General features: G+C 30.2%; 49 protein-coding genes (1 of these 49 running past the window's edge). 9 read left to right on the top strand and 40 right to left on the bottom strand.

Going from position 1 to position 57,671, the window contains the following annotated elements:
- The 15 genes from KGF41_RS05120 to KGF41_RS05050 form a co-directional block, all read right to left on the bottom strand.
- Positions 1-160: the beginning of a thiamine pyrophosphate-dependent dehydrogenase E1 component subunit alpha gene (locus KGF41_RS05120; RefSeq protein WP_227827646.1), read on the bottom strand. It extends 821 nt beyond the left edge of the window; only the first 160 of its 981 coding nucleotides appear in the window; the start codon lies at positions 158-160; its stop codon lies off the left edge, out of view.
- 36 nt (positions 161-196) lie between these two features.
- Complete coding sequence (mch, locus tag KGF41_RS05115) at positions 197-1,156, bottom strand: methenyltetrahydromethanopterin cyclohydrolase (RefSeq protein ID WP_227827647.1); 960 nt, start codon at positions 1,154-1,156, stop codon at positions 197-199.
- 24 nt (positions 1,157-1,180) lie between these two features.
- Positions 1,181-1,915: an SDR family NAD(P)-dependent oxidoreductase gene (locus KGF41_RS05110; protein ID WP_227827648.1), complete on the bottom strand. Its 735-nt coding sequence runs from the start codon at positions 1,913-1,915 to the stop codon at positions 1,181-1,183.
- Between the two features lie 133 nt (positions 1,916-2,048).
- Positions 2,049-4,301, bottom strand: a complete 2,253-nt coding sequence (locus KGF41_RS05105) for a molybdopterin cofactor-binding domain-containing protein (RefSeq protein ID WP_227827649.1) — start codon at positions 4,299-4,301, stop codon at positions 2,049-2,051.
- Entirely contained in the window at positions 4,294-4,782 is a 489-nt protein-coding gene (locus KGF41_RS05100; protein WP_413840514.1) for a (2Fe-2S)-binding protein, read from the bottom strand. The genes KGF41_RS05105 and KGF41_RS05100 overlap by 8 nt, the downstream gene beginning before the upstream one ends.
- A gap of 272 nt (positions 4,783-5,054) precedes the next feature.
- Positions 5,055-6,380 (bottom strand): uracil-xanthine permease family protein, encoded by a 1,326-nt coding sequence (locus tag KGF41_RS05095; protein ID WP_227827650.1) that lies wholly within the window; start codon positions 6,378-6,380, stop codon positions 5,055-5,057.
- A 1,001-nt stretch (positions 6,381-7,381) separates the two neighbouring features.
- Entirely contained in the window at positions 7,382-8,983 is a 1,602-nt protein-coding gene (locus tag KGF41_RS05090) for an N-acyl-D-amino-acid deacylase family protein (protein WP_227827651.1), read from the bottom strand.
- Positions 8,984-9,094: 111 nt separating this feature from the next.
- Positions 9,095-9,772, bottom strand: coding sequence for a hypothetical protein (locus KGF41_RS05085; RefSeq protein ID WP_227827652.1), 678 nt, complete (start codon positions 9,770-9,772; stop codon positions 9,095-9,097).
- Between the two features lie 12 nt (positions 9,773-9,784).
- Positions 9,785-10,480: a DUF5058 family protein gene (locus tag KGF41_RS05080; protein WP_227827653.1), complete on the bottom strand. Its 696-nt coding sequence runs from the start codon at positions 10,478-10,480 to the stop codon at positions 9,785-9,787.
- A 50-nt stretch (positions 10,481-10,530) separates the two neighbouring features.
- Positions 10,531-11,730, bottom strand: coding sequence for a dipeptidase (locus KGF41_RS05075; protein ID WP_227842546.1), 1,200 nt, complete (start codon positions 11,728-11,730; stop codon positions 10,531-10,533).
- Between the two features lie 257 nt (positions 11,731-11,987).
- Positions 11,988-14,033, bottom strand: a complete 2,046-nt coding sequence (locus KGF41_RS05070; protein WP_227827655.1) for a sigma-54 interaction domain-containing protein — start codon at positions 14,031-14,033, stop codon at positions 11,988-11,990.
- A 300-nt stretch (positions 14,034-14,333) separates the two neighbouring features.
- Complete coding sequence (locus tag KGF41_RS05065) at positions 14,334-15,143, bottom strand: alpha/beta fold hydrolase (protein ID WP_227827656.1); 810 nt, start codon at positions 15,141-15,143, stop codon at positions 14,334-14,336.
- A gap of 83 nt (positions 15,144-15,226) precedes the next feature.
- Positions 15,227-15,760 carry a ferritin-like domain-containing protein gene (locus KGF41_RS05060; protein WP_227827657.1) on the bottom strand — a complete coding sequence of 178 codons (534 nt, stop codon included), beginning with the start codon at positions 15,758-15,760 and terminating at the stop codon, positions 15,227-15,229.
- A gap of 179 nt (positions 15,761-15,939) precedes the next feature.
- Positions 15,940-17,289, bottom strand: a complete 1,350-nt coding sequence (locus tag KGF41_RS05055; RefSeq protein ID WP_227827658.1) for a TldD/PmbA family protein — start codon at positions 17,287-17,289, stop codon at positions 15,940-15,942.
- An 11-nt stretch (positions 17,290-17,300) separates the two neighbouring features.
- The gene (locus KGF41_RS05050) at positions 17,301-18,683 is read right to left on the bottom strand and encodes a TldD/PmbA family protein (RefSeq protein ID WP_227827659.1); all 1,383 of its coding nucleotides are present in this window, start codon (positions 18,681-18,683) and stop codon (positions 17,301-17,303) included.
- 231 nt (positions 18,684-18,914) lie between these two features.
- Between KGF41_RS05050 and KGF41_RS05045 the strand changes: the two genes are divergently transcribed.
- The 6 genes from KGF41_RS05045 (at position 18,915) to KGF41_RS05020 (ending at position 27,574) form a co-directional block, all read left to right on the top strand.
- Positions 18,915-20,129, top strand: a complete 1,215-nt coding sequence (locus tag KGF41_RS05045) for an FAD-dependent oxidoreductase (protein WP_227842545.1) — start codon at positions 18,915-18,917, stop codon at positions 20,127-20,129.
- Positions 20,130-20,329: 200 nt separating this feature from the next.
- Complete coding sequence (locus KGF41_RS05040) at positions 20,330-22,222, top strand: sigma 54-interacting transcriptional regulator (RefSeq protein ID WP_227827661.1); 1,893 nt, start codon at positions 20,330-20,332, stop codon at positions 22,220-22,222.
- A 267-nt stretch (positions 22,223-22,489) separates the two neighbouring features.
- Positions 22,490-23,464 carry a 2-keto-3-deoxygluconate permease gene (locus tag KGF41_RS05035; RefSeq protein ID WP_227839653.1) on the top strand — a complete coding sequence of 325 codons (975 nt, stop codon included), beginning with the start codon at positions 22,490-22,492 and terminating at the stop codon, positions 23,462-23,464.
- A 20-nt stretch (positions 23,465-23,484) separates the two neighbouring features.
- Positions 23,485-23,760, top strand: a complete 276-nt coding sequence (locus KGF41_RS05030) for a UxaA family hydrolase (protein WP_009891186.1) — start codon at positions 23,485-23,487, stop codon at positions 23,758-23,760.
- Between the two features lie 12 nt (positions 23,761-23,772).
- A complete protein-coding gene (locus tag KGF41_RS05025) occupies positions 23,773-24,936 on the top strand; it encodes a UxaA family hydrolase (protein ID WP_227842544.1) in 1,164 nt (387 codons plus the stop codon).
- 355 nt (positions 24,937-25,291) lie between these two features.
- Positions 25,292-27,574: an EAL domain-containing protein gene (locus KGF41_RS05020; protein ID WP_227827664.1), complete on the top strand. Its 2,283-nt coding sequence runs from the start codon at positions 25,292-25,294 to the stop codon at positions 27,572-27,574.
- 62 nt (positions 27,575-27,636) lie between these two features.
- Here KGF41_RS05020 and KGF41_RS05015 read toward each other — a convergent pair whose 3' ends face one another.
- The 5 genes from KGF41_RS05015 to KGF41_RS04995 form a co-directional block, all read right to left on the bottom strand.
- Positions 27,637-28,977, bottom strand: coding sequence for an MATE family efflux transporter (locus tag KGF41_RS05015; RefSeq protein WP_227842543.1), 1,341 nt, complete (start codon positions 28,975-28,977; stop codon positions 27,637-27,639).
- Between the two features lie 11 nt (positions 28,978-28,988).
- A complete protein-coding gene (locus KGF41_RS05010; protein ID WP_227827666.1) occupies positions 28,989-29,771 on the bottom strand; it encodes an ABC transporter ATP-binding protein in 783 nt (260 codons plus the stop codon).
- Between the two features lie 14 nt (positions 29,772-29,785).
- A complete protein-coding gene (locus KGF41_RS05005) occupies positions 29,786-30,808 on the bottom strand; it encodes a FecCD family ABC transporter permease (protein ID WP_227827667.1) in 1,023 nt (340 codons plus the stop codon).
- A gap of 5 nt (positions 30,809-30,813) precedes the next feature.
- A complete protein-coding gene (locus KGF41_RS05000) occupies positions 30,814-31,827 on the bottom strand; it encodes a FecCD family ABC transporter permease (RefSeq protein ID WP_227827668.1) in 1,014 nt (337 codons plus the stop codon).
- A gap of 128 nt (positions 31,828-31,955) precedes the next feature.
- A complete protein-coding gene (locus KGF41_RS04995) occupies positions 31,956-32,894 on the bottom strand; it encodes an ABC transporter substrate-binding protein (RefSeq protein WP_227827669.1) in 939 nt (312 codons plus the stop codon).
- A gap of 280 nt (positions 32,895-33,174) precedes the next feature.
- Here KGF41_RS04995 and KGF41_RS04990 point away from each other — a divergent pair, with 280 nt between their 5' ends.
- Positions 33,175-33,639 carry a hypothetical protein gene (locus KGF41_RS04990; RefSeq protein ID WP_227827670.1) on the top strand — a complete coding sequence of 155 codons (465 nt, stop codon included), beginning with the start codon at positions 33,175-33,177 and terminating at the stop codon, positions 33,637-33,639.
- Between the two features lie 122 nt (positions 33,640-33,761).
- On the opposite strand, the gene KGF41_RS04985 is transcribed toward KGF41_RS04990, so the two are convergent.
- The 7 genes from KGF41_RS04985 to KGF41_RS04955 form a co-directional block, all read right to left on the bottom strand.
- On the bottom strand, positions 33,762-34,079 hold the full coding sequence (locus KGF41_RS04985) for a PTS lactose/cellobiose transporter subunit IIA (protein ID WP_227827671.1): 318 nt from the start codon (positions 34,077-34,079) through the stop codon (positions 33,762-33,764).
- A gap of 12 nt (positions 34,080-34,091) precedes the next feature.
- Positions 34,092-34,823, bottom strand: coding sequence for a chitin disaccharide deacetylase (gene chbG, locus KGF41_RS04980; RefSeq protein WP_227827672.1), 732 nt, complete (start codon positions 34,821-34,823; stop codon positions 34,092-34,094).
- A 22-nt stretch (positions 34,824-34,845) separates the two neighbouring features.
- The gene (locus tag KGF41_RS04975; protein ID WP_227842542.1) at positions 34,846-36,156 is read right to left on the bottom strand and encodes a 6-phospho-beta-glucosidase; all 1,311 of its coding nucleotides are present in this window, start codon (positions 36,154-36,156) and stop codon (positions 34,846-34,848) included.
- Between the two features lie 74 nt (positions 36,157-36,230).
- Positions 36,231-37,547 carry a PTS transporter subunit EIIC gene (locus KGF41_RS04970; RefSeq protein ID WP_227842541.1) on the bottom strand — a complete coding sequence of 439 codons (1,317 nt, stop codon included), beginning with the start codon at positions 37,545-37,547 and terminating at the stop codon, positions 36,231-36,233.
- A gap of 21 nt (positions 37,548-37,568) precedes the next feature.
- A complete protein-coding gene (locus KGF41_RS04965) occupies positions 37,569-37,880 on the bottom strand; it encodes a PTS sugar transporter subunit IIB (RefSeq protein ID WP_227856422.1) in 312 nt (103 codons plus the stop codon).
- A gap of 203 nt (positions 37,881-38,083) precedes the next feature.
- A complete protein-coding gene (locus KGF41_RS04960; protein ID WP_227827676.1) occupies positions 38,084-38,788 on the bottom strand; it encodes a GntR family transcriptional regulator in 705 nt (234 codons plus the stop codon).
- A gap of 94 nt (positions 38,789-38,882) precedes the next feature.
- Complete coding sequence (locus tag KGF41_RS04955; protein WP_227842540.1) at positions 38,883-40,244, bottom strand: MATE family efflux transporter; 1,362 nt, start codon at positions 40,242-40,244, stop codon at positions 38,883-38,885.
- Between the two features lie 438 nt (positions 40,245-40,682).
- On the opposite strand from KGF41_RS04955, the gene KGF41_RS04950 reads away from it, so the two are divergent.
- Together KGF41_RS04950 and KGF41_RS04945 are read left to right on the top strand one after the other, a co-directional pair.
- A complete protein-coding gene (locus KGF41_RS04950) occupies positions 40,683-42,446 on the top strand; it encodes a bifunctional homocysteine S-methyltransferase/methylenetetrahydrofolate reductase (protein ID WP_227842539.1) in 1,764 nt (587 codons plus the stop codon).
- A gap of 219 nt (positions 42,447-42,665) precedes the next feature.
- Positions 42,666-43,817 carry a GGDEF domain-containing protein gene (locus tag KGF41_RS04945; protein WP_227839667.1) on the top strand — a complete coding sequence of 384 codons (1,152 nt, stop codon included), beginning with the start codon at positions 42,666-42,668 and terminating at the stop codon, positions 43,815-43,817.
- A 95-nt stretch (positions 43,818-43,912) separates the two neighbouring features.
- Here the strand turns inward: KGF41_RS04945 and KGF41_RS04940 are convergent, their stop codons facing one another.
- The 13 genes from KGF41_RS04940 to KGF41_RS04880 all read right to left on the bottom strand — a co-directional run bounded on the left by KGF41_RS04940 (position 43,913) and on the right by KGF41_RS04880 (position 57,584).
- On the bottom strand, positions 43,913-45,631 hold the full coding sequence (locus KGF41_RS04940; protein ID WP_227854652.1) for a putative 2-aminoethylphosphonate ABC transporter permease subunit: 1,719 nt from the start codon (positions 45,629-45,631) through the stop codon (positions 43,913-43,915).
- 4 nt (positions 45,632-45,635) lie between these two features.
- Positions 45,636-46,625 carry an ABC transporter ATP-binding protein gene (locus KGF41_RS04935; protein WP_227827681.1) on the bottom strand — a complete coding sequence of 330 codons (990 nt, stop codon included), beginning with the start codon at positions 46,623-46,625 and terminating at the stop codon, positions 45,636-45,638.
- 103 nt (positions 46,626-46,728) lie between these two features.
- The gene (locus tag KGF41_RS04930) at positions 46,729-47,778 is read right to left on the bottom strand and encodes a putative 2-aminoethylphosphonate ABC transporter substrate-binding protein (protein ID WP_227827682.1); all 1,050 of its coding nucleotides are present in this window, start codon (positions 47,776-47,778) and stop codon (positions 46,729-46,731) included.
- Between the two features lie 366 nt (positions 47,779-48,144).
- Positions 48,145-48,813, bottom strand: a complete 669-nt coding sequence (locus KGF41_RS04925) for a V-type ATP synthase subunit D (RefSeq protein WP_227482033.1) — start codon at positions 48,811-48,813, stop codon at positions 48,145-48,147.
- 5 nt (positions 48,814-48,818) lie between these two features.
- Complete coding sequence (locus KGF41_RS04920) at positions 48,819-50,192, bottom strand: V-type ATP synthase subunit B (protein WP_227433968.1); 1,374 nt, start codon at positions 50,190-50,192, stop codon at positions 48,819-48,821.
- Complete coding sequence (locus KGF41_RS04915) at positions 50,189-51,967, bottom strand: V-type ATP synthase subunit A (protein WP_227433967.1); 1,779 nt, start codon at positions 51,965-51,967, stop codon at positions 50,189-50,191. The genes KGF41_RS04920 and KGF41_RS04915 overlap by 4 nt, the downstream gene beginning before the upstream one ends.
- Positions 51,968-52,083: 116 nt before the next feature.
- Positions 52,084-52,401 carry a V-type ATP synthase subunit F gene (locus tag KGF41_RS04910; protein ID WP_009893746.1) on the bottom strand — a complete coding sequence of 106 codons (318 nt, stop codon included), beginning with the start codon at positions 52,399-52,401 and terminating at the stop codon, positions 52,084-52,086.
- Complete coding sequence (locus KGF41_RS04905; protein ID WP_227827683.1) at positions 52,394-53,371, bottom strand: V-type ATP synthase subunit C; 978 nt, start codon at positions 53,369-53,371, stop codon at positions 52,394-52,396. Before KGF41_RS04905 ends, KGF41_RS04910 begins: the two co-directional genes overlap by 8 nt.
- 16 nt (positions 53,372-53,387) lie before the next feature.
- Complete coding sequence (locus KGF41_RS04900) at positions 53,388-53,951, bottom strand: V-type ATP synthase subunit E (protein ID WP_227827684.1); 564 nt, start codon at positions 53,949-53,951, stop codon at positions 53,388-53,390.
- Positions 53,952-54,002: 51 nt separating this feature from the next.
- Positions 54,003-54,494 (bottom strand): V-type ATP synthase subunit K, encoded by a 492-nt coding sequence (locus KGF41_RS04895; protein WP_003422657.1) that lies wholly within the window; start codon positions 54,492-54,494, stop codon positions 54,003-54,005.
- A gap of 2 nt (positions 54,495-54,496) precedes the next feature.
- The gene (locus KGF41_RS04890; RefSeq protein WP_227827685.1) at positions 54,497-56,422 is read right to left on the bottom strand and encodes a V-type ATP synthase subunit I; all 1,926 of its coding nucleotides are present in this window, start codon (positions 56,420-56,422) and stop codon (positions 54,497-54,499) included.
- Between the two features lies 1 nt (position 56,423).
- Complete coding sequence (locus tag KGF41_RS04885) at positions 56,424-56,735, bottom strand: hypothetical protein (protein ID WP_227827686.1); 312 nt, start codon at positions 56,733-56,735, stop codon at positions 56,424-56,426.
- 639 nt (positions 56,736-57,374) lie between these two features.
- A complete protein-coding gene (locus tag KGF41_RS04880; protein WP_227827687.1) occupies positions 57,375-57,584 on the bottom strand; it encodes a hypothetical protein in 210 nt (69 codons plus the stop codon).
- Positions 57,585-57,671 lie beyond the last annotated feature (87 nt).

The following is a 57,671-nucleotide window of genomic DNA, read 5'->3' as shown; positions in this document are numbered from 1 at the left end:
CATCAACTATACCTGCTTGACAAGCCTCTTGCCCTATACTTAAATGAACAAATCCTGGTATTGTTCCATTGGCAGCATATATTTCTATTACTTCTTCAAATCTTCGAATCATAACCATGTCACGGTATAATTTTTCTAATCTTAACTTACCTAATGCCATCTTATCTCCTCCTGAATCAATAAATTTTTAAGTTGTTTATTTTAAGAAACTTTTTTCGAGTACTGAATAATTTATTTCTCCTGCCGAAAATGATTTTCCAGTGTTTATATTATGTATTTGTATTTTGCCTATTGAATGTACATCATGGTCTACATAGAAAAAGTCTCTTCCTGCCTTCACAAATACATCTTCAAACAATTCCCCATAATTTGGAGATGACGTTTTCCCTGCTAACTGGTGTATAGTCTTTGCAATGGCAGTATCAGTTGAATCTACCCAAAACTCAGTTTCACTACCATAAATCAATGCATCATTTATTCTTCCCATAGTCTTAAGTTCATCTTTTACTATAGGTGCTATTGGTGCTTTTCCTCTCGCAAGTACAATTTGACCTGCATCAAAGTTTTTTTCAAACATCTTATGACATACTTGCTCAATGATTCTTGCTGATACTTGCATTGATGCTACAATACATGTACTTGGTGAAATTAATATATATGTGTCTTCTGGTTTTACTTTACAAGCATTTGCAACCTCTAAGACTGTTTCATTATTGGGATATTTTATATCTTGGATACATAAAACTGCCTCATGATAAGTATCTTTATATGGAGTCATTTCAAAATACCAGTCTGATTCAACTCTTGCTAAAGCTCTTGCTGGTCCTGACCCAATAGTTGCAAATTCACCTTCTCCAAGTTTCCATCCAGCAATCTGTGAACCCATACATGCAATCAATGGTTTATCTATAAATACTTCAACTGCTGAGAAAGAATATTCATCATTTAATTTAAAATCTCCTAATGACACTGTTCCTAGGTCACCTATAGAAGCCCTAGTAAATAAAACACCTGCTTTCCAGCTTCCACTACAATTTAAGCCCATATCAATTATAGTTGCTCCACAATCCATCTTAATAATTTCACATCCCAATGCTTCTGCATCTTCTATTATCTCTCTCACTACCACCATAGCTTTCTTGTTTAAACTTATCATCTTTATACCTCTCAATATATATTTTTATGCTTTCTTACCACATACATCAATTGCAGCTCCCATTATTGGACTTGCTTCATCAGATGCTAAGAAAGTTACAACTTTTGATACTTCTTCCACTTGCAACATTTCTTCAAGCGGTATCGTAACTGCATCATCATAGTTAAATCTTTTTCTTGTATATTCAGTGTTAGTCATCCCTAAATATATCGCATTTACATTGATTCCATACTCTTTTACTTCTTCAGATAATGTTTGAGTAAAACTTACCATTCCTCCTTTAGAAGCAGCATATGCTCCAAAGCCTGGAAAAAAGTGTTTTGCTGCTGTAGAGCTAATATTTATTATTTTTCCATACTTTTTATCAATCATTGTTCTAAGGACAGCCTTAGTACAATAAAAAGTTCCACTTAAATTAGTCTTTATCTGAGCATCCCAATCTTCAATTGTAGTATCAACTACTGGAGCTGATTTATGGAGAGCAACATTATTAATCAATACATCTACACTCTCAAATTTATCTATTACCTCACTAAAACAAACTTCTACATCTTTAGGTTTACTTACATCACAAACTGAAACAAAAGCTTTACCTCCAGATTTAATGATTTGTTCTGCAACATTATCCAATTTGCTTTTGGTTCTACCAATTAAGACTACTATTGCTCCTTCGATAGCAAAATCTAAAGCAAATCCTGCTCCTAACCCCTGCCCTGCTCCTGTTATCACAACAACCTTATCTTTAAACCTTAAATTCAAAATTCATCACACCCTCTACATTTATATAATTTAAACTTACATTTAGAAAAAGGTCTTACATTTCAATATCTAAAGTATTTTAAATAAATATCTTTTTACTTTGTATAACTAATTTCTTTTGTATAAAGCAACATTAAATATTTATATTATCTAGTAAAATACTTTTCTTTATTGGCAAACTATAAAAATCACAATTTAATGCGTTTGCTACTGCATTTGCTACTGCTGGTGCTGATGGTACAACAGAACATTCACCTATACTCTTAGCTCCAAATGGACCTCCAGGTTCTCCACATTCTATCAGGCCAACTTTTATTTGGGGCATTTCACTAGCCTTTATCATATGATACGAACGAAATGAATTAGCTTTTATTTTTCCTCTATTGTCAAATTCAAGTGCTTCAGTCAACGCATATCCTATTCCCATTTGAATTGCTCCTTCAATCTGACCTTCTACAGACATTGGGTTTAAAGCTTTCCCTACATCATGAACTGCAACATATTCCAAAACTCTTACACTTGCCAGTTTAGTATCGACCTCAACTTTAGCAAAATGTACACCATATGAACTTGCTCCAGTTTGAGATGCAAAAGTTTCAGCTCCTATAATCTCTCTTAAACTTACCTTTTGAGCATGTATCATGACATCACATAAAGTGGCTTGTTTGTTGTTATTTTTGATAGAATAGACTCTCTCATCCTTAAATTCTATATATTCTTCATCCTCTTTTAAAAGTTGGGATGCTTCCTTTAAAAGTTCTTTTTTTACTGAATTTGCTACTTTTAAAGCTGCATTTCCAGATACAAAAACTCCTCTGCTTGCGTAATCTCCTAAATTCCATGGTGATGCTTCTGTATCTGCCTGTATACATTCTATTTTTTCCTGGCTTATTCCAAGTACTTCAGATATAATTTGTACTTGAACACTTACAGATGCATTTCCCATATCATGAGTACCTGTATATAATACAGCTGAACCATCTTCATTCATTTTCAACATTAAAGCTGTTATATCTCTATGTGCTCCAAAGCATCCATTTCCATGTGAACCAACTGCCATACCTACACCAATCAAAAATCTACCATTTGATTCATTTTGCTGTCTAATTTGTTTTTTCCAGTCAAACATTTCAGCACCTTTTTTTATACAATCTATTGGTCTTGGATTTCCATGAGGACTTTTAAATCTTTGATCTATTCCATCTGGTTCGACTAAGTTCTTAAGCTGTAAATCTAAAATATCCATATTTAGTTTTTTTGCAATTTTATTTAGTTGGGATTGTTGAGCAAAAAAAGCTTGTGGAGAACCATACCCTCTCATTGCTCCTGCAATTGGTGTGTTTGTATACACTGGTATCCCCGTATATCTCATATTTTCAATCTTATATGCTTTAAACACTTTATGACTCATTGCTCCAATTACATTTAAAGCACTTGATGCATATGCACCTGTATTTGTCAGAACTTTCATATCTTGTGCTATAACTTGACCATCCTTCATAACACCCGTTTTTAGATATACAACTGCGCCATGTCTAGTTCTTGTCGAAGCAATAGTTTCTCTCCTGTTAAGTTCTAGTTTGACTGGCCTACCTGACAGTTTTGCTAATAATGCTACAATTGGCTCAATTGTAATCTCTAATTTACCTCCAAAAGCTCCTCCAATAGCTGGACTTACTAGTCTAACTTTATTCATTGGTAATCCAAATAAATTAGATAAGATTATCCTAAATCCAAAAGTGTTTTGATTAGGACTATAAACAGTAAGTTTCCCACTGTAATCATAATCTGCAATCGCCACATGAGTTTCTATTGCACCATGATGTATAGCTGGAAGTGTATACTTATCTTCAAAAATATAATCAGCTTTTTTCATGGCTTCTTCAATATTTCCACACTGCTGTACATTTACTGCAAGCTTGTTTCCCCCTTTATGTATTGGATATGCACCCTCTTGTATTGCTTCTTCTGGATTAAATACTGAGGGTAATTCTTCATATTCAACCTCAATAAGCTTCAATGCTTTTTCAGCCGTTTGTAAATCTTCAGCTGCAACGGCTACAACTTTATCACCCACAAAACGAACAGTATCATCAAAGATATGTTCAACCTCTGGCAACTCATGTTCATAAAATCTCATGGCACTATTAAAGGCTTTTTGAGGTGAGTTTTTATAAGTGGCTATAGCTTTTACACCTTCTAATTTCTCAGCTTTTGATGTGTCTATTTTTTTAATTTTTGCATGCGCTATAGGGCTGAATAAAACCTTAGCATAAAGCATATTTGGAATTTTCATATCTGCAGTATATCTAAGTTGGCCAGTAGCTTTAAGTACAGCATCTCTTATTGGGACTCTTTCACCAATAACTTTAAAATTATTACTCACAGGTTATACCCCCCATCCTTTTTGCTGATAAAAGTATAGCCTCAACAATTTTTACATATCCTGTACATCTGCAAAGATTATTGTCTATAGACTTTCTAACATCTTCCTCAGAAGGATTTGGATTTTTATCTAACAGGGCTTTTGCCGACATTATCATCCCTGGAGTGCAATACCCACATTGAACAGCTCCACAATCAATAAATGCTTGTTGAATTGGATGTATATTGATACCATCTGACAACCCTTCAATTGTCAATATCTTTTTCCCAACTGCATTTCTTGCTAGAATCAAACATGAATTAACTGCTTCTCCATCTAAAATTATTTTACAAGCTCCACAATCACCAGTACTACATCCACACTTACTTCCAGTTAAATTAAACACTTCTCTTAAAACATAAAGTAAAGTCCAACTTTTTTTTATACTCACCTCTCTCAATCTGCCATTTATATCAAGCTCAATAACATCTATAATCTCCACCTTCTCTCCACATAATTTAATTTTTAATATTTTCTATGAAATTTAATCTTTGATTAATAATTTATCCAAGTTATTTACACTCATTTGACAAGTAAAATCCATAATTACTGTTAAAAAAGGAGGAGCAAGGCGCTCCTCCTGGATATCCTTTCAGATTATACTTTTATTAAAATGAGTATCATATCTTTTGATTATTTAGTTTTTTAAGGTTTTTGGGTAAAAAAAATAGAAGCAAGGCGCTCCTTCTTGGATATCCTTTAGAATTACGTTCTCTAAGCTTTACAACTTACTTTACTTTCCACTACATCCTCTTTTTCCTTAGGCAATACGATATTTAGTATTAAAGATAATAGAGCTGTTCCAGATATACCAGTCATTAAAGTGACTACAATGCTTGGTAAAAATGCTAATGCAGCTTGATTAAAATAACCACCCATACCAATGCCCAGCGAAACTGCTAAAATTGTTATGTTACGATTTGTCATCTTTCCCATTCCAATAACCTTAATACCTGATGATGCAATTGTTCCAAACATCATAACTAATGTACCTCCAATAACTGGGTCTGGTGTTAAAGCTAATATTTGGGCAAACTTTGGGAAAAATGCTAATATACCTAACATTACTCCCCCAAGTGCTACTATGTACCTACTTGCAACTCCTGTCATACAAATTATTCCTATGTTTGGACTACCTGATATGACTGGAAGCCCATTAAACAAAGCTGCAAAACAACTTCCAACTCCATCTGCTCTAACAGCTCTCATCAATTCTTTTTGCGTAGGTAGACGGTTTTCAACAGAACTAACAACCCCTGTCGTATCTCCTATTATTTCCATAACTGTCACAATATGAATTGTACATATGGTTATAATAGCACCCAAGTTGAACTCCAATCCCCAGTATATAGGCTTTGGCACTGCAAACCAATTTGCTTGTGCCATACTAGAAAAGTCAACCATACCAAATATTACTGCTACTACATAGCCTATTACTATTGAAATTATTATGGATGCTACTTTGAGAAAACCTTTTCCAAATTGATTTAAAATAAGTGTCAACAACAATGTAAATACAGCTAAAGAAAAATTAGCAACTACATTAGGCCCATGAGCATCAAAAGATACTGCATAGTCAAATGAAGAACTCATAAGTGATAAACCTACTGCCAAAACAACACTTCCTGTAACTGTAGGTGTAAAATATTTATGTAAATACTTTACTGCAAGAGGTCCTACTAAAGTTAAAACTAAACTTCCTACAAGTACTGCTCCAAAAGCTCCAGCAATACCAACATCATTATTTGTACTTAAGGCAATTAATGGTGCTACAAAGGTGAAACTTCCACCAGTAACAATTGGTAACCGTGACCCTATTGGTCCAATTCCCATAGATTGCAGTATGGTGCTCACCCCTGCAATCAACATCGAACATTGAATCAAAAATGCAGTCTCACTTAGTGAGAGACCCATGCCCACAGCTACTAAAATGGCACCCGACATAGTACCTGCAAAAGCAGAAAAAACATGTTGCATACTAAGTGGTATTGCTGTTAGAAGCTTTGGCTTGTCATTAAATCCATACTTGTAATTTTCCATATCTTACCCCTTATCGCTCCCGCCATTGCCGCCAAATGTATGGAGCCATGTAATAAATTATTAGTAACCTTAAAAGTTAGAGCCTAATAAATATTGCACAGTTACATTATGAAGTTTTAGTAATACATTTTGAAATTAGAAAAGCTCTAATTTAAGGAGTGGCGGAGGATTAGTTACTAAAAAAATAAAACGTTTGCTTTTAGCATTATTTTTATTTTTTGTAAGCTAGGTAATTAATCCGATTTTTAATTGTATTATACAGTCACGATTTTAGACTGTCAAGATTATTCTGATAATTTAATTTTAGTTTTATTTAGAATTATTAAAGTAAAAATAATAATCAATCTGTAGAATAAAATCAGTATTAAAACACTTTAATTTTTAAATTTACGTTATTTTTTTATCAATATTCGTTTTAATATTTATTTCTATAAAATATATGCAACCTCTTATTTTCGCCATATAACGCTATTTCAGTAAATATAATAAATAATAAATAGTAACTAACATTTATTAAATATCATAAAAATCTTAATTATTGGATAAATATAAATATTTTATCGTTTATTTAATTAAATTAGACATAGTATATATATTTTATAATATAATATTATTTTAATATATATAAAAAGTAATAACTATTTTTTATTATTTTCTCATTCTCTGATATTGAAACTCTCTTTTGCTAGATATTTTTTTAACATTTTCTAGAAGAAGTTTATCTTTATCTACTTACAAAAAATTTCTTTTTCAAAATTATAACCATTTATTTTCCCAATTTTTCTACATATTTCAATAAATAAAAATCTCAATTTTTTTATTATAAAAGTAAATTATTTTTTGTACATTTCTTATTGTACATGCTTTTTATTGTCCATATAAATTAAGATTTAATACTATTATAAAAAAACGAAGAGTGATTTTTATTTAAATAATATTCAAACTTCGTTTTTTTACTATCTATTTATTTAATTTCTAAATTTTTATTATTTTTTAATATTTTATCTTTTTAATACTTCACCACATTGATTTTTAGTAACTTTACCTTCTTCTAATGCAATTTTCCCATTTACAATTACATATTCAACACCTCTAGCTAATAACTGTGGATTTGAGAAGTCAATCTCTTCAGACCTAGGGTAGCTGTAGTTTTCCATATCAATTACTGTTATATCAGCTATTTTACCCTCTTTAAGTATACCTCTATCCTTTATTTTAAACTGGTTAGCTGGCAATGAAGTTACCCTTCTTACTACTTCTTCCAATCTAACACCTGATTTTTTATACATATCAAAGAAAATTGGAAATGCCCCTCTTCTTTGAAGCTCAAACCATGACATATCTCCACCTACACTAAACAAACAATCTGAACCAACCATAACAAATGGATTATTTATTATCTTTTTATCATGTAATTTATCAGGAAAATCTCCCCTGTACATTCCTCCTAGGCAAAATATAAGTTCTTCATCTCCATCTAAAAGTAAATCTAGTAATAACTTATTCTCATCTATACCTTTTTGTATAGCTATTTCACGTATTGATTTCTTTTCCATATCAATATTATTGGTATTTAGAAGTATTATACTACCTCTATCTCCAAGTATAAATGCCTCTTTTAATATCAGGGCTCTTCCTTCTTCATTCCTAAGGGCATCCATAACGCCATCCATACCTAATTCAAACAAACTAGATGATATTGCCATAATAAATTGAAGTACTCTTTTTTTCTTCATACAATGTCCAGAACTTCTTGGTACTGTATCAACCATAATATCAACACCATTGTCTCTAGCATTTAATATCTCATCAAATGCATCTAGTTCAACTGGGCTTAAATGGGATACTTGTACTCTAGCTCCACTTTTTTCACCAACTTCTATAGTTTCTTTTACTGCATTATATCTTCCTATGTAATCCCTAATATGAGACGTATATATACCATCATGTTCTTTTATTAGTTTTGCAATCTCAACTAATTCATCAATATCAGCATACTTACTTGGTATATATGCCAATCCAGTAGATATTCCAAAAGCCCCACTTTTCATACCATCATTTATTATCTCTGTAATTTCTATTTTTTCTTCTTCTGTAGGTGGTCTATCTTTAGACCCTCCCATAACACTCCATCTTATAGTGCCATGACCCAATAGAAATCCCATATTAATAGCTATTCCACTATTAGATATAAGGTCACAATATCCTGTAAAACTATTCCAATGCTTATTTTTATCTATAAGATACTTTTTTTCTTCTTCAAGTAATAGACCATTCTTATACATATATTCATATACATTTTCAGAAGAATATGGTGTTATAGAATGACCACAATTACCATTTATAGTTGTTGTAACACCTTGTTTTAGGAATTTTTCAAATTTACCATCTAATATTGCTACTATTTCTTCATGAACATGAGGGTCAATAAATCCAGGTGTTACAACTCTTTTATGACAATCTATCATTTTATTTGTATCATCATTTATCTCAGAATCTATTCTCACTATTAAGTTATTTTTTATCGCTATATCTCCATAAAAACCATTTTGTCCAGTACCATCTACTATAAATCCATTTTTTAAAACTAAATCATATACCACATTATTCACCCCTTAAAATATAATTTTATTGCAGTAGCCTTTACTATAATTCTTTATATTTTAAACTTTTTACTTTTTTAATTTTACTAGCCTCTAAGTTTATCTTTTTTACTAGTCCTTAAGTTTATCTTTATGCATAACTCTTGCAATCAATATAGTACCAAATACACATATAAGAACTACTAAAGACTGTGGTATTATACCTTGCTTTGATAATATAATAGTTAATACAGCTATTACAATTGCTACTAATCCTAGCTTTTTATCTTGTAAAAAAACTTGTCCAAATACTGACCCAAACAAAGCTGGTAAAATTAAATTCAATTTTTCTACTACTTCAGGTGGTATTTTAGACAATACACTTCCTCCTAAAATTACTCCAAAAGTCAAAATACTTATATTTACTAGAATAGATACAGCTATTCCTATAGTAGATATTATTGAACCCTCTTCAGTTCCTGATTCAACTTCTGCTGCTTTTTGAGCTGCTATTGAACATGGCAGTCTCATATTAGATATATTTCCAGAAAGAAAGCTCATATAAGTTCCTGGTATTCCTAAAATTGGTGAATAAGAAACTGGCTCTATTATGTAGTTTGGTGCACTCATACTAACGATTGCCATTGTACTTGCTAATAATGCTGATATTGGAGGCATAAGACCAAATCCAAAACTTAAAATTATTCCAGGAACTAATGCTGCTATAATACCTAAAGATAATGTCAATCTCCCATACCTTATCATAAAAGGTAAGTACTCTTCGTTGTATATAGATTTTACTTTACTCATAAAACTCCCCCCTTATATTATTGAACCTATTATCATTCCACTAAACATTGATATGGTAAGACCCCACTCTCTCAGCCATTTTATATTTTTCTTTTTTTCAATCATACATAGTATTACCATTATTATCATCCCACTTATACAAGCAATTGTTCCATTGTCAAAACGCAATACTCTATCAGCATTTAAGTATGCAAATGAACCTAACATTGCTCCTACAGATATTATTGGTATAAATGATTTCTTACCACTAGAAATAACATTCGTTATTTTATCTAACTTATGCCCAAATAATAATGTAAATATTATCCACCCTAAAGAACCTAATATCATAGTCCAAACTGCATTTGTAAATGCTACTTTTGTCATCTCAGGAGAACCCAAAGTTATCCCTAGTGCATCTGTTCCAAATCCAGCTGACATAGATTCAAAAATTACAGAACCTATAAATGATAATCTCATCCATGCTATAGGTCCACCCATAGTTACTATAAGTGAAACCATCCCAGCAAATATAGTCATTGATGGGCCTATAGCTGAAATAGCACTACTCTTAACAGCTGATTTTATTTGCTTGTCAGTTATCCCCATCGTCTTCCCAACTTTACAAGATTTTATAGCAAATACAAGAGATTGTACTACTACTATTGACACAGCTACTGTACTTGCTATCCACAAAAGTGGATGATTGGCTAATTTTAAATAATCCATTGCAAAAAACCTCCCTATAAATCCTCAAATTTTATTAAAATATTTAAACCTTATTTCCAGACCTTATTCAACACTCTAAGTATGTTTCCACCCAACACCTTTTCTATTTCCTCATCACTATATCCATGTTTTACTAAATATCTAACAATATTTTTTGAAGTTTCAGTTGGATTTTCAAGACCTTTCACATACTCTACTTTAGGATGTTCCTTTGTGCCAGTTATCTTTTTTATATCAAATTTAGCAGCTAACACTGAATGTAATTTAACATGGTCACCGTATACTGTATCCGGTCCAAAAGCTACATGGTCTATCCCTACTAAACTTTTAATATACTCAAAATGTTCCATAAATGACTCTATTGAATGTTCTTTGTTTTTTTCAGTTATTGTAGTATGTGGTGCTGCTTCTACACCTATAACCCCACCCTTTTTAGCACATGCTATTAGTACTTCATCTGGAGTCAATCTCTTTGTGTTCCATAGACTTCTTGCCCCAACATGACTCAATATTATTGGGTCTTTACTGTGTTCTATAACATCAAGTGTCGTTTGAACTCCAACATGAGAACAATCTATAGCCATTCCAATCTTATTCATTCTTTCAACAGCTTTTCTACCAAAATTCGTAAGTCCACCATCTTTTTCTTCTTTCAATCCTGAACCCAATGCATTAGATTCGCTGTATGTTATACCCATTAACCTTATGCCAAATCCATATAGAATATCTATTCTATCAAGTTCATTTTCTATTGGTGCAGCTCCTTCTAGGGTAGGTATCAAAGCTACTTTTCCTTCTTTTTTTGCTATATATATATCTTCTACTTTTTCACACTTTATAACAAAATCTTGATGAGCTAAGTCACATAATCTCATACCTAAATCAATTAATATATCATCCCATTTCCATCCTGAATTAGATGTTATTGTACATACACCATCCATTAAATTATCAAATATAGCATCATAATACCCTCTTGATAATGCCTCATAAGCACATCTTTGTTTACCTTCTCTATTGTATTCAAATATATCTCTTTCTAAATATTCTGGAAATAAAACAGGATGTTCATGTAAAGATATAAATACTTTTTCATCTACAATACTTTTAACCTTTGCTTCTTGAATATCATCTAACTCAATAAGATACTCATCAACTCTCTTGTCTCCCTTACACATTTCAATAGATGAAATATCTTTTCCCTTTTCCAAATAACTATAGGCTTCATATCCTTTATAAGCTGATTTCATAATAATTTCCTCCAAGTTCTACAATTTTTTATATTTACACTATAGAGCAATTAACATGCCAAAATATAAATTTTAATTGTATACTCAATTATTATAAAAATAAAAACAGTAATAAATTGACGATTTACTACTGTTTATTAGAAATGTTTTTTTATTTTTAATTCACTATTTTAAAAATTATATTAATATTCAAAATTATCTTTATTTATTTCAAACTATTATAGGGGATTTTTAAGGTGTTTTTTTCTTTTGACACCCTATATTTTCCCCTTTATTTTTACATACGATATAAAATTTTTACCTTCATTAGTTATAAAGCTACCCTGTTTTTTTATACCAGATAATAACAATCCATGATTTTTTAATTTATCTATTCTCTGTCTTATTTGGTCTACACTCAAGATAACATCTTTTTCTTTTAAGATTTCTTGTAATTTATTTCTTCCTAATGATATATTTTTATTATTCCAAATTTCTATATTCTTCAATATACAAATACTTTCATTTAAAGAATTCGATTGTTTAAAATCCAAAATAATTGAATCAAACTTTTCATTGACTAAAATATTATTTTCTTCAAATTTAAATTGTTCTGGTAAATGTTCATAGTCCACGATATCTTCTTCTACTATAGTATCAATATAATATATTAAATTTTTAAGCTCTCTTACGTTGCCTGGCCACTTATATAATTTTAATGCCTCTATTGATTTTTCTGTAAAACATTTATTACTGTTTATTTCATTTAAAAAATACTCACTTATAAGAGGTACATCTTCTTTTCGCTCTCTAAGTTTAGGTATTTCTATATGTAGTACATTAATCCTATAATATAAATCTTCTCTAAAAGAACCTTCTTTAATTTTCTGTTTTAAATTTTTATTTGTTGCAGCTATAATTCTAACATCTATTGGTATGATTTTACTTCCACCCATTCTCATAACTTCTTTTTCTTGTAAAACTCTTAAAAGCCTTTGTTGTACATCTAAGGATATGTCACCTATTTCATCTAAAAAAATTGTCCCTGTATGAGCTCTTTCAAATATCCCCATTTTTCCACCTTTTATTGCTCCTGTAAAGCTTCCTTCTTCATAGCCAAAAAGTTCACTTTCAATAAGAGTATCTGATAAAGAAGATAAGTTAACTGCAATAAATGGTTTATTCTTTCTCAGAGATTCATTATGTATTGCTTGAGCAAATATCTCTTTTCCAGTTCCATTTTCTCCAAGTATTAAAACTGAAAAATCTGTAGCTGCTATTTTCCTTGCAATATTAATCTTTTCTTTTATTATCTTACTTTCACCCACAACATTCTCAAATGTGTACTTTGATACGAATCCTTTTGTCTGAAATTTATTATAGATTTTATCTTCAAGTGTTTGTATATCACTTATGTCTTTAATACTTATAATACTCTTTACACGTTCATGATTTTCGTATACATTTACCTTATTAATTATAAGTTTTTTATTATTTAGATTTACTACTTCATCATTAACTTCATCCTCTTGAAAAAACATTTTTTTAACAACCTTGTCACTAAACAAATCCATAAAGTTATTAGATATAATTTTATTTTGGTCTATTCCAACTAGATTTGAGAATATTTTATTACAGTATATAAATTTGCCTAATTTATCAATAGAGGCTATTCCTTCATCAATAATCTCTAAGAAACTCTTCATAGTTTTGTTCATAGTTGTATAATACCTATATCCACTTACAGTATCTTCATTATATTTTTCTTTAATAATATGTAATTTATCTATTGATATATTAAGTTTTGTAAAAATTTCTATGACTGTATTTATATCGATTATTTTATCACCTATATCAATTATTTGTTTTACATTTTGTGGCACATTATTTCTACTACCTGTAATAATTCCAACCTCGCAATTTACCTTATCACACCCTGGATAATATGGTATAAGATTAATATGAATTAAACCTAACTTTTTAATTATCTTAGCTGTTTCATCTGCTGACTCCTTATAATCATCTATAACCATAACTTCAGAATCATTTTCTATGCTAATTATCTGATTTATATGTTCAATATTTATTGTACGATGTATTATCACAATAGGTATATTTTTATCAATATTATTGTGTATATATTCTTTTATATCATTATCTGAACATACTATTAATTCATACTTTAATATCTCTATATTTATTTTATCTATGTAAACCATATTATCTATATTGCAAAATTCTCCAAAAATATTTTCTAATTGTTCTGAGATATCCATATTTATTTTGTCATCAGTTGATACAAATAAAATATTATGTTTTTTCATATCACCACCTCCTGCTTACTGAATATAGAAAACAACAATTTGGTTTATTGTAGCACTTTTTGAAAAAATTTTAAATCTTAAAAGTCATATTTTATGCTATTTGGTAATATTTTCTACCAAAAAAAATAAAGGAGGTGTCTCAAAATGAACTTTTTAATTTATGAGGCACTCTTTTTTGTATGAAATCAACTAATCAACTATATTTTCATCATTTCAACAATGAAAAAGAGGCCTTTCTCTATTTTGAGACAGCCCCTTTTATATAACATCATCATATCTTTAATTATTAATAAAATATTTCTATTCCTCTAAAAACTGTAAAAATTCTTGATTAAATAATTTAAGCTCATCATAGAATATAGCATGACCGCTATACTCAAAAGTATATAAAACTGAGTCTTCTATCCTTTCATTCATAAAAACTGCAAATTCATATGGGCAAACTTGGTCTAATTTTCCATGGAATATACCTGTAGGCACTCTTACACATTTTAAATCATTAAATAGTTCTTCATCTCTTAAAGCTACAGCTGTTCCAATTGTTCCTATCCCTGATGCACTAAAACCAATATCATTAAACCACCTTCTAAAACTTTCTGATGGATTTGATGCAAACACTTTTTCCCCAAAATTAGTTACCATTTCAGGTCTATCTGTACATGCTTGAGCTATTAACTTATTAACATCTTCACGTGTCATACCATATGGAAATTCTGGATGCCTTTTTACAAATGATGGTGCCGCAGCAGCAGCTAAGACTAGTTTTGATACTCCATATCCATTAAATAAACTCATATATCTAAGTACAATTGCTCCACCCATTGAAAATCCCACAAGAGTAAAATCTTCTAATCCAATAGCATGTACCACCTTATAAATATCATCAGCCATCTGACTATAAGTATATCCTCCTGCTGTTGCATCAGAGTTACCAAAACCTCTTAAATCAATTGAAACTGTTCTGTAGCCAAGTTTTGGCAGTATATTAGTTTGATATTCAAATATCTTATGTCCTAATGGCCAGCCATGTATAAATAGAACTGTTTTTTTAGCCTTTGGATTTAAATCATACACTGCTATATTTATGTCATTCACACGTACATAATACATATCATTAGCAACTCCCTTCAAGAAAATGTATGATAGTTGTTTTATATATATGAATAAAATAGTTAATAATTAAACATTATATTCTATTTACAGTACTTTTCTATTGCTTTTTTAAACAAACCTACATGAACCTTTTCATCTAAAATTATTCTATTTAATATAGCTTTTATATAAGGGTCTTCAATAATACTTATATCCTTATAATAATTCTCAATAGCCACATACTCTAAATGTAAATCCGATTTTAATCTACTACAAATAGAATCTCCATAAAATACAAAACCACCATTCCAATATGCACCACATGAACTTGAAGAACCTCTATATATAGGATTTCCACCTAATAATCTTATAGTTTTTGCTAATATCTCCATATGTAACATTTCTGTTATAGATATATTTATCCACATTTCATTTAACTCTTTATAATTTTCATCTAAATCAAAGTTATGGTATAAGTACTGATTTACACTTGTAAATTCACTTGATACACCAGCATAATCATCCATTAATAGTTCTGCATAATACTTATTTTTTCCCAATACTTTTATTTCTGGGTATGGCTCGTCACTTGAGTATCCCTTTCTCTTATGCATATCATAGTGTGCATCATTCATGGTATCTCCTCCTTTAGATTTAAATATTGATATTAATTATATGCATCAAAGATTTAACATATGCTTTTATTAGGATGGTTAGGGTTTAATAAATAACTTAAATTAATAAAAAATCCATGCTAATAGAAATTAACATGGATTCATATTTATCTTTATATTTGTGCAATTATTTTCTATCTCTATTCATCTTTTCCTGCTACTGATAATTCTTTAATAACAATTGAAGGTGAACCTATACTGCTCATTGGAAATTCTAAGTCATTCCCTATAACTTCAATATCTTTTAATAAATCAAAGTAATTACCAGCTACTGTAATTTGTTCTACTGGAAATGATTTTTTACCATCTTTAATATAAAAACCTTTAGCTGCTAAAGAAAAATCTCCTGTTACTGAATTTGCACCTGAATGAAGCCCTGCAAAACTAGTAACCATCAAACCTTCCCCTACTTCTTTCATAATATCATCTAAAGATATATTTCCTTTCTCTATATATAAATTAGTTGGATATATACTTATAGGTGATGCATATGAAGCTTTTATTCCATTTCCCGTAGTCTTTACTTTTGCTTTATTAGCGGTCTTTAAATTATGAAGTAATGTCATAAGTTTACCATTTGAAATAACTTCTTTTTTAAAAGTAGCTACACCCTCATCATCAAAAGGAGTAGATGCCATACCATTTTCTAAAAGTGGGTCATCAACTATTGTAACTATAGGAGACGCTATCATTTCTCCTTCTCTATCTTTCAACAAAGATAATCCTTTTTGAGCTGAGTCTGCATTAAATATTCCAGAAAATGTACTAAGTAAAGATACCATTGCTTCATTAAATAATATAGTTTTATATTTGCCTGATGGTATACTCTTTCCGCCTATTTTAGATAACGCATTTTCAACTCCGAGCTTTGCTATTTCCTTTGGATTTATTTCTTCAATAGTAGTTGCTATATTGTATCCTACTCCATCATATTTTTGTCCATTGTCTTGTATAACTGGTACTACAAACCCTATAAGCAGATTAGTTTTATTACTTAACTCTAATCCTTTAGTATTATATATGCCACTACTTGCTACTGAATAAGATATAGTACAACTAGATAAGTTTACTACCTTATCTGAATAAGCTTTAGTCTCTTCTTCCATTTGTAAAGCTAATTCAATCAACTTATCTGCTTCTAAATTTTCTAGTTCCTTAGAATAAGTCTTTACTTCATTATAGTATTTGTCGCCTTCATATATAAATTGTACATCTTCATTTTCGATAGCTCTTACCCCATCTTTTACATTTTTTATCAACATATCAACAGCTTTATCATCTAAAATTTCTGTATAAGAATATCCTATCTTCCCACTTATCTTTCCTCTAAATGATAAGCCAAATGATTTATCAAGATTGTATTTTTCAACTTCTTCTTCATATATATTTATAATTAGATTTTCCACTGTGGAATAATACACTTCACACTCTTCAAAGCCTTCATTTAGAGCTTTCTTAAATAGTAAATCTTTAAAATTTTTAAGTTCCATACTTATTCCTCCTATCTTCCACCTACAGTAATTTCTTTTACTCTTATCATAGGTTGACCTACGTTGGTTGGTATACTTCCTGATACTGAACCACACATACCTTGAGCTTGTTCTAAGTTATCCCCAACCATGTCTATATTCATAAGTACATCACTACCTTTTCCAATTAAACTAGCTCCTCTAACTGCTTCTTTTATTTCTCCATTTTTTATTAAATAACCTTCTGAAACTGCAAAATTAAACTCTCCTGTTACAGGATTTACAGAGCCTCCACCCATTTTTTTGGCATATAGACCATCTGATATTGACTTTATAATATCCTTTGGCTTATCTTCTCCAGCAGCAATATAAGTATTAGTCATTCTCGAAGTAGGAGCAAATTTATAACTCTGTCTACGAGAACTTCCTGTAGGCTTCATTCCCATTCGTCTACCATTAAGTTTATCTATCATATAAGACTTTAAAATTCCATTTTCGATTAAGATATTTTTTTGAGTTTTGTTTCCTTCATCATCTATGTTCATAGAACCCCAATAGTTTGGTATTGTCCCATCATCTATCGCTGTAATTTTTGTAGATGCAATTTGTTGACCTAATTTATCTGCAAATACAGAATTTCCTTTTGCAACTGCTGTAGCTTCCAAAGAGTGTCCACAAGCTTCATGAAATATTACTCCTCCAAATCCATTATCTATTGCCACCATCATATTACCTGCTGGGCAGTTTTTTGCATGTAGCATAGTATGTGCTACTCTAGCAGATTCTCTTCCATAGTATTCTGGGTCTATATCTTCAAATATTTCAAATCCTTTACACCCTCCAGGTCCTTCAAATCCCGTTTGATTTTCATTACCTTTAGATGCAATTGAACTTATTCCCAATCTAGTTCTTATTCTTCTATCTTCCACATAAATTCCTTCAGTATTTGCAATTAGTACTTTTTGGTCTTTATCTGAATAAGTTACATTTACTTGTGATATATCACTACTAAATTCTTTTGCACTTTTATATGCAATTTTCATGACATTTACTTTATCTATATTACCTATTGAATTTGGATAGATTTTTATATTATGTAGATTGTTTATTTTAATACTGTCATTTAATATAACACTCTTCCCCTCTTCTAACTTGCCTAAAGCAATAGCAGCTTTATACGCTATGTCTAATAAACTATTCAATGAATTATCACTTGTATATGCATATATACTCTTTAATCCTTTAAATATTCTTATTCCTATACCATAGTTTCTTCCACCTATTGCATTTTCTACTTTATTATCTATTAAGCCAATAGAATTATTTATAGTGTCTTCTTCAAAAATCTCAGCAAAATCTCCGCCAGTAATTAAACACTTTTCCAATACCTTTGAAACTATATCTTTTGAAAGCATAAATCTACCTCCTATTTTAAATTTTTATTTAACTTTTATTCAATCTTTTTTACTTGTTAATCATCATTATATACCAAATTACTTATGAATATATTATACATATGTTTTACACTAAAATGTTATCATATTTTTATTTATACATACCCATTTATATAAACATTTAAAATGTATAATATTATTTGCTATAGAAAATAATACACTCATACATAATAAATGTTAGGAGTGAAATATATGAATCAAGAATATGTAAAAGGCAAGCCTATTTTTACCAGTATAAATAAAATTCCAAGACAATTTCCATACCTTACTGATGATATTGATACAGATGTTATAATCGTTGGAGGTGGTATAACAGGATGTATTTGTGCATACTATCTAGCTAAAAACAATATAAAATCAGTTATCCTTGAAAAAGGAAGGATTGCACATGGAAGTACTAGTGTAACCACATCACTTTTACAATATGAATTGGATGACAATTTGATAGATTTAACAGAAGTCATGACTCTAACTGATGCCTTAAAAGCATACAATCTTTGCGTATCAGCACTTGAAGAATTAGATAAATTTATAGAATTACATGGAAATAAGTGTGATTATGCAAAAAGAGACACTTTGCTTTACACTGCCAGTAAACTTGAAATTAAAGCTATAAAAGAAGAATATAATCTAAGAAAAGAAAATGGATTTGATGTTGAATATATCGATGAATCTACAAACCCTTTTAGTTTCGATTTAAAGTCTGGATTGATAGCAAAAAATGGTGGACGAGAAATAGACCCATACAAGTATAGTCATCATCTCATTGATGTAAGTCTGAAAAAAGGTCTTGAAGTATATGAAAATACAGAAGTAAAAAAAGTAGACTTTTCAGATGATAAAGTAACAGCTGAAGTATCTTATGGCTATAAAGTTTATGGCAAAAAACTAATTGTGGCTACAGGATATAATACAAGTTTATTTACAAATAGAAACTTCGCAACTAAATCTAATACTTTTAATATAGCTACAAAACCACTTAAAGACATTGATTCTTGGAAAGACAATATTCTGATTAGAGACAATTGTGACCCATATAATTATCTAAGAACCACTAAAGATAATAGATTGATTATAGGTGGCGAAGATGTAGACTTCAGTGATATAGAAAATGAAACTTTAGCAAATAAAAAATATGACATTCTTGAACAAAGACTAAAAGGTATGTTTAAAGACATAAAAGATATACAAGTTGATTACAAGTATTGTGGTTGCTTTGCTTCTACTTTAGATAACTTAGGTTTTATTGGACCTGATAACAAAAATCACAACTTATGGTACTGTTTAGGTTATGGAGCTAATGGAATACTTTTTGCAATCCTAGGAGGTATAATGCTTAGTAAGCTATATCTTGGAGAAGAAGATAAAAATATGAGATTATTTAAGGTAAATAGATTTGACAAATAGATGTTATTATATATTAAAAGACTGTATTTAAAAAAGCTTTAGAATTCTAAAATCTTATTTTTATACAGTCTTTTATAATAATTTATTTAAAAATACTTTATTTATAATTAAATATAAAGTAAAATATTAAAATATCACTAATAAAATTTAGTTATAATAATAATCTTTAAGTTTATTTGATGAAATATGGAGGAATTATTATGAAAGAAATACTTGTTATTGCTCCTACTAAAGGAACCTATGAAAAATCGATTCACATAGTAAAAAAATATAAGTATACAAACATTGACGTTGTATTTGGTAACTTAAAAGAAGGAATACCACTCGCCGAAAAAAGTATTAACCATGGTACTAGAATTATCATAAGTAGAGGTGGAACTTACAATATGTTAAAAGAAACGTATAACATACCTATAGTTGAGATTAAAGTAGATGCTTATGATATTATAGAAAGCTATAAGGAAGTTAAAAATTCAAATGAACCATTTGGGATAATTGGATTTAATAATGTTATATATGGCTTTGATATTATAGAAGAAATATTGAATAAGAAAATAACGATGATTGAAATTGAAAAGGAAGAAGAAATTTATAATGCTATAGAAAAATATAGAAAAAAAGGCATCAATACATATATAGGTGATACTACTGTTGCACATATTGTTGAAAGACTTAATTGTAAGGGAATATTAATTGAATCTAGAGAAGAAAACATACTTAGAGCCATTCAACAAGCTGAACAAATACTAGACGCAACTAAAGATGAACAAAAAAGAAGATTACAGATAGAAGCTATGACAGATTTTGTACATGATGGAATAATAACAGTTGATAAAAATTTTAAAATCACATTATTTAATAAGAGTGCTGAAAAAATATTTGGTATAAAGAAAGAAAATGCACTTTATCATAATGTTATAGATATTATTCCAAATACAGTTTTACCTCAAGTAGTTGAAACCATGGAACCACAAATTGGTGAAATACAGAATATAGGAAGTACAAAAATCATCACAAATAGAGTTCCAATTATCGTTGATGGTCAAATTCAAGGGGCAGTTTCTACATTTCAAGACAGTAAGGAAATAAGTTCATTTGAACACACAATAAGAAGAAGTCTATTAAACAAAGGTCTCTCTGCCAAATATACATTTGATGATATAATCTATGCAAGTGAAAAAACAAAAGATTGTATAGAAGTTGCAAAAAAATATGCTTGTTATGATACTCCAATGATTATTACAGGGGAATCTGGTGTTGGTAAAGAGCTATTTTGTCAAAGTATTCATAATTATAGCAAACGTAAAAATGCTCCTTTTGTTGCTGTAAACTGTGCTGCAATACCTCCATCTTTAATAGAAAGTGAGTTTTTTGGTTATGAAGAGGGCTCATTCACAGGAGCAAGAAAAAAAGGAAAAACAGGTGTATTTGAATTGGCACATGAAGGAACAATTTTTCTCGATGAAATAAGTGAAATTCCAATTGAACTTCAAGGAAGATTATTAAGAGTCTTACAAGAAAAGCAAGTTATGAGAATTGGTGGTGATAAAGTTATTCCCATAGATGTAAAAATAATTTGTGCTTCAAATAAAGACCTAAAAGATATGATGCGTGATGGTTTATTTAGACGAGACCTTTACTTTAGAATAAATATATTAACATTGTACCTTCCTTCACTCAAAGAGAGAAAAGAAGATATAATAAAATTATCAGAATTTTTCATAAAAAAATATTCAGCTAAATACAATAAGATACCTTTAATTATCACTCCAAATATCAGACAAGCTCTTCTTGAAAAAGAATATGAAGGAAACATAAGAGAATTAGAAGGAATAATCGAGAGAGCTGTTATTATAGAATCATTTGATTCAATTTTATCAGAAAAATACAATAGTGAATGTGCAAATACTATAACTGATACAGATAAGGCTGATTTTAAATATAATAACTTAGACTTAAAAACACTAGAAAAAAAATATATATACAAAGTCTATAATGAAAATAATAGAAACACTACAAAAACTTGTGAAATACTAAAAATCACTCGCTCTACTCTATGGAGAAAGTTAAAAGAAATCGAAAGTGATGTTTAAAAATAATACATATATAATATATCGAAACGTTTTATGTTTAATTTTAATACATAAAACGTTTATTTTTTTCTATTTAAAATTCTACTACATAATAAATAGATTATTTTTTTCGCTATATTTTTCCATATATTTTTTTTAATCTAAGTAATCTACAGTATTTTATACGAATATTAAAAATACTTATAAAAATTAAAACTATATGACACCTCTATTGGCATAGTAATTGCTTTTAAATACTTATATAAAAATTAAAAGGAGTGATACTAGATGCATATCTTAAAATCGGTGAAAAAGATACCAGGAGGACTTATGGTCTGTCCCCTGCTATTGGGAGCACTATTTAATACAGTATGTCCACAGGCTCTTGAAATTGGAGGATTTACAACTTCCTTATTTAAAACTGGTGCAATGAGTATACTTGCTCTATTTTGTCTATGTAATGGCGCTCAAATCAACATAAGACAAGCAGGCAAACCTTTGACTAAGGGCATAGTACTCACGGCAACAAAATTTATAATTGGTGCAGTACTAGGTATTATTGTTAGTAAATTCATTGGTCCTAAAGGCATAATTGGTATTACACCTCTTGCTATAGTTGCTACTATGACTAATTCAAATGGAGGTCTATTTGCTGCTCTTGCTGGTGAATATGGAGATTCTACAGATGTTGGTGCGATATCTATATTATCTCTAAATGATGGTCCATTTTTTACGATGCTTGCCTTTGGGGTAACTGGACTTGCAAATGTACCTATAGTAGCTTTATTTGCAGCACTCATACCAATACTACTTGGATTTATACTTGGTAATCTCGATGAAGATATACGAGAATTTCTTGCACCTGGTACAACATTATTAATACCTTTCTTTGCTTTTCCTCTAGGAGCTGCATTAAACTTTAACCAAATTATAACTGCTGGATTCCCTGGAGTTATACTAGGTCTTGCTGTAACTCTAATAACAGGTATGGGTGGATATTTTGTAATGAAACTTATACGTGCAGAACATCCAGCAGTAGGTGCAGCTACTGGTACAACAGCAGGTAATGCAGCTGGTACTCCTGAAGCTTTAGCCGCTATTGACCCTACACTTGCCACAATTGCGGCCGTTTCAACAGTACAAGTTGCTGCTGCTATCATTGTTACAGCAATATGTTGTCCAATGCTCGTCTCCTATTTGGATAAAAGAGAAAAAAGAAAAAAAGCTATTTTTAAAACAAATAAAAACATAGAAGTAAACTAATATTTTGAGGAGGTAAAAGTATGAACGCAATTATTCATGCAAATGAAAAAGACAATCTAGTTACATGTGTTAGACCTTTAGTTAAAGGTGAAAAAGTTTCAATTGATGGAAAATCTTATATAGTAAATGATAATATTCCTGTTTTTCATAAGATGGCTACAGAAGATGTAAAAAAAGGTGATGTTGTTTATAAATATGGCGAGATTATAGGAATTGCAACAGTTGACATAAAAACTGGTGACTATGTTCATGTACATAATATTGAAAGTACACGTGGTCGTGGAGATAAAAAATAGGAGGTAATAAAAATGAAATTAATGGGTTATTTAAGAGAAAATGGACAATATGGTATTCGTAATCATGTTTTAGTTATTCCAACATCTGTCTGTTCAAGTGAGACAGCCATAAGAATTGCAGCACTTGTTCCTGAAGCAATAGCTATCCCACATCAACATGGATGTTGTCAAATTGGCTCTGATATAGAGCTTACAGCAAAAACATTAATAGGATTTGGTAAAAACCCTAATGTAGCTGCTGTTTTAGTAATTGGCCTTGGATGTGATGGTATTCAAGCAAAAGATTTAGCATCTGAAATATCTACAACAGGAAAAAAAGTTGACTATGTTGTTATACAAGAATGTGGTGGAACACTAAAAGCAATAGCTAAAGGTGCTGAAATAGCAGGTCATATGGCTCGTGAAATATCAAAAGAAGTAAGAGTTGAATTTGATATGAGCGAAATTACATTGGCACTTGAATGTGGTGGCTCTGATCCAACAAGTGGAATCGCATCAAACCCTTCAATAGGAATTGCATCAAATCTTCTTATAGACGAAGGTGGAAGTAGTATATTAAGTGAGACTACAGAAGTAATTGGTGCAGAACATTTATTGGCTACTCGCTTTGAAGATGAAAACATGAAAGAAAAGTTTCTTAAATTTGTAAGTGATGTAGAAAAAAGAGCAATCACTATGGGAGAAGATTTACGCAGTGGTCAACCTACTCCAGGTAATAAAGCTGGTGGATTATCAACAATTGAAGAAAAATCACTTGGCTGTATGTATAAAGCAGGGGACAAACCATTCAAAGGTGCTCTTGAATATGCTGAGATTTTACCTTCAGATAAGAAAGGATTATATTTTATGGATACTCCAGGTCAAGATATAGATTCTATCACTGGTATGGTAGCAGGTGGTGCACAGATTGTAATCTTCTCAACTGGTAGAGGTACTCCAACAGGAAGCCCAATTTCACCAGTTATTAAAATTACTGGAAACAGTGATACATACAACAAAATGATAGATAATATTGATATAAATGCAGGTAGAATTATAACAGAAGGTGCTAAAATTAAAGATATAGGTAAAGAAATATTCGATGAAATAGTAGAAGTATGTAATGGCAAACACACTAAAGCTGAAAGCCTTGGTCATAGAGAATTTGGTATTTACAGAATTTCATCTACATTCTAGTTTGTAATAAATATAAGGTATTGTTTTATAAATTCAATATTTATGCAGAGACTATAAATTAAAAATCCTTTATAAATGTTTTTTCAACCCCAAAAAGAACTGTATCAAAATAGTTAAAATAATTTTGAAAACAGTTCTTTTTTTATTTATAAAATATTATAACTCATAACAATATTATTTAATTAAATTCCAGTATAAATTATAAGAATATCTTCCCTACTTTTTAAAAGAATCTACATAAGAATAAGCGTAAAAATAAAATTTAGCGCCTTCACAGATATAAATATTTGGTATAATATGTCTGAGAGGAGTCTTCTTTGTAAGCCAATAAAAGATGGAGGATGGAATATAAAAAATGTATACTAAAAGCGCACAAAATAAAAAAATAATAATTACTTTATTGCTAACTCTTATTATAATTGTGTCCTTAGTTTGTATTACTTTTGTTATGACACTACATAAAGTAACTCATAGTGAAACAGAACGCTATCTTACAGAAATCTCAGAGAGTGTCTCCACTACAATTAATGTAAAATGTAAAAGTATATTTAAAATATTATACTCTATAGGGGATACTTATTTTCAGTTTAGTGATAACAATAAAAATGTCACTGAATATTTATCTAAAAAATCAAAATTATTGGAGTTTGATTGGTTAGGTATTGTCAATTCTAATGGGAGTTTTATAGGCACTGATGAAAGTACAGGTAATGTTAAAGGACAATATTTTTATAGAAAAGCTCTTCAAGGTGAAGAGACAATTACTCCAATCAAATCTCAATCTGGTATATATGGAATTTTATATTCTGTACCACTTTATAAAAATGATAAAATAGTCGGAGCTGTTACTGCTTGGAATACTCTTGATACTATGAGAACTTTACTAAGCGTGGAAAGTTTTGGTGGTGAAGGATTTTCTCAAATCATTGACAAAAATGGAAATTTTATTGTAAGTTCAGACAACAAAAACGCGCCAAAAAATGTTGTAAACTTTTTCGACACAATTAAAAAACATGGAAGCTATACTGGTAAAAATACTCTTGGAGAAATGAAAGCAAACTTAAAAGAGAACAAAAAAGGTTCTATGTACTTTACATTGGATGATGGTATTTATAAAGCAATGCACTATGTTCCTCTGGAAGAAGAAAATCTATACCTACTTTCAATTGTTCCAGTAAAAGTAGCAAATGCACAGTTTGATTTACTTCTAAAAAAAGTAGTTTTTATCAACATTTTAATTATTATATTATTTTTATTACTTATCATATCAATTATATTTATAAATCGCAAAAATAGAGAACAACTTATAAAAATCGCCTATGTAGACCCTGTAACTAAAGGCTATAGTAAGGCACGTTTTGATATGGAAGCTAAAGAAATCATACAATCATCTTCATCAGGAACCTATTCATTAGTATCTATAAATATTCAGAAGTTCAAACTTATTAATGATTCTTTTGGTAGTGACGCTGGAGATAAAACATTAAAATACATACATGATGTAATTGCTAATTATTTGGAACGAAAAGAATTACTTTGTAGAGTTTCTAATGACCAGTTTAATATTCTTATTAAAACTATTTCACAGAAAGAAATTCTTAAGTACATAGAAAATATTACAAACGATATTAACAGTTTTAATAAAGATAAAGAATGTAAATATTTCATAGCTCTTTCTATAGGCGTCTATAAAATTGATGACCCAAATATACCACTAGTATCAATTCAAGACCGTTCAAATGTAGCACGAAAAAATATTAAAGGAAATGCTGTAAATCATCCACTTTACACATGTGTATTTTATAGTGATTTAGAACGTTTGAGAATGCTTAAAGAAAAAGAAATGGAAAATAGAATGGAAGAAGCATTAGATAATAATGAATTTGTAGTCTACCTCCAACCTAAGGTAGACCTTAAAAACAATAATATTGTAGGTGCAGAAGCGTTAGTACGATGGCAAGACCCAGATAAAGGTCTTATTCCACCAAATGATTTTATTCCTTTCTTTGAAAAGAATGGCTTCATCATCAAACTTGACCATTATGTGTTTGAAAAATCATGTGCCATGATACGAAAATGGATAGACAATGGAGAAACTCCAATACCTATTTCAGTTAATTTTTCACGTGCCCATTTAAATAATAAAGATTTTTTGAAAAAATACAAAACAATTCGTGATAAATACGATGTTCCTGCTAAACTTTTGGAAATCGAATTAACTGAAACACTTGTATTTGATAACTTACAAATGTTACTCAATGTAATAGACCAAATCCATGAGGAAGGTTTTCAATGTTCACTAGATGATTTTGGAAGCGGATATTCTTCACTTAACATGCTAAAAGAAATAAAAGTCGATACTCTAAAACTTGACCGAGCATTTTTTAGTGCTCCCAATGCAGATAATATATCTGAAAATCATGTAATAGAATCTGTAGTTGAACTGGCAAAAAAATTAAATATGAATAGTATATCGGAGGGTGTTGAAACAATCTTACAGATGGAATATCTAAAGAAAATTAATTGTGATATGATACAAGGATATGTTTTTTCTAAACCTATACCTCAAGAAATATTTGAAAAAATGGCTTTTGGAAAAACACTAGATGAAGTCAATACAAGCGATGCCATAAAATAATAGCCTGTCTCTATAAAATGATTTTAATCATTTTGAGACAGGACTTTTTATTTTTCAATATTTTAGGCTTGATTCATCTTAAATTCTCTTCTTAAGAACAATAATACAATTATCATAGCAATAAAATCTGCAATTGGCTGTGCTAACCAAACCCCATCTAAATTAAATCGAATTGGAAGTACAATAATCAATGGTATAAATAAGATAAACTGTCTCAAAAGAGTCAAAAACATAGAATGTTTAACTTTACTTACACATTGAAAATACACAGGTCCAACAATAGAAATCCCCATTATAGGCAAGGTGATTAAATTTATATTTATACCTCTTACAGCTATTTCCATTAGATTTGAATCTTTGTTGAATATGCCAACAAATACTTCAGGAAATACCTGCACTACTAAAAATCCAAAAGATAATATAACTATAGATACTAAGATAGACAGTATTAGGGTTTTCTTTGCACGGTCAAATTGCTTTGCTCCATAATTATATGATATTATAGTTTGCATACCTTGATTTAGACCAAATACAGGCATCATAAACATCAACAAAATAGATGTAAGAGCTGTCATAGCTCCAATAGCCAAATCTCCACCATAAACCTTTAGAGAATTATTAGTAAGTACATGAGTTATACTTATCGCTACTTCCATTGCAAATGGTGTCATACCTATTGCAAATATTTTTTTTGTTATATTTATATCTAATTTTAAATTGTATTTTTTTAATTTTAAATTAGATTTCCCTCTTATAAAATAATGTGCTACCCAAATAAATACCACGACTTGACAGAGTACAGTTGCTATAGCTGCACCTTTTATACCTAAGTTAAACACAAATATAAATATTGGGTCTAATATCAAATTTAGTATACAACCTACTATCATTGTTCTAGCTGCTAACTTAGGATTTCCCTCTGCTCTAATTGCATTATTTAAAGAAAATGCAATTAGATTAAATGGAGTTCCAAGCAATATAACACTCATATAGTCTTTTGCATAAGATATTGAATCTTTGCTTGCTCCCAAAAGAAAAAGTATGTCTTCTAAAAAAACTAATCCTAATACAGTTATAATTATAGATATAATTATAGATAGTGTAAGGGCATTACCCAATATTTTTTCTGCTTCTTTCTTATTTTTTTCTCCTAACTTTATAGATAAGCTTGTACTAGCACCTACTGATACTAACATTCCAAAAGCTATTATTAGTGTAAATACTGGCATAGTTACACCAAGTCCTGCAATAGCTATAGACCCAACTCCTTCCATAGAGCCAATAAAAGCTCTATCTACTACATTGTAAAGTGAAGTTACCATCATCGCTATTATTGCAGGTATTGAATACCTAAATAATAAAATCCATATTTTTTCATGTCTTAATGCTTCTTGATTTTCCATGTTGTCACCATTTATACCATGTCATAAGTTATACAAATTGGTTTATTTGTCCTTGGGTCTGTTGCTATTTCTGCATCGATATTAAACAACTCCTTTAGATTATCTTTTGTCATAACATCGTACGCATTACCTTGACAAACTATCTTACCTTTCTTAATACCTATCATGTGGTCAGCAAATCGTGCTGCGTTATTAAGTTCATGTATTACCATGACAATAGTTCTTCCTTGTTTTTTGTTTAATTCATCTAATAATTTTAGTATTTCTAATTGATGAGCTAAATCTAAATATGTTGTAGGCTCATCTAATAAAAGTATATCAGTCTCTTGTGCCAAAGCCATAGCTATCCATGCTCTTTGTCTTTGTCCTCCTGATAAATCTTCCATACTTCTATCCTTAAACTCTGAAATTCCAGTAACCTCTAAGCTCCAATTTACAATATCTCTGTCTTCTTTACTAGAATTTCCAAATCCACTTTTATGAGGGAATCTTCCATATGAAATTAGCTCTGAAACAGTAAGACCACTAGGAGCTTGAGGACTTTGTGGAAGTACAGCCATACTTTTCGCTATCTCCTTAGATTTTTTCTTATATATATCTTCTCCATTTATATATATATTTCCATTTTTAGGGCTAATAATTCTTCCTATTGTTTTAAGTATTGTAGACTTTCCACAACCATTAGCCCCTATTATAGTAGTTATCTTTCCTTTTGGTATATTTAAATTTAAATCTTTTATAATATCTGTATTTCCATATGATACATTTAGATTTTTAGTATTTATACAATTCATAACAACACCCTTTCCTAATCATTTGCCAACATTAAATAAATAAAGTATGGTACTCCTATTATAGAGACAACTATACCTACTGGTATTTCTATAGGAGCAAGAATATTTCTAGATATAGTGTCTGCCACTAAAAGTAATAATGTACCTATCAACGCTGATACTGGTATTAGTCTTTTATGTCTTGGACCTATTATCTTTCTTCCTATGTGTGGTGCTATTAAACCTAAAAACGAAATACTCCCTGCTACGGATGTTGATACACCAGATAAAATCACTGCATATATTATGAGTCTTCTTCTTTGCTTCTCTACATCTACACCAAGACTTGTAGACACTTCATCACCTAAGTTCAAGACATCTATATACTTAGCCTTATACATAGTTATTCCCATAAAAATCACTATAAATGGAAGTACAGCTATTACATATTTCCAACTAGTTCCCCAGATGCTACCTGATGTCCATACCATAACTCTATTAAATTCTTGTGTTGTAAATTTTAATTGAAATATCGTCAAAATTGAAGTAAAAGCGATATTTACGCCTATACCAATTAGTAGTAACCTTGATGAATTTATTCCACCTTTCCATGCAAGAGAATATATCAAAAATGCTCCAAACAAAGCTCCTACAAGTGCAACAACTGGCATTGTAAATACAGTGAGATTACTCATGCCTTCATAAACATTACCATTCATAAGATATATATAAACAACTACAAATAATGCTGCTCCTGAATTTATACCCAAAATTCCAGAGTCAGCCAAATCATTCTTTGTAACTCCTTGAAGTATTACACCTGCTGTTGATAATGCTGAACCAACCAATAACGCTATTATTATTCTTGGTAATCTCAGTTTAAATATTGCAATTTCATGATTACGCTGACCTTGACCTATAAAAGTCTTTATAACATCCATTGGTTCTATAGAAAATGAACCTAAATTTAAACTAACTAGAAAAGCAATAAAAATAAGTACCATCAAAATTGATATAACAAGTAAAGTTTTAGAATTTGTTTTTATAATATTTTTCATAGCACCTATTTATTCCCCTTTCTAACAAGATATATAAATATTGGAACTCCTATAAGAGCAGTTATAGAGCCAACTGGAGTCTCATATGGAGGATTTATCATTCTACTTAATATATCCGTATATACAAGTAGCACAGCTCCTAGAACCAAAGAACTTGGTATTATATACTTATAATCTGAGCCTACTATTCCTTTAGCTATTTGAGGAACTATGAGACCTATAAAAATAATATTACCTGATACTGAGACAGATGCTCCAGTCATTAATATTACTAAGACTATACATATAAACCTAACAATGTCAGTTTTTTGTCCTAGCCCTATTGCCACTTCTTCTCCAAGACTTAGGATAGTTATTCTTGGGGCCATAATCATAGATAGTATAAATCCAATACCTCCAACTATAAATAATAGCTTTATACCTTCCCACGTCACGCCTACAAGTCCTCCTGATATCCAAAAACTTAATTGCTGAGATAGATTAAAGTACATGGATATTGCAGATGCCAAAGAAATTAACAATGTTCCAAGAGCTACCCCTGCAAGAGCTAATTTTACGTTATTAACTCTTCCTCTTGATTTGGAACTTATAAAATATATAAATAAACCACTTATACTTGCTCCAATAAATGCAAATATCATTATGCTAAAGCTCCCATGTATAAGTTTAGGAAATTTTTGTTGAAGTACTAATGATATTGCAATTGCAAATGTAGCTCCCTGTGTAATTCCTATAACAGAAGGTTCAGCTATAGGATTTCTTGTTATTCCTTGCATTATAGCACCTGAAACTGCTAAAAATCCTCCAACAAGTGCTGCTGCTATTGCCCTTGGAAGTCTAACATCCTTCACTATTCTCATATTTATTCCATCTTCCATATTTGTCAAACTACTTATAACAGTCGATAGATTCATATCTTTAGCCCCAATAGTTATGGATAATACAATTCCAAATACAAGCGCAACTATACTTATTAATATCAACGAATAAGTCAGATTTTTTTTACTAAGTGTAGTCAATTATCCTACCTCCTTTTCCCTTTTAATTGTTAGTACAGTAATATTCATTAGGTATTTTATAATTTTAAACTTATTAAAAATAGGTGTGAAAAATGAACATCATTATCTCACACCTAATAAGTTAAGAATTACTTTGTTAATTCATTTTTAACTGATTCTAATAACAACTCTTTTCCAATTGGATTATATGATTGGCTGAAAAATGGAGCTGCATCAAGTATTGTTACGTTTCCATCTTTTACTGCTCTTATTTGAGCCCATATAGCACTATTTTCTAAATCTTTTTTATCTGATTCTGTAGCTATCACAATTATATGGTCTGCATCTATATCTGTAAGACCTTCCATACTTACCATTGGTAATGTTATTCCATCTTGCTTTGGCATATTTTTAGGTCTAGCTAATTTCATATCATCATTAATTAAAGTTCCAATTCCTCCATCACTAAACACCATAAATTGCCCTGAACTTGCTAACACTGGTAAATAAGTTTTTTCTCCATTTTTTTCTACAACTTCTTTACCTAGTTTTGTAGCTTTTTCATCATACTTTTGTAACCAATCCTTAGCTTCGTCTTCTTTATCAAATATTTTTGAAACATCAGTTAACTTACTTCTCCAGTCATTTGCATAATCTTTCATCATGACTACAGGAGCTATTTCTTTTAATTGGTCATAGATTTTTTCTTGTCTTTGACTCATTATTATTAAATCTGGATTTGCTTCTAATATAGCTTCCATATCCATAGTATCCATCATAGAGTGACCTACTATCTTTACATCTTTAAGTTCTTCTCTTATGTAACTTGGTAATTTATCAGTTTCATATGAGTCTATATTTGCTGTTGCAATAGGTGTATAGCCAGCTATTAATAATTCCTCACTACTTCCTGATATATCAACTATTTTTTTAGGATTTGATGGTATCTTCACCTCTCCCTTAACAGATTGTACAACTCTTGTATCTGATTTTTCTTTATTATCTGTGTTACTATCTGAACATGCTGTAACAAGTACTAACGTAGTTATAATAGATATAAATATTGCTAATGATTTTATTTTTTTCATGATTATTCCTCCTACTTGTTTATTATACTTATATGATATTGATTATCATAAGCACATATTTATTATAGCATTTTTCTAGTTTTAGTCAATATTATTTTGCAAAAGGATAAAAATTCCTAATTAATCTTAATTATATATACTACAGATAAGGTTTTCTTTTATTTAACAATAAATTTTATACCTGTTTTTTATGTAAATATAATAAATAGAATGACTTTTCAGTTAAACAATGATAAAATGCAAGGTACAAAACAGTAATTTAGTAAGGAGGATTTAAATCGTGGTACATTTAGTATATTGTGATAATGCAGGGAAAAAAGGAGAAAAGGTCTTAGACAAAATTTTAGCGGGAACTAAGACGATGGTAATTAGAGGTGCTGCTGGTAGAAAAATACCACATAGCAGAGTATTTCAAGGAGAATTACTTTATTTTATGGAAAAAGGAACTTCAAAAATTTCTGCAAAGGCTACTGTTAAAAAAGTAGACAACTATGTTAAATTAACAGAAGACGAAATTTGCAAAGTTCTAGATGAAAATCAATCAAAATTAAATTTATCCGAAAAGCAAAAAATTCGTTGGCATAAAAAGTGTTTATGCTTGGTTGAGTTTGAAAACGTTCAAGAAATAACACCTCTTGATTTCGACCACCAAGGGAATATGGATGATTGGCTTATTATTGAAAAAATTGAAGATGTAGTTGTTGGTACTAGTATACCTTACAATTACGAAAAATCTAAATTTTAAAATATTAATAAAATAATAAGAGATTCCTAAGTTATAACTTTTAAATTTATTCTAATAAAAAAGAGTGTCTTTAATAATTATAGAAATTATTAAAAACACTCTTTCATAATAGTTAAATTAGACTACTTGCTTTCCAATCTTTCATACAAATCTACAAATTCTTCTGCTAGTTGTTGAAAGTTCATAGATGTCATTAAATGGTCTTGTGCATGAACTAATATAACACTCATTTCAGTTTTATTACCACTAGCTTCATTTTGTATTAATTCTGTCTGGAATTTATGTGCTTTATGAATTGATTCTTTTGACTTTTCAATGCACGCTCTAGCATCATCTATATTTCCGTTCTTTGCTTCTTTTATAGCTTCAAAAGCTAGACCTTTTGCATCACCTGCAAATCCAATTATTCCAAAAGATATTTCTATCATCTTCTCATCCATCTGTATTACCTCCTAAATATCTCTATAGCTTGATATGACTAATCCATTTTCTCTCAAAAACTCTCTGACTTTTTTAGATGTAAGTATTTTGTGCTCTTTCGTTCTATCAATTGCATAAGATGTAGAATTTAAAATATAATCATCTAAAAAAGCTGGGTGAGACATAATATCCACTACATCATACTTCATTATTTCTTCTATATTTTTTATAAAATATTCTTCACTCACATTTTCTTTATAAAAGCTATCTATTAATGGAACTATTTTTGAATACTCTAAATCGTATTCAAAACCTCCTCTTATTGGAAGATTATACTTATTTACAATTTTCTCTATTATTGGTTTTAAATTTACTAAAGTATGAATATGATGATGACTATCTAAATGAGATATGTCTATTCCAAGTTCTTTTACTCTATCTATTTGAGCACAAAGTTCTCTATAAATCTCGTCATAATCCATTTTTTTAATAATTTCGTCTGTAATTCTTCTAATAAAAAAACCTTCTTTATCAACAATAGTTTTTAAGTTAGACAATAATGGTCTACCACAACTTAAAGTCATATGAACTCCACAATTTAAATCTCTATTTTCTTTAAGTAGCTTTACTCCATGTTCTACACCAGGCATATTTGCCATCATAGATGTAGACTTAACTATTCCATTATTATGAGCTGATATTATACCATAATTCACAGCTTCGCAATATCCAAAGTCATCTGCATTTATTATAATTTTAGTCATACCATAACCTACTTTCTATAAACTATCTATTAAATCTAGGAAGATAATCTTTATGAGCTTCTAACATTTCATCTAATATAGTTTTTGCCAAATCATCAGATGGAATCAATGGGTTTATACAAAGTGCCAATAGAGCAGAATCATAATCTCCATATACAGCTGCTTTGGCTGCTAAAACTTCAAATGACTTAATTTGACTTACTAACCCATGTACAGAATCTGGTAAATATCCTATACTTAATGGTCTTGGTCCATTTTTTGTTATTACACTACTTACTTCTACTGCCTGCTCATCTTTAAAGTCTCTTATAGCCCCATTATTTAATGTATTAACTACTTGGATGTCTTTTTTATCATTGTATATAGAACTTATTAGATTACAAGCAGCATCACTATAATAAGCTCCTCCTCTTTTTTCAAGTTGAGGTGGTTTTATATCTAGTTTTTCATCTTTATATAATTCAAATAATTGTTCTTCTAATTCTTTAACCACTTGACCTCTAGCTTTTCCCTCTTTAAACTCTAATAACTCATCTTCAAGCATTTCTTTAGTTTTATAATAATATCTATGATATGGGCAAGGTATAGCACCTAAAGATTTTATAAAATCAGCATTAAAATCAATTGCCTTTATATTTTGCATACTTATATCTGCTTTAACAAACTTATCTATTGCTTCATTTGTAACATCTTCTCCATCTAAAGCTACATTAAGACCATAAACCATATGATTAAGACCTGCAAAATCCATACTTATTCTATCACTTTCTACATTGAATAGTTTAGCTACATCATTTTTTAAATGAATTGGGACATTGCATAGACCTATATATTTTTTAAAGTTAGTGTATTTGAATACAGCTTCTGTTATTATTCCTGTTGGATTTGTAAAGTTCACCATCCATGCATTTGGACATAATTCTTCCACATCTTTTATTATATCAAATATAACTGGTATTGTACGAAGAGCTTTAAACAACCCACCTGCACCATTAGTTTCCTGTCCCATAACTCCATGAGATAAAGGAATAGTTTCATCTTTAATTCTTGCATCTAAAAGGCCTACTCTGAGTTGTGTTGTTACAAAATCTGCGTCTTTTAAAGCTTCTCTTCTATCTAAAGTAAGATTTATTTTCATATCTATTCCAGCTTTTTTTACCATTCTTTTAGCTAGATTCCCTACTATATCTAGTTTTTCTTTTCCATCTTCTATATCTACAAGCCATAATTCCTTTACAGGTAGCTCCTTATATCTATTTATAAAACCTTCTACAAGTTCAGGAGTATAACTTGAACCTCCTCCAATTGTAACTATTTTTAGCCCATTTTTCATCTCATTATACCATCCTTACTTATAATTTAGTATATATTACAGAACTTTATCTGTTTATTGTTGAATAAAATTACCTAGTTGTTAATTTTTGTTAATTTTTTAGCTTCCATTTTTTCAGATGCTATAACAAATGGAATGTATATTAATATTGACAATATTAAATTAAATAGTGCTAAAGCTCCTCCACTCCAGTCACCTGTGGCCATTGCTCCACCTAATATAGGAGGTGTTACCCAAGGTATTTTAGGTAAAATTACTGGTGCTACTAATCCAAAATCTATTGCTAAATATGATACAGCACTACACACTACTGGTGCAAGTACAAATGGAATCATAAAAATAGGATTTAAAACTATTGGAAGCCCAAATATTAATGGTTCTCCTATATTAAATATTGCTGGAGGTCCCCCTAACAATATCATCTCTTTACGTCTTCTTCCTGCTATTAATAAAGCTACAACTAATCCTAATACCATTCCTGAACCACCTAAATACACAAATGCATCAAAGAATGAACCTGCAAGTACATGATATCCTTCAGTTGCACCTGCTTGAGCTAAGGCAGCGTTTTCTCCACCTAATTTCATAAGTATTGTTTCTGTAAAAGGAAGTGCTATATTTGCACCATGAAGACCAACAGTCCAAAGTATATGAATTATAAATGCAATAAGCATTGTAGAACCTAAACTATCAGCTACGTTTGATAGTGGTGCTCCTAAGTAAGTATTCAAAATATCTGTTAAGAAACTTCCATCTGAAAGCATTTTTATAAATATTCCTATTACAGTAAATATCATTATAGTTAACATTCCTGGTATTAACTTTGCAAATGAGCTTGAAACTGCTGGTGGAACTCCATCTGGCATTTTTATAGTTAATTTCTTTACTTTAGATAATCTTACAAATATCTCAGCAGATAATAACCCTATTAATATAGAAGAGAAGAGTGCTGCTGTTCCTAAGTAAGTCTGTTGTATCATTCCCCATCCTTCAACTGCGCTAGTACCACCTTCTGGAACTATCTTACCAATTTGTGGAGCCATTATAAAAAATATAGATAGTGCTATAAGACCAGCTTGTAATCCATCACTTTCATAAGACTTTGCTAGGAAATAGGCAACACCTATTACTAAAAATACTGCCATCGTACCTATAGCTCCCCACCAAAGGTCTTCTCCAAACATAGTCCAATTTTCTCCAAATATATTTGCCATCAGATTTTTATACGCTTCTAATGGCAAGTTGTTTATCAATGTTCCCAATGCACCTACCATAGTTATAGGTATCATTGCTATAAATGCATCCCTTACTGCTACTAAGTGCCTTTGAGCCCCTACCTTTGCAGCTACAGGCACTATATATTTATCCATAAATGACATGAATTTTTCCATTTTACATCCTCCAGTACAATTTTATTTTGAATTATTTAATTCTACTGCTTTATCTAGGACAGCTTTCCCATTACATCTTCCATAATCCATCATATTTATAACTTCTACTGGAATATTATGTGGTTTTGCCATTTCAGTTGCTTTTCCTAATACATATCTAACTTGAGGTCCTAAAAGTAAGACATCACAATTTTCTATTTCATTTTTTAAGTTCACTTCTGATATAGCCCATATTTTTGCTTCTATACCGTTTTCCTTCGCGACATCCTCCATTTTTGTAACCAATAAACTAGTTGACATCCCTGCTGAACAAGCTAACATTATTTTTATCATTTTCTTACCTCCAAATTAGAATTTATTAAGTATCTTTTTAAGTCACAATATCTTTAAATTATACATTTAAAGTGTCCTTATTTATTAATTTTTATTTTAATGTATATATTTTATTTTTAAATGTATATACATTTATTTCTTGATATTATTATATATCAAATGTATATACATTTCAAGAAAACTTTTTCATTTTTTCTTAATTTTTATTCGACAACAGCACTTAAAGTTAAAGTATATCCATGATGATATGTGTGTGAGTATTCAAAAACCTCACTATTTTGTAACTTACAAACTTGATTTATATATAAAAGTGCTTCTGGCTCTTCAATCTTTAAATTAGTCATACATTCCTCATTTGATATTACAGCTTGTACTTCTCTCTCTGACATAGCTATTTTATATCCACATACTTCTTCTACAAAATTATAAAGTGAATTTTCACAATGAATCTTATTTAAATTTGGAAATAACTTAACTGGCATATATGTAATCATATATGAAACCCTTGTTTCATCTGCCAATCTTACTCTTTTTATCTCCCATACATTTTCTCCTAAGCTAATGTTCAATTTACTTGATAATTCTTCATCTGCTTGAACTATTTCAAGAGATACCAATATATTAGATACTTTATAACCTTTATTTTCCATCTCCTTAGTAAATCCACTTACAGAAGATATATTATCGTATATTTTATTTGCGAGCACTATACTTCCTACACCTCTTTGTCTAGTTATATAACCTTCCTTAACTAGATTATTTAATGCTGACCTTACAGTCATTCTAGTCACATTAAATTCTTCGCTTAATTGCTTTTCAGATGGGATTAAATCCCCTTCTTTCAAACTATCTGAATTTATTAGTTCTCTTACATGATTTTCTATAACTTTATAAATTGGTTCTTTCATTTAATTCACTCCTCATCAATTCGAACTTTTATATGATAAGTTAATTTTATATACAAATAAACAAAATGTCTATACATTTAATACAAATTAAATTTTATTTAGATACCTTATATAATTTCCCAAGTTTAAGCAGATATATAAATAAACTTATCATTAATATTCCCTTTAATATACTTGATAGTGTTATACTCCACCAAACACCATTTAATCCTAATATTTCTGGTCTAGATATAAAATAAGCTAATGGTACTCTTGCACCAGTCAATACAGTAACTATTATAGAAGGTATATAGGTTCTTCCTAACCCTTTAAAAGCTCCTGTTGTTATTATTTCCAAACACATAAAAAATTGAGAGTATCCTAATATTTTAAGATACATCGCTCCTTTTTCTATTGCTTCACTTTCATCTATAAAAACAGAAAAAATACTTCCACCTGCAAATATCAATACTAAGGTTGTCATTATTCCAAGTATAGAAGATACAATTATAGCTATTTTACATCCTTTATTTATTCTAGAGTACTTTTTGGCTCCATAATTTTGTCCAACAAAGCTTCCTAATGCAACAGCCAATCCTTCAGCAGTCATCCATGATATTGCTTCTATTTGTGACCCTACTTTTTGCACTGCAACTGCAACAGGTCCCCATGAAGCTACTATTACACCAAGTAACATTGAAAATATTGTAAACATTCCACTTTGTATAGCTACAGGAAAACCTAATTTATATAGCACTTTATAGTATTTAAGTTCTATTTTTCTGAAGATTTTTATCTTAAAATACTCCTCTTTACTCTTAAATATTATATATAGAAAACACGTAGTAACTACTATTTGTGCAAATACAGTAGCAATAGCAGCCCCTGCAACTCCAAGTTTTGGAGCAGGTCCCCATCCAAAAATTAGCACAGGGTCAAGTATAATATTGGTTATTAGGCCTATTGTATTGATGCAAAAAGGTGTTCTACTATTCCCAAGTCCATTGAAAATTGCTGTAAATACTGGATTGATAAAATAAAATACCATACCTAAAGCTACTATTATTAAATATTGTCTGGACATAGATATAACTTCTAAATCTCCCAATCTGAAAAACCCTATTAGTTGTTTATTGAGTACTATCAAAACCATAGTATACATTATTGCCAACATAATATTTATTTCTACTGCTGATTTTATATATGATTTAGTTGTGCTTATATTATTTTCTCCTATACTTTGTGCTACCTTTACTTCCCCACCTACTTTTGAAATCATAATAAATGCCATTGCAAGCCATGGAAAAAATCCAGCTGTCCCAACTGCGGCTACTGCTTTACTTCCAGCTTTACCAACCCATATCATGTCTATCATATTATATCCCATTTGTATAAATGAAGTCCCCATTATTGGAAGTGATAGTCTAAGTAACTTTTCAGTAATCCTTCCTTCTGTTAAATCAAGTCTATTTTTCATTTTCCACCTCTGTCTTTATAATCTATCATGTGTTATTTCTCTATAACAGTATACTTAACACTTTGGATATTTACATTATTATTTCCAATCATGAATACAAATTTTACTCTATACAATATACCCTATTTATAAAAATTTAATTATAATAATCATTTTTAATAGTTTAATATAAATCATAGGTCTATATAGCTTCAAAATTTATCAACTCTAGAAAAATACTACAGTGTTTGTCTTTGACTTATGGCAATATATATAATTATATCCCTATATCACTATTATAGTTCTTATTTTAATATCAGTTAAGCAAGTATATCAAAATCACTAGCAAACTTGTTATATAAGCTAAGATGCTCCACTATGTTTTCCAAATATTGACAAGATTTTTTTGGGTTGATATACTAATACTTAAAATATTTTAAATTCGTGTGAGGTGAAGCAATGAACATAAATGAATATATTAAAGACTCTGTTTTAGTTTTTGATGGTGCAATGGGTACATACTATTCTAAACTAAAAAATAGTCCTTTCAATTGTGAAATGGCCAATATAAACGATTCATCTACAATATTATCTATACACAAGGAATATATAAAAGCTGGATGTATGGCTATTAAGACAAATACTTTTGCAGCAAATGAAACACTTCTAGAGTGTGATTTTAAAACGGTCAAAGATATTATAAAAAGTGGCTATGAAATTGCATTAGAGGCAACAAGAAATACAGATGTATTTATATTTGCTGATATTGGCCCAATACCTGCTCTAAATGATAGAGATTTGTTACCTGATTATAAGAAAATAGTAGATGTATTTTTAGAAATTGGAGCAACTAATTTTCTATTTGAAACATTTAGTAGTGATGAATATTTACCAGAAATCTCAAGTTATATAAAGGAAAAACAACCAAACGCATTTATCTTAACAGAATTTGCAGTTAATCCAGAGGGCTTTACTAGGCTTGGAAAAAGTGGAACTAATATCTTTAAATCTATTTCCAAGGACAAAAATATTGATGCATTAGGATTTAATTGTATCTCTGGTCCCCACCATTTATTACATTTTATAAAGACACTTGATATTAATGACAATATAGTTTCTATTATGCCTAATGCAGGCTATCCAACTATTATCAATAATCGTACATTTTTTGAAGATAACTCAGACTATTTTTCAGAACAGATGCTAGAAATATTAAATCAAGGAGTTCATATACTAGGTGGATGCTGTGGTACAACACCTGAATTTATTAAAAAGACTGTTGAAATAATAAATTCTTCATACAAAGGCAATGTTGACATAAAAAATGATATTTCTCCAAAAGAAAAAATTAAATCTGTAACAAAAAACGAGCTCTTAGAAAAGCTTGCTGTAGGTAAAAAAATTATAGCAGTTGAACTAGACCCTCCTATTGATACAGATATTGATTTTTTTATGAATAGTGCTGAAAAACTAAAAAACTATGGAGTTGATGCAATAACAATTGCTGACTGCCCTATAGCAAGAGCAAGAGTTGATAGTAGTTTATTAGCTTGCAAAATAAAGAGAGAATTAGACATCACCCCTATACCACATATGACATGTAGGGATAGAAACATTAATGCTACAAAAGCTCTTCTTTTAGGATTAAATATTGAAAACATAAACAATGTGTTAGTAGTAACTGGGGACCCTATACCTTCTGCTGAAAGAGATGAAATAAAAGCTATGTTTAGTTTCAACTCCTCTATACTAGCAAATTACATAAAAACTTTAAATGAAAATACCTTTAATACGCCATTTAATATATTTGGAGCTTTAAATATAAATGCAACAAACTTTGATTCTCAACTTAAGCATGCTAAGATTAAAATAGAAAATGGAGTTACTATGTTTTTAACTCAACCAGTTTTAACAGAACAAGCTCTATTAAACTTAAAAAAAGTTAAGGAAATACTTCCTGCAAAGATATTGGGTGGAATTATACCTGTAGTAAGTTACAAAAATGCTTGTTTTATGAATAATGAAATTTCAGGAATTACTGTCTCACAAGAAATTATAGATATGTACAAAGACGCTTCAAAGGAAGAAGCTACTAAACTTGCTATCAATATATCAACTCAAATAGCAAAAGAAATTGAACCTTATGTAGATGGTTATTATATCATTACACCATTTAAAAGAATTGACATAGTATGTGATATATTAGCAGGTATTGACAAATAAAATAATTATAATACAAATACTATTAAGATATTATAATGTTTATTTATTAAAGTATAGTGTAATTCTAGAAAGCCTTGTATTTGAATCCTTTAAGCTAAATTATAGATTGTAATTTTTAGATGATTTTGATAATATATATGTATATTATGGTAATATTTATAGCTATACATTAATTATGAGGAGATTTTGTGAAACATTTTTTCACAAAAAATTTGGGATATGGAAATAAATAAAAAATTCAATAGAGTTGATATGCAAGTTTCAATACTTACTGCAATTATTGTAATAATTTCTTCTTCATGTGTTTATTTTTTTAATTATGCACTCACTTATAATGATATGATTTATACTTTAAGTGAGAGGTCAAGACATATATATAAATATGTAGAAAAAAATCTTGATAAAGATACCTTTATTGAAATTAATTCTGAAAAAGACCACTCAAAAGAGTCTTATAAAAGTGCTAAGGTGCTATTGGAATCTGTAAAAAATACTACTGGAGTTATGTACCTATACACTGCAAAAAAAACAAAAGACAACTCCTTGGTATATGTTGTTGATGGTTTAGATTCATCTAGAAGTGATTTTAGAAATGCTGGTGATTTGATAGAAAAAGAGATTTGGGGTGACCTTAACAAAGCACTAGATAATAATATATTGCTACCTAAAAAAATAAAGAAAACGTCCTGGGGACACATATTTATATCGTATTTTCCTATCCATAATGATGCCGGTAAAGTCGTTGGAGTAATGGGAATTGAATTTGAAGCAAAACATCAATACAATACTTTTAGATTTATAAGTATAGTTACTCCTTTTATAGCTTTATTAACTTGTTTAATATCCGCATTAGTAGCAGTAATCCTATTTAAACGTATATCTAATCCTACATATACTGATTTTGCCAATACTGATTATCTAACAGGCTTAAAAAATAGAAATGCTTTTGAAATAGATATGAATAACTTAAACAATTCAAATCTCAAAATACCAATTTCTATAATGTCAATAGATTTAGATGGTCTTAAAAAAATCAATGATAAATTTGGCCATCAAACAGGAGATTTATACATCAAAAATGCAAGTAAAATTATACAAGATGTAATAAATAAAAAGCATATAGTTTATCGTGTTGGTGGAGATGAGTATATAATTATTTTGAAAGATTCCTATCGTGAAGAAATAGATAGTATTGTCGATAAGATTAACTTAAAAATAATTGAAGAAAACTCTACTAATGAATTAAATTTATCCATGTCTATTGGATATGCTGTCTTTGATGAAAACTTAGATACCTCTTTATTTGATACATACCATCGTGCAGATTCTGAAATGTATTATAACAAAAGAAAAACTAATAAAAAAGATTAATATTTATTTTAAATTTATATAAAAAAGTCTATTCTATAAACAATAAATTATAAGAATAGACTTATTTATATGTGTATTTTTATACAATAACTTCTTTAATTAAAATTTGCTCTTTTTTCCAAACGATTTTTTATAAATTCATGAATTACTTTAACTAGTACATTTGTAATTAATATCAATACAGCCAGTGCTGCTGCTTGTGCTGTACTTCCCTTATCATCCAACTGTACAATTGATATAGCTGCAACCTTCGAACTTGCTGTATATATAAAGACTAGCGCTGATATTGTTACCATAGAATTTAAGAAAAAATACATAAAATTTTCTAAAACTGCTGGCAAACAAAGTGGTATTGTTACATTCTTAAGAATTGATGCACTATTTATTCCCATCGATTTTGCCACCATGTCTAATTCTTTGTCTACTTTCTTAATAGCTGTAGTTGCAGTTATAAATGCCACTGAGAAAAAGTGTACTACATTACATATAACCATGATAAATAATGTTCCATACAATCCATTAAATAAGTTTTTAATGTATATTGTATCCATCAAATTAAACTCTAATTTATTAAAAAATAGTACATAAGCTATACCTAACACTAACCCTGGTAATGCCATAGGCAATGTACTTAAAAAATATCCAAATGACTTTAAATATGGAGCTTTTTCTGTTTTTTCGTTTAGATATGCAAATAAGAAAACAAAACTTGTACCAAGAATCGCTGTCAGTAATGACATTTCTATTGAATTTATAAATGGCTTAATTCCATCAATACTACTTTTCATAGAAAAGTGTTCAAGTGTGAGTCTTAAATCATATGGCCAAACAGATATTAGTGAAGATAAGATTACAGTCAACATTACAGCTATTATTCCAAATGCAATAATTCCTACAATGACTCCAAACATACTGTCTCTTAACTTATTAGATTTAACCTTATATGGGATTGATTTTGAATTTATATATGAATTTTGATTTTTTTCGATTTTTTTAGTTACTATAAAAGATATTATTGCAGGTATTAAAAGTAATATTGATACAGTTGCTCCCATAGGCATATTTTGCTGCCCTATAATTTGCTTGTATACATCTATTGATAATACATTGAAATCTCCTCCAATAACTTTTGGAGCTCCAAAGTCTGTAAAGCACAATGTGAAGGATACAAATGTTGAGCTTATTAAAGAGTACTTAATACTAGGTATCGTTATACTTAAAAACTCTCTTATCTTGCTTATTCCCATAGCATTGCTAGCTTCATATAATCTATAGTCAGTTGAGTTTAGTGATATATAAAGTATTTGAAATGATTGAGGAAATACATATATAATTTGTGCTAATACTATTCCAATTGAACCATATATCGGAATATTTATTCCAAGTAAATTAGTCACTACTCCTTGGTTTCCAAATAAATATACCAGACCTATAGCGTGCATCATTGTAGGAGCAAACATAGGAAACATCGCTATAGATTTAAGAAGTCCTTTAAACTTAATCTTTGTTCTTGTTAGTGCATATGCATAGACTAGTGCAAGCGTTAAAGATATTATAGTTGATATAACAGATACAAATATTGTATTTTTCAGAGAATTTAACAGTGCTTCAGAAGCTAAATATTCTCTAAAATTTTGTAACCCAACAAAAACTCCATCTTTATCTAAAAATGCTTGTACAAACAGATAGATTATGGGTGCCAATAAAAATATTACCAAAGACATAACTAATACTGTAAGTATACATTTTTTTATATCTAAATTCATTTTAGATTTAATATTTATACTTTTAGAACTTATAGCATTATTATTCATATATTTATGCTCCTTTAACTTTTGGATACTTTAAATAGTATTTTTCATCTATACTTACACTTACAAAGTCGCCTTCTACTAAATTTAAATTAACCCATTCTTTTATAGAAACATCACTTATTATAAAGTTTTCATTTAATTTATCTTTTATTTCCACTCTCAATAGATTCCCTCTAAATTCTATATTAGATATTGTTCCATGATAATTTTCTTTTGTTGACTTTTCTATTTGAACATATTCTGGTCTTACAGTTAATATAGAATCTCCTCTATCAAAACAGTTTGTATCTCCTATAAATTGAGCTGTAAATAGGTTTTGAGGATTTTGATATATTTCTTCTGGAGTCCCTATCTGCATTATGTCACCACCATTTAAGATTGCAATTTTGTCTGCCATAGTTATAGCTTCTTCCTGGTCATGTGTTACCATTATTGTTGTTATATTTAATTCTTTCTGTAACTTTTTAATATCCATTCTAAGTTTGTGTCTAACCTTTGCATCAAGTGCAGACATTGGCTCATCTAAAAGTAAAAACTTTGGTTCAAGTGCTAATGCTCTTGCTATTGCAATTCTCTGTTGTTGACCTCCTGACAATGCTTTAGGATACTTATGAGCTTCATTACTCAATCCAACTGTTTCAAGCACTTCTCTAACCTTCTTATCTATCTTTTCTTTTGGTACCTTTCTTTCTTTAAGCGGAAAAGCTATATTGTTATATGCTGTCATATTTGGAAATAATGCATATGATTGAAATACTATCCCAAAACCTCTCTTTGATGGCTCTAAATCCGTGATATCTTTATCTTGAAGAATTATAGCTCCACTATTTACATCTTCAAGCCCTGCTATTATTCTAAGTAATGTAGTTTTTCCACATCCACTAGGCCCAAGTAAACATAGAAATTCACCTTCTTCAATATCTAAACTAATATTATTTAACACTCTTTTTTGGTCATAACTCTTGAACACATTATTTATTTTTAAGTAACTCATATCTAATCTCCCCTTATACAATTATATTTGTTTTTTTAATTTTGTTTTTTAATTTTTCTTATAAGTTTTTTTCTCTATTTTTATTAAAAAATCCATTTAACTTTTACTTACTTTCAGATTTTGAACCATATTTTGATTCCCAAGTTTTTAACACTTCACTTCTATTTTTTGATGCAGAGTTTAAATCAACTTCTTTAATCAACTGTTCTAATGGACGTTTAGAGTAACCTTTTGGTACAGTATTATCTGTCTTTATAGAAGTCACTGCTACTTCATGTGCATATCTGTCCATAGCTGAATCACTTATTGCCCAGTCTAAAAACAATTTTGCTTCTTTTTTTATATTATCTTTCTTAACCAAAGCATTTGCTTCTAAATCCCAACCTGAACCTTCTTTTGGAAATACTACTTCTATAGGTTCTCCACTAGACAATTGCTGTGTAGCTCTATATCCAAGTGTAATGCCTATTGGGTATTCTCCTGAACCAGCTAGTTTTGCAGGTTTTGAACCTGAATGTGTATATGTAGCTATATTCTTATGTAGTTTATCCATATAATTATAAGCTTCTTTTTCACCCATCATTTGGATAAGTCCTGATACTGTAAGATAACCTGTACCAGATGATGCTGGATTTGGCATTGTTATAAGACCTTTGTACTCTGGTTTTATTAAATCATTATATCCTTTTGGAACATCCAACCCTAATTTTTCAAGTTCTTTATAATTAACTACTAATGCTGTCTCTGGTACACTCATACCTACCCATGATACATTTTTTCCAGTATCCTTAAATCTCTTATCTACCTTGTCATAGTTTTTAGGCTTATATGCTTCAAGTGCCCCATCTTCTTTTAGTTCTATCATATTCATTGCTGATAATCCCCATATAACATCTGCTTGTGGATTATCCTTTTCTGCTAATAATTTTGAAGCTATTACACCATGAGAATCCATCACTATTTCTACATCAATATTAGGATACTCTTCTCTAAATCCTTCCATATAGTAAGCTATTTGCTCTTCTTCTAATGCTGCATATATTGTAAGTTTATTATTTCCTTTTCCTTGAGTAGTTTGTGGTGTTGTTGATATGCAACTTGTCATAAATGCAATTACTACAATACACAGACAAGTAAATATAAATTCTTTCATATCTTCCCCCTTTTTTGTGTTTTTATATTTTTTTAATTGTTTTTTATTGTTTTTGCTTATGTTTATATAATACACCTAATTTGTTAATATGAAGTTAAGTGTAAATTAACAATTCGTTAATTTTTAGAAATTTTTGTTAAATTTATTATTTTTTTACAAAGTTCTATGCATATAGACCCTTGTATCTTCATAAAACTTCTTATAAAAAACACCCTTTTATCCATACGAGTATGATTTTATTTGAAGTTTTTTTATATACAAGGTAGAATATACATAACTTTTACATCAGGAGTGTTGAAATATTGTACAAAATAAGCCTAACTCCTATAAACTAGGACGTTAGGCTTATTTTATATAAGTATTTAATTATCCAACTAAATCATTTTTCTTTTTTTCTTCAAGTGCTTTTTTAAGCACCATATCCTTAACCTTCATAAGTCTAGTAGTACTTGCTCTCTCATTTTCTTCAAGCTTCATAGCAATATACTTAATAGTTTCAATGTAATTTGGTATCATTACATTTTCAAGAGCATTAACACGTCTACGTGTCTTTTCTATCTCTTGTGCAAGAAGCTGTGCACTTTTTTCACTTTCTGCAAGTCTTAAAAGTGGTTCCATTGCATCTGAAAATGCTTCCATAGCAGAATCTAATTCCCCTGATGTAAAAGCAAGACCATAAGGATAAATATCACTTTGATTGTTTTCAGTTTTAAAGTCAAACACAGGAACATCAACACTCATTATATTTCTTGTAGAAACACCTACAGAAACAGATTGTTTTGGCATCATAAGTGCTGAACCTAGATACTCCTGACTCATAACTGCCCTTGCAATTATAAAATTTTTATAAGCAGCATCAAGAGCATTTTCTGCTTCTTCACGTAATCGCTTATTTTCTCTTACAATTTCAAGAAATTGTTTCATAAGTTCATCAAGCTTATCTTTAAGAAGCTTATGACCTCTTGTTGCAGTTTTAAGGAGTTTCTTAAGTCTAGTCATTTCCATACGTGTTGGATTTATATTTAATCTAGCCACAGATATCACTCCTTAGGCATATATTTTTCAAAATATTCATCACGAATACGTTTAAGTTCACTTTTGGGTAACATACTAAGAAGCTTCCATCCAATTTCTAATGTCTGCTCAATAGTTCTGTCAGTTCTAAACCCTTGTGAAACGTATTCTTTCTCAAATTCATCTGCAAATTTTGCATACATTAAATCAATTTCAGAAAGTGCAGATTCACCCAGTATTGCCATAAGTTCTTTTGCATCTTTACCTCTTGAGTATGCTGCAAAAAGCTGGTTCATTGTATCTGCATGGTCCTCACGAGTCTTACCTTTACCAATCCCCTTATCTTTAAGACGAGAAAGTGATGGTAAAACATCTATAGGAGGCTGTATATCTTTTTTGTAAAGTTCACGGTTAAGTATAATTTGTCCTTCTGTAATGTATCCTGTAAGGTCAGGAATTGGATGTGTTTTATCATCCTCAGGCATTGTAAGTATTGGAATCATTGTTATAGACCCTTCATGCCCTTTCATTTTTCCTGCTCTTTCATACATTGTAGCAAGGTCAGTATAAAGATAACCTGGATATCCACGACGTCCTGGAACTTCTTTTTTAGCTGCAGAAACTTCACGTAATGCTTCTGCATAGTTTGTAATATCTGTTATTATAACAAGTACATGCATATCTTGCTCAAAAGCAAGGTATTCTGCTGCTGTAAGTGCCATTCTAGGTGTAGATACACGCTCTACTGCTGGGTCATTTGCAAGGTTTACAAATACCACAGAACGGTCGATTGCACCAGTTGCTTTAAAATCACTTATGAAGAAATCTGCATCTTCAAAAGTTATACCAACAGCTGCAAATACAACGGCAAACTTAGAGTCAGTTCCACGAACTTTTGCTTGTCTTGCAATTTGAACTGCAAGATTAGCATGTGGCAAACCAGAACCTGAGAATATAGGAAGTTTTTGCCCTCTAACCAAGGTATTAAGTCCGTCTATTGCAGAAACACCAGTCTGTATAAACTCAGCTGGATAATCACGCGCTGCTGGATTTATAGGTGCACCATTTATATCAAGTCTCTTATCTGGTATAATTTCTGGTCCACCATCAATAGGTTTACCCATCCCACTAAAAACACGACCTAATATGTCTGGTGAAACTCCAAAATCAAGACTCTTTCCTAAAAAACGTACTTTACTTTCAGCAAGGTTTATACCTGTTGAACTTTCAAAAAGTTGGACAAGTGCAGTATCTTCATTTACTTCTAGAACTTTACAACGACGAATTTCTCCACTTGAAAGCTCAATTTCTCCAAGTTCATCAAATTTTACACCTTCTACGCCGTTTATTAGCATAAGAGGACCGGCTACCTCTTGTATTGACTTATATTCCTTTATCATAGTTCTTCAGCCCCCCTCTTTTTAATAAGGTCAGCAAGCTCGTTGTCTATTTCATCTTCAATTGCATCGTAAGCAGCATCTAGTTTATCTTCTTCTACATACTTAGCACGACCAATCTTTTCAAGAACTGAAAGCTTGATAATATCATTTATAGTAACATTTTGCTTAATAGCATCTTGTGCTGACTTATAGAATTTTAGAATAAGCCCCATCATTCTATATTGTTTATGAAGTGATGTATAAGTATCAACTTCATGGAAAGAGTTTTGATGAAGGAAGTCCTCTCTTATAGAACGAGTAACTTCTAATATCAATCTATCTCCATCTGAAAGTGAGTCAACACCAACCAATTGAACTATCTCTTGAAGCTCAGATTCAACTTGCAAAAGTTTCATAGCTTGAGCTCTTTGAGCTGAGAAATTATCATTTACATTTTTATCTGCCCATACATCAACTTTCTCCTGATAAAGTGAATAACTTGTTAACCAGTTAATTGCTGGGAAGTGACGTTTGTATGCTAATGAAGCATCAAGTCCCCAGAATACTTTTACTATACGAAGTGTTGCTTGGCTGACAGGTTCTGATGTATCACCACCAGGAGGAGAAACAGCACCAATTGCTGTAAGAGTTCCTTCTCTGTCATCCATACCTAGACAGTTTACTTTTCCTGCTCTCTCATAGAATTGAGCAAGACGCGAACCTAAATACGCTGGGTAACCTTCTTCACCTGGCATCTCTTCCAAACGACCACTCATCTCTCTAAGAGCCTCTGCCCATCTTGATGTAGAGTCTGCCATAAGTGCAACACTGTATCCCATATCTCTAAAATATTCAGCTATTGTAATACCAGTGTATATAGAGGCCTCACGTGCAGCAACTGGCATATCTGATGTATTGGCTATAAGTACTGTTCTTTGCATAAGTGACTCGCCTGTTCTTGGGTCTTTTAGTTCAGGGAATTCAAGAAGAACATCTGTCATTTCATTTCCACGTTCTCCACATCCTATATATACAACTATATCTGCATCTGCCCATTTAGCAAGCTGATGCTGTGTAACAGTTTTTCCACTTCCAAAAGGCCCTGGAATAGCTGCTACACCACCTTTTGTAATTGGGAAAAATGTATCTATAACTCTTTGACCTGTAACAAGAAGTGAATCTGGTGTTTTCTTTTCCCTATATGGTCTTTCTTTTCTAACTGGCCACTTTTGCATCATAGTTACAGCTATATCATTACCTTTTTCATCTGTGATAACACAAACTGTATCCTCAACAGTAAATTCTCCAGAATATATTTCTTTTATAGTACCTTTTACTCCATAAGGAACCATAATCTTACATTCCACTACAGCAGTTTCTTGAACTACCCCAATTATATCTCCTGCTACTACTTTATCACCAGCAGACTTTTTAGGTTTGAATTCCCATTTAATTGTTCTATCAAGTGAAGATACTTCAACACCTTTAGTTATATTAGTACCTGAAATCTCATACATTTTTTCAAGTGGACGTTGAATACCATCATAAATAGTTGAAATAAGACCTGGCCCAAGCTCAACACTCATAGGCATTCCAAGAGAAACCACTTCTTCTCCTGGTCCTAGACCAGAAGTTTCCTCATAAACCTGTATAGAAGCCTTATCTCCATGCATTTCAATAATCTCGCCTATAAGATGTTTATCAGAAACTCTTACGACGTCAAACATATTCGCATCTCTCATGCCCTCCGCTACGACAAGCGGTCCTGACACCTTTACAATTGTGCCTGTTTTCATATTCTCTCACCTGCAATCATATACTTTATCAAAATTTAAATATTCCCTCCTATATTTTATCAATACATTTTTTTAGCATTAACAAAATTTGAGATTGTCTCTTATTCAATTTGCATCTATTCTTTAAATAATATATCTGCACCTATAGCACGTTTACTAGATTCTCTTACTTCATTCATACCTAATCCCATACTTCCTCCAATACCTGGAATAACTATAATAGCAGGAAGTTGATAGTCTTTGTATTTTGCTATTGATTCTTTTGCAAGCAATGACGCCTGTTCTGTAATATAAATTATCGCATATTCATCTTCAACCAACTTATGTATACTTTTTTTAATTTCGTCACTATCATAGGCTGGGAAGATATCTATTCCAAGAGCTAAAAATCCCATGATGCTATCTTTATCTCCAACTACTCCTACTTTATACATAAGCATCCCTTAGCCTTTCTTTTATAGTATCTGCGTCTATATTATTAAGCTTACTAGTCATAATAATCCTAATTGTTTTTATTTCTGATTCTTTAGCATATAAATATGCAATTAGCGGTTCTAGTGTAAGAGGTCTAAATTTTGCGTCTCTAACATATTCCATAAGATAATCATCACAAAGTTTTTCAAAGACAGTAAATCCACTATCCATACCATTTTTACAGACATCAGAGTAAGAAGTAGATTTAAAACATGATGCTGGAGTGTCTGAAGAAAAAGCTTCTAAGAATTTTTCTTTATCAAGTGAACCACCTGAAACAAACACATTCATAAACATATCAAAATCTTTCTTCATATTTTTAACTCTTATAAAACTCTTTAGATTTGTTAAATCACAAACTTTCATAACATAATCTATTACAAATTTATTTTGGCTTTCTGTAGCTGTCTCTTTCATACTTGAAAAAGTTGCTTTATCTAAAACAATATCAACCATTTGACCATTTTGTGTTTTACTATAAATCTCAAATGCATCTGTTATTGCTCCTGCCATTATCTTAGGTAAATCACTAAAACTACGATTTGCTAAAGATTCTTTAAGCTTAGCAAGTGGAATTGTACCTCCATCAATTAAGTACTTTTCGCCATCTACACCAGAGATTTCTTCTTTAATCAAAACTTTTAAGTTATGATAATCATTTTTATAAAGGAATACATCAACAAATTTTTCTTCAGGGGCTAGACCTTTAAGAATTTCATATGTTTTAGATAATTCTTGAGTCAAAACATTCTCAAAATTGTGAACATTATTGTTTGACGAATCCGTATAACCTGCTTCTGCTATAATTCTTAAAGAGTCTTCAGGGCTTTTAGCTTCTGCCATTTGAATAAACATTTGTCTGTTAAGAAGCTGTTTTTCAAGCACTCTTATTCGTGCCACGGCATAGGGATAAGTTTTTTCTTCTGCCATTTTTTAACCCCCCTCCTTAATTAAACAAAATTTCTGCTGCAATTTGCTCAATATCTTCATGCTCTACTGCAATTATAGCTTCAAACGAATAATTATACTCAATATCACCTTTTTTAACTATGAAACCTCCAGTAATATCTCTAGTTTCATCAGACACTTTGATGTCTTTTTTAGATAATACATCTTTTAATGTTTTTCTATCTTTTTTAGATAATACTATCTCAGAACCATCTGTACAATTCGCTTTTTCAATCATATTTAATATAATTTTTTCATATTCACTATCTTTAAGATTTAGAAGTTTATTTTTAGCTTCTAAAATTACTTCTTCTAAAATCTGTTGTTTCTTTGATAATATTTGTTTCTTTGCCTCCATATAAGCTCCTGATATTTCTTTAGAAGCTGCTTTTTCTGCTTCTGCCTCTGCAAGCTTTGTATAGGAAGCCATTTCCTTTTCAGCTTTTTCATTAGCTGAGCTTATCTTTGAATCTGTTTCAATTTTAGCTTTATCCAATATTTCTTGCGCCTCTTGCTTGGCATCAGCTATAATTCTGTCAATCATTTTTTGTTCATTACCCATAGGAGTGCTTCCTCCTTTTCATTTTTTTTACTTATGAATTATATTCTATAATTATCCAATTGCAATTCCATTGTAAGCTAAGAAAGAAACAAGTAGTCCTAAAAGAGCATATGTTTCAACTATAGCTGCAAATGTTATAGCTTTACCAAGTTCTTCAGGTCTTTTAGCAACTATTCCAACCCCTGCTGCTGCTGCCTTACCTTGTGCAATACCTGATACTAAACCAACTAGACCAATTGGAAGCCCTGCCATAAGAAGTTGTAAACCTTGAGCTGATGTTGGTATCGCATCTCCACCAATAATTCCTGCTTTTGATAAAATAAGGAAAGCTATGATAAATCCATATAGACCTTGTGTACCAGGAAGAAGTTGTAAAACTAGAAGTTGACCGAATTTACTAGGGTCTTCTGTTACAACACCTGCTGCGGCTTGCCCTGCTATTGAAGTACCTTTAGCAGAACCCATACCTGCAAATAACGCTGCTATAGCAGCTCCTGATATTGCCAAAAATTGACCATTTCCTAACGCGTTTAAAAATTCCATATTTACATCTCCTTTTTATTAATGCTTGTATATTTTGTTTTATACTTAAACGGAACAAAAGGAACTCCTCCGCCTTCATAAAACTTATTGAAAAATTCTACATACTGTAACCTACTTGTATGAACATATGCACCTAGTGCATTTATAAGAAGGTTTATTGTGTGTCCTACAACACCAATTACAACTGCAAATATTGGACCAGCTATAGCCCCTAAAAGATTGATAACCTGCCCTATAACTCCTGTTGTTAGACAAAGAGCCATAATTCTTGTATAAGATAATATATCAGCAAAATAACTTGTTATACCATAAAGACTTGAAAATCCTTTAAAAAGCTTAACAGGTACTCCTTTAAAGCTTCTCCCTTGAGTAAGAACAAGACCTATAGCACCTATAATTGCTAAATATTTTCCTACTTCAGAAAATACGCCTATATCTCCTGCAACAAAAGGTATTATAAGTAGACATACCCCTGTTATACATAAATACCAAAATCCTACGTCACAAATTGCATCTATGACCTTTCCATCTCTTATTAGTGTATATGCTTTAATTCCTAAACCTACATATATATGGATAATACCGAACAGTAATGACATCCCCATAAGTACCATAACATCCTCTAAAGGATTAATTAAAGCTTTTATAGGAATTAAATCCCCCAAAATACCCCCGAATATAAGACCCCATATAGTAGTTGAAACTCCACAAATACCAATAAGTTTAATTAAATTTCCTTCACCCTTTTTCATCTTTGATTTGTATATAATAAATCCACAAACTAGGGCAATTATTATCCCATATGCAGCATCACTTAGCATCATTCCAAAGAATATAACATAAAAGAAAGTCATAATTGTATTTGGGTCAATATCTTTTGTGCTTGGACAACTGTACATGTTTGTTACACTTTCAAAAGGTGTTACAAGTTTATTGTTTTCAAGTAGAATTGGGAAACCTTCTTCTTTATTTCCTTCCTCTGTTTGAACACAACAATCAAACTTTTCTGTGATTTCATTAATTAGCTCACTGGCACTTTTACTTGGCAACCAACCATTAAGACAGAATGTTGTTTTTGTTTTTACAAGTCTCTCTATAATCTTTTTCTGGTCTCTTTCTATAGTGTAAAAATCATATAGATTTTCAAGCATGTGTATATTATTTCCATGATTTTTGATTTCTTCTGTCTTATTTTTAGAAACGTTTTCCTGTCTAATTATCATTTCATTGTATTTCTTGATAGCTTGTGATGGTGTTCCTTCCTCACTTGGTAATGTAACTATTGAAAAATTAAATTCTTTAAGAACTTCTGTAGCATTATCAAAAGTTTCTTTTAAAGTAATTAAATAAACATAGTTCATTAACTTGTCAGAGTCAATAATTCCAAGAACACTTTCTGGCACTTCATCCTCTAGTCTAACTCTTAAAGCATCAATATTTGCGTTTGTGGGTATCGTTCCTAGAATAGTTTTTGTATACTTAGTTTCCATCTTTTCAAAAGGAACATCAAAGTTTACCCATGGCTCTAACATACTTTTATTATTATTTAATAAATTTATGTTACTCCTTATTGTACCTATCTCTTTATTTAGATTATTTAACTCCAAAACTTCAGCATAAATTTCCTCTTCTTTTTCACTGTCAATTTTGTTAAATTCTCTTTTTGGTGCAAACATAGCTTTTTTTTGTTTCACTAGTGAAGAAACAATGTCAATCGCTTGATTCACATGTGCCATCTTCTGTTCTAACATTATAACCTCTGACTCCTCACCATCTTTTGTAAGATGATTTTTTAACTCATCCATTTCAGTAAGAAAGGCACTATCATCAATTTGAACAAATCCACGGTTCATAAGTAGCTTTAAAATTTGGCTTTTTTGAGCTTCTAAGCCAACAATAGATATCTTGTTCATATTAACTATTGCCATATTATCTCACTACCTTTCCAATAACCGCCTCGATTGCCTTACTTCGTCTTTCTGTCGCAGTTTTTTCAATTTTCAGACATTCACTTTTAGCATCTGCCAAGATTTTATCAACCTCTGCTTTACTGTCGGTGACTGCCTTCTCAACAAGAGTTTCTTCCATAAGCTTTGCTTGCTTTTTTACATCAGCCAAGATGCTTTCACATTCGTTTACAGCATCAGCTCTGATAGACTCTGCATCAGTAACAGCTTTTACTTTAATACTGTCTGCTGTCTGCTCTGCCTCAACAATGCTTTTTATTATTTCAAAAGCCATCCAAATCACCTCTCTTACCTTTTTACTATGTATATAACTAATTAGAGTTTTTTATTCTAATTAGATTACTACCTCATTGTTAAAGTATAAACAGCATTTTTATATAATAATTAATTTTTTTCAACGTTTATTTTTTAATAAAACACATTTTAGAGTAGTACTTGCTTAGACTTACATTCTTTTTTGACTTACTTTTAGACTATGACATGAGTATGATTTTTAAATATCATTATTTTCAATAATTATAATTTAAAGCAATATGGTTTGTCAATAGCGTTATTTTGTTTTGAAATTAACGTTTTATCGACATTTTTAATTTTTATTTCAATTTTTTTTTACGTATAATTTTATTTTTTCCATATAAATTATTTTTATCTTTTTTTTCAACATCTGAGATGGTAAAACTTATTGTTTTTTTTGAATTTTTAGAAATATCTTATATTTTTTCATCTAACTTTTATAAATCATTAGCTCATATCGATTTTTGTCAGCTTATTTTAGTTTAATTTTTTCTAAATTTATTAGAAATAAGTTAATCCTTTTTTAAGATTGATAAAATTTACACTTATTTTTAAATATTTTAATCTCTCAATTATTTTCTTAACTTTAAATATATAATATAACTAATTAGTTTATATATTATATATTCGCCAACATGATGAAAAAGTCCTCGAACCAATCACTCCAATCTTCAATAGGATATGCAGCTCCTCCATTTACGCTTTTTAGAAGATTGGATGTATATTCTTCTCCTATAGAAAAAAGTTCACCTATGGTTATATCATATCCTCTATATGTAACTACTTTACAAAATGAATCCATAACATCACGTTGTTTTCTTGTTTCCATAATCTCTTTCGTGAACTACCATCCACTTAACTACCTACGGTAATGTTTGAAGTGGTGGCTTCTTGGTCAAGATAACTATTGTTATCA

This window comes from Clostridioides sp. ZZV14-6150 (assembly GCF_020657875.1).
Classification (GTDB): domain Bacteria; phylum Bacillota; class Clostridia; order Peptostreptococcales; family Peptostreptococcaceae; genus Clostridioides.
This window is presented reverse-complemented; position numbering and strand designations above follow the sequence as displayed.

What these genes read in the sequence shown, in the direction of transcription:
- KGF41_RS05055 (WP_227827658.1), bottom strand. Translation starts at nt 17,289, where the DNA reads ATGGAACTTAAAAATTTTAAAGATTTACTATTTAAGAAAGCTCTAAAT.
- KGF41_RS04910 (WP_009893746.1), bottom strand. Translation starts at nt 52,401, where the DNA reads ATGTATAAAGTAGGAGTAGTTGGAGATAAAGATAGCATCATGGGATTT.
- KGF41_RS04965 (WP_227856422.1), bottom strand. Translation starts at nt 37,880, where the DNA reads ATGATAAAAATAATGTTAGCTTGTTCAGCAGGGATGTCAACTAGTTTA.
- KGF41_RS04895 (WP_003422657.1), bottom strand. Translation starts at nt 54,494, where the DNA reads ATGGAATTTTTAAACGCGTTAGGAAATGGTCAATTTTTGGCAATATCA.
- KGF41_RS04920 (WP_227433968.1), bottom strand. Translation starts at nt 50,192, where the DNA reads ATGATAAAGGAATATAAGTCAATACAAGAGGTAGCCGGTCCTCTTATG.
- KGF41_RS05015 (WP_227842543.1), bottom strand. Translation starts at nt 28,977, where the DNA reads ATGGAAAATCAAGAAGCATTAAGACATGAAAAAATATGGATTTTATTA.
- KGF41_RS04940 (WP_227854652.1), bottom strand. Translation starts at nt 45,631, where the DNA reads ATGAATAATAATGCTATAAGTTCTAAAAGTATAAATATTAAATCTAAA.
- KGF41_RS04900 (WP_227827684.1), bottom strand. Translation starts at nt 53,951, where the DNA reads ATGGGTAATGAACAAAAAATGATTGACAGAATTATAGCTGATGCCAAG.
- KGF41_RS05080 (WP_227827653.1), bottom strand. Translation starts at nt 10,480, where the DNA reads ATGGATTATTTAAAATTAGCCAATCATCCACTTTTGTGGATAGCAAGT.
- KGF41_RS05040 (WP_227827661.1), top strand. Translation starts at nt 20,330, where the DNA reads ATGAAAGAAATACTTGTTATTGCTCCTACTAAAGGAACCTATGAAAAA.
- KGF41_RS05005 (WP_227827667.1), bottom strand. Translation starts at nt 30,808, where the DNA reads ATGAAAAATATTATAAAAACAAATTCTAAAACTTTACTTGTTATATCA.
- KGF41_RS04885 (WP_227827686.1), bottom strand. Translation starts at nt 56,735, where the DNA reads ATGGCTTTTGAAATAATAAAAAGCATTGTTGAGGCAGAGCAGACAGCA.
- KGF41_RS05070 (WP_227827655.1), bottom strand. Translation starts at nt 14,033, where the DNA reads ATGAAAAAACATAATATTTTATTTGTATCAACTGATGACAAAATAAAT.
- KGF41_RS05030 (WP_009891186.1), top strand. Translation starts at nt 23,485, where the DNA reads ATGAACGCAATTATTCATGCAAATGAAAAAGACAATCTAGTTACATGT.
- KGF41_RS05010 (WP_227827666.1), bottom strand. Translation starts at nt 29,771, where the DNA reads ATGAATTGTATAAATACTAAAAATCTAAATGTATCATATGGAAATACA.
- KGF41_RS05020 (WP_227827664.1), top strand. Translation starts at nt 25,292, where the DNA reads ATGTATACTAAAAGCGCACAAAATAAAAAAATAATAATTACTTTATTG.
- KGF41_RS04960 (WP_227827676.1), bottom strand. Translation starts at nt 38,788, where the DNA reads ATGAAAGAACCAATTTATAAAGTTATAGAAAATCATGTAAGAGAACTA.
- KGF41_RS05065 (WP_227827656.1), bottom strand. Translation starts at nt 15,143, where the DNA reads ATGTATTATGTACGTGTGAATGACATAAATATAGCAGTGTATGATTTA.
- KGF41_RS05025 (WP_227842544.1), top strand. Translation starts at nt 23,773, where the DNA reads ATGAAATTAATGGGTTATTTAAGAGAAAATGGACAATATGGTATTCGT.
- KGF41_RS04975 (WP_227842542.1), bottom strand. Translation starts at nt 36,156, where the DNA reads ATGAAAAATGGGCTAAAAATAGTTACAATTGGAGGAGGTTCAAGTTAT.
- KGF41_RS04955 (WP_227842540.1), bottom strand. Translation starts at nt 40,244, where the DNA reads ATGAAAAATAGACTTGATTTAACAGAAGGAAGGATTACTGAAAAGTTA.
- KGF41_RS04985 (WP_227827671.1), bottom strand. Translation starts at nt 34,079, where the DNA reads ATGGATGAGAAGATGATAGAAATATCTTTTGGAATAATTGGATTTGCA.
- KGF41_RS04930 (WP_227827682.1), bottom strand. Translation starts at nt 47,778, where the DNA reads ATGAAAGAATTTATATTTACTTGTCTGTGTATTGTAGTAATTGCATTT.
- KGF41_RS04905 (WP_227827683.1), bottom strand. Translation starts at nt 53,371, where the DNA reads ATGGCAGAAGAAAAAACTTATCCCTATGCCGTGGCACGAATAAGAGTG.
- KGF41_RS04945 (WP_227839667.1), top strand. Translation starts at nt 42,666, where the DNA reads ATGGAAATAAATAAAAAATTCAATAGAGTTGATATGCAAGTTTCAATA.
- KGF41_RS05050 (WP_227827659.1), bottom strand. Translation starts at nt 18,683, where the DNA reads ATGCTTTCAAAAGATATAGTTTCAAAGGTATTGGAAAAGTGTTTAATT.
- KGF41_RS04995 (WP_227827669.1), bottom strand. Translation starts at nt 32,894, where the DNA reads ATGAAAAAAATAAAATCATTAGCAATATTTATATCTATTATAACTACG.
- KGF41_RS04890 (WP_227827685.1), bottom strand. Translation starts at nt 56,422, where the DNA reads ATGGCAATAGTTAATATGAACAAGATATCTATTGTTGGCTTAGAAGCT.
- KGF41_RS05075 (WP_227842546.1), bottom strand. Translation starts at nt 11,730, where the DNA reads ATGAAATCAGCTTATAAAGGATATGAAGCCTATAGTTATTTGGAAAAG.
- chbG (WP_227827672.1), bottom strand. Translation starts at nt 34,823, where the DNA reads ATGACTAAAATTATAATAAATGCAGATGACTTTGGATATTGCGAAGCT.
- KGF41_RS05060 (WP_227827657.1), bottom strand. Translation starts at nt 15,760, where the DNA reads ATGAATGATGCACACTATGATATGCATAAGAGAAAGGGATACTCAAGT.
- KGF41_RS04915 (WP_227433967.1), bottom strand. Translation starts at nt 51,967, where the DNA reads ATGAAAACAGGCACAATTGTAAAGGTGTCAGGACCGCTTGTCGTAGCG.
- KGF41_RS04935 (WP_227827681.1), bottom strand. Translation starts at nt 46,625, where the DNA reads ATGAGTTACTTAAAAATAAATAATGTGTTCAAGAGTTATGACCAAAAA.
- KGF41_RS05095 (WP_227827650.1), bottom strand. Translation starts at nt 6,380, where the DNA reads ATGGAAAATTACAAGTATGGATTTAATGACAAGCCAAAGCTTCTAACA.
- KGF41_RS04880 (WP_227827687.1), bottom strand. Translation starts at nt 57,584, where the DNA reads ATGGAAACAAGAAAACAACGTGATGTTATGGATTCATTTTGTAAAGTA.
- KGF41_RS05045 (WP_227842545.1), top strand. Translation starts at nt 18,915, where the DNA reads ATGAATCAAGAATATGTAAAAGGCAAGCCTATTTTTACCAGTATAAAT.
- mch (WP_227827647.1), bottom strand. Translation starts at nt 1,156, where the DNA reads ATGATAAGTTTAAACAAGAAAGCTATGGTGGTAGTGAGAGAGATAATA.
- KGF41_RS05035 (WP_227839653.1), top strand. Translation starts at nt 22,490, where the DNA reads ATGCATATCTTAAAATCGGTGAAAAAGATACCAGGAGGACTTATGGTC.
- KGF41_RS05085 (WP_227827652.1), bottom strand. Translation starts at nt 9,772, where the DNA reads ATGAGTAAAGTAAAATCTATATACAACGAAGAGTACTTACCTTTTATG.
- KGF41_RS04970 (WP_227842541.1), bottom strand. Translation starts at nt 37,547, where the DNA reads ATGGAAAAATTCATGTCATTTATGGATAAATATATAGTGCCTGTAGCT.
- KGF41_RS04950 (WP_227842539.1), top strand. Translation starts at nt 40,683, where the DNA reads ATGAACATAAATGAATATATTAAAGACTCTGTTTTAGTTTTTGATGGT.